The sequence below is a fragment of the Streptomyces poriticola genome (genome assembly GCF_036689765.1).
Taxonomy (GTDB): domain Bacteria; phylum Actinomycetota; class Actinomycetes; order Streptomycetales; family Streptomycetaceae; genus Streptomyces; species Streptomyces poriticola.
The window spans coordinates 1-56,558 of sequence record NZ_JBAGKH010000028.1; the positions used below are offsets into that span (position 1 = coordinate 1).

The window sequence follows — 56,558 nt, forward strand, 5'->3', positions numbered from 1 at the left end:
GGTGGTGGTCTGGTACTGGTGCTGGAAGGTGGTGCCGTTGAGGGCGAAGACCTCGAGTCGTCCGTCGGCTGATTTCTCCATCTCGATGCGGCTGTCGGCGGGTTCGCCGCCTTTCTGCCCCGCACCGCGGAACGGACCTCAGGACGGAGTCAGCACGATCTTGCCGAACTGCTCCCCCGACGCCAGCCGCTCGAAGCCCTCGCGGGCCCGGTCCAGCGGCAGCACCTCGTCGACGACGGGCCGCACACCGGTGGCGGCGCAGAACGCCAGCAGATCCTCCAGCTCGTCCTTGGTGCCCATGGTGGACCCGACGACCTTGAGCTCCAGGAAGAAGATCCGGGTGAGCTCGGCGTGCGAGGGACGGTCACCGCTGGTCGCGCCGGAGATCACCAGCGTGCCCCCGGGCCGCAGCGACTTCACCGAGTGCGACCAGGTCGCCGCCCCCACGGTCTCGATCACCGCGTCGACCCGCTGCGGCAGCCGCGCCCCGGGCTCCACCGCCTCCACCGCGCCCAGCTCCTCGGCCCGCTTGCGCCTCGCCTCGTCCCGGCTGGTGGCGAAGACCCGCAGCCCGGCCGCCCGGCCCAGCACGATGGCGGCCGTCGCGACCCCGCCGCCGGCGCCCTGTACCAGCACCGAGTCGCCGGGGCGCACCCCGGCGTTGGTGAACAGCATCCGGTACGCCGTCAGCCAGGCCGTGGGCAGGCAGGCGGCCTCCTCGAAGGAGAGCTCCTTCGGCTTGGGCAGGATGTTCCAGGTGGGCACGGCGACCTGCTCGGCGAACGTGCCCTGGTAGCGCTCGGTGAGAATGGACCGGGGCTCCGCGGGCCCGACGCCGTGGCCGCTCTGGCCGATCACGGAGTGCAGGACGACCTCGTTGCCGTCCGCATCGACACCGGCGGCGTCACAGCCGAGGATCATCGGCAGCCGGTCCTCCGCGAGGCCCACGCCGCGCAGGGACCACAGGTCGTGGTGGTTGAGGGAGGCGGCCCTGACGTCGACGACGCTCCAGCCGGGACGGGCCGGGGGAGCGGGGCGCTCTCCCGTCTCCAGTCCGGAGAGCGGCTGGTCGCGGTCGATTCGGGCGGCGTAGACAGCGAACATGACCTTGACGATAGGGTCCGGGCCCCCCGACGGAAACCGTACGGCCCTGTGAGACACACCCTCTTGCCAGGCGCACGGAAACGGCCCCGCCCACCCGGGACGGGGCCGTTCACGGCGTCTCACCGCACGTCGGCTCGGTTCACCGGCGTGCGACACCCTCCGCCCGCGCCGCCGCCGCGACCGCGGCCGTGACCGCCGGGGCGACCCGCTCGTCGAACGGGGAGGGGATGACGTAGTCCGCCGCGAGGTCGTCGCCCACGACGGAGGCCAGCGCCTCGGCCGCCGCGAGCTTCATGCCCTCGGTGATCCGGGAGGCGCGCACCTGCAGCGCACCGGCGAAGATCCCGGGGAACGCCAGCACGTTGTTGATCTGATTGGGGAAGTCCGACCGCCCGGTGGCGACCACGGCCGCGTACTTGTGCGCGATCTCGGGGTGCACCTCGGGGTTCGGGTTGGCCATCGCGAAGACGAAGGCACCGTCCGCCATCGAGGCCACCGCCGGCTCGGCCACCGTGCCGCCGGAGACGCCGATGAAGACGTCCGCGCCCTTCAGAGCGGCCTCCAGCGTGCCGGACAGCCCGGCCTTGTTGGTGAACTCGGCCAGCTCCCGCTTCACCGGAGTCAGGTCCTCCCGGTCCGCGGAGACGATGCCCTTGCGGTCGGCGACCGCCACGTCGCCGATGCCGGCCTCGACCAGCATCTTGGCGATGGCCACCCCGGCCGCGCCGGCGCCCGAGATCACCGCCCGCAGCTCGCCCAGCGCCCGCCCGCTCAGCCGGGCCGCGTTGCGCAGCGCCGCCAGCGTCACGACCGCAGTGCCGTGCTGGTCGTCGTGGAAGACCGGGATGTCCAGCCGCTCCTGCAGCCGCCGCTCGATCTCGAAGCACCGGGGCGCCGAGATGTCCTCCAGGTTCACACCGCCGAAGGACGGGGCGAGGCGCACCACCGTCTCGACGATCTCGTCGACGTCCGTGCACGCGAGCGCGATCGGGACGGCGTCCACTCCGCCGAACTGCTTGAACAGAATCGCCTTGCCTTCCATCACCGGAAGGGAGGCCTCGGGCCCGATGTCCCCGAGTCCGAGCACGGCCGTACCGTCCGTCACGACCGCCACGACCGACGACTTCCAGGTGTAGTCGTGGACGAGCTCGGGCTGCTCGGCGATCGCGCTGCACACTTGCGCGACGCCGGGCGTGTACGCCAGGGACAGGTCGTCCTTGTCGCGGACCGGCACGGTGGCCTGCACGGCCATCTTGCCGCCGCGGTGCAGAGCGAACGCGGGCTCGATGGATTCGAGGGGCTCGGCCCCCGCCTCCTGCGTCGTACCGGCTTCGCTGCCGCTGCGAGGATTGACGATCTCCGCTGCCACTTCGTTTTACCCCTTAAGTATTCATGGTTTGAGGGTTTGTCCACTCCTGGTGAGGGGTGGGCGGGACCGCGCAAGGGCCTGGTCACTGATGCGTAGAGCCCCTACGCGACGGGCGCGCCGCACACGCGCCCTGAGCCCCGGATGAGGGGTGTAAAGAACCTTCTTACCGGACGGACACCCCCCGCGACGAGTCCATTCAGCGCAAGCTCACATTCCGGACCGCGAACGCCGCATGCCGGTGACATGACTCATATCCCAACTCTCGAACAACCTGCCCGCACCCCCTTGACAGCCCCATGACGCACACCCGAGGGCAGGGTGCGCGGGTGACGGCGGTAACCGCACAGCGGGATGCGCCGCAGATCTTTCGGCCGGAAGGCCGGATTCCAGGAAAGGTTGGGTCGGGATGTACCGAGCTGATCCGGTTCGGGGGGTCACCCGTTATCCGATTTTGACATCGCAAGCCCCCTGAATGGGGCAGTCCGAATGGCAAGATGCCGTAACCACACGAGGTCGCGACGCTCGAAGATGTGTGTCCCTCGCGGCCGCCGTGTGCCCCCGTCGACGCCCGCCGTGCGCTCACCGTCGACGCCAGGCGCCCGTCGAAGTCCCTCGGCGGGGGCCCGTCCCATCGGCTCCACCCTTCCGCCGGAGGAACCCACCATGACCGCAAGCACCACCCGTCGTACCACCGCCGCCCGCTCCCGGACTGCAGCGGTCGGTGCGATCGCGGTCGCAGGCGCGCTGCTGCTCACCGGATGCGGCGACCAGACCGACAGCAGCGGCTCGGGCAGCGACAACACGTCCACCGTCGCGGCCCCGCTGGCCGACAAGCTCCCCGCCTCGATCCGCGACAAGGGCGTCATCAAGGTCGGTTCCGACATCGCGTACGCGCCGGTCGAGTTCAAGGACGACTCCGGCAAGGTCGTCGGTATCGACCCCGACCTGGCCGCCGCCATGGGCAAGCAGCTCGGCGTGACCTTCGAGTTCGAGAACGGCACCTTCGACACCCTGATCACCGGTCTGCGCTCCAAGCGCTACGACATCGCCATGTCCGCGATGACCGACACCAAGGACCGCCAGGAGGGCATCGACTCGGAGACCGGCAAGAAGGTCGGTGAGGGCGTCGACTTCGTCGACTACTTCACCGCCGGCGTCTCGATCTACACCAAGAAGGGTGACGACCAGGGCATCACGACCTGGTCCGACCTGTGCGGCAAGAAGATCGTGCTGCAGCGCGGCACGGTCTCCGAGGACCTCGCCAAGGCCGAGGCCGAGAAGTGCCCCAAGGACAAGAAGCTCTCCATCGAGGCCTTCGACAACGACCAGCAGGCCCAGACCCGGCTGCGCGCGGGCGGCGCCGACGCCGGCTCCTCCGACTTCCCGGTCGCCGCCTACGCGGTGAAGACCTCCGGCGGCGGAAACGACTTCCAGCTGGTCGGCGAGCAGGTCGAGGCCGCCCCCTACGGCATCGCGGTGTCCAAGGAGAACGCCGAGCTGCGGGACGCCGTCAAGGCCGCGCTGGACGCCGTCATCGCCAACGGCGAGTACCAGAAGGTCCTCGAGAAGTGGGGCGTGACGGAAGGCGCCGTCACCGAGGCCACGATCAACGGCGGCAAGTGACCGCTCCCGGCGGGCACTGAAAGGCAGCAACACCCGTGACTGTAGACATCGACAAGACGGAGGGCGGCCCGGACGGGACGCCGCCCTCCGGTCCGGAGGCCATCAAGGCCATCCCGGTCCGGCACTACGGGCGGTACGTCTCCGCCACCGTCACGATCGCGCTCCTGGCGGCGATCGGCTACGCGTTCTCCCAGGGCAAGATCAACTGGGACGCGATCCCGGAGTACTTCTTCGACGACCGGATCCTGTCCGGCGTCGGCAAGACCCTCCTGATCACCGTCCTGGCCATGGCCATCGGCATCTTCGGCGGCATCCTGCTCGCCGTCATGCGGCTGTCGAAGAACCCGGTGACCTCGTCCATCGCGTGGTTCTACATCTGGTTCTTCCGCGGCACGCCGGTCCTGGTGCAGCTCGTCGTCTGGTTCAACCTGGGCCTGGTCTTCGAGTACATCAGCCTGGGCCCGGTCTACCGCGACGAGTGGTCGGACTTCATGACGCCGTTCCTGACGGCGCTGCTCGGCCTCGGCCTCAACGAGGCCGCGTACATGGCGGAGATCTGCCGGGCCGGTCTCCTCGCGGTCGACGAGGGCCAGACCGAGGCGTCGCACGCGCTGGGCATGAGCCACGCCAAGACGCTGCGCCGGATCGTCATCCCGCAGGCGATGCGCGTGATCGTGCCGCCCACGGGCAACGAGGTCATCAACATGCTGAAGACGACCTCGCTGGTCTCGATCGTCCAGTACTCGGAGCTGTTCCGCGTGGCGCAGGACATCGGCCAGACCTCCGGCGCACCCGCAGAGATGCTGTTCCTGGCGGCGGCCTGGTACCTGCTGCTGACCTCGATCTTCAGCGTGGGCCAGTACTACCTGGAGCGGCACTACGCCCGCGGTTCCAGCCGCAGCCTGCCGGCCACACCGCTGCAGAAGGTCAGGGCGAATCTGCTCTCCCTGTCGAACCGCTCCAGCACGTCGGGAGGTGGCGCCGCATGACCGCCATGGTGAAGTCCGAGGGCGTCCACAAGTCGTTCGGTCACGTAGAGGTCCTCAAGGGCATCGACCTGGAGGTCGAGCAGGGCGAGGTGTTCTGCCTCATCGGCCCCTCCGGCTCCGGCAAGTCGACCTTCCTGCGGTGCATCAACCACCTGGAGAAGATCAACGCCGGTCGGCTGTACGTCGACGGCGAGCTGGTCGGGTACCGCCAGAAGGGTGACAAGCTCTACGAGCTGAAGGACAGCGAGGTCGCCCTCAAGCGCCGGGACATCGGCATGGTCTTCCAGCGCTTCAACCTGTTCCCGCACATGACGGCCGTGGAGAACGTCATGGAGGCGCCGGTCCAGGTCCGGGGCAAGAGCAGGGCCGAGGCCAGGGAGCGCGCGATGCAGCTCCTGGAGCGCGTGGGCCTGGGCGACAAGTCCGGGAACTACCCCTCGCAGCTCTCCGGCGGCCAGCAGCAGCGCGTCGCCATCGCCCGTGCCCTCGCGATGGACCCGAAGCTGATGCTGTTCGACGAGCCCACCTCGGCGCTCGACCCCGAGCTGGTCGGCGACGTCCTGGACGTCATGCGCGACCTGGCCGAGTCCGGCATGACGATGGTGGTCGTCACCCACGAGATGGGCTTCGCCCGCGAGGTGGGCGACAGCCTGGTCTTCATGGACGGCGGCGTGGTGGTCGAGTCGGGCAACCCGCGCGACGTCCTGACCGACCCGCAGCACGAGCGGACGAAGGCGTTCCTGTCCAAGGTGCTCTGAACCGGCGGACGAGGGGCGGTACGGCGAACCCGTACCGCCCCTTCGTGCGTCCCGGCCTACTTCACCGCCAGCAGCAGGGTGTCCGACGGCGAGCACCACACCGGACGCGCCTCGCCGAAGCCCTTCTCGCGCAGTACGCGCGCGTGCCACCGGGCGGAGGGCATGTCGCCGTCGGCGTGCTCGCCGTAGATCTCGAAGCGCCGGGCCGTGGGCCCGGCGAGGACCGGGTCCTTCGCGGCGAGCTGCCACCACTCGGACCAGTCGAGGGCGCCGTCCCGCTTGGCGGCGTCCATGCGCGCGTGCCGCATCGCTCGCTCGGCCGCGTTGATCCGGGGCGTCGTCTCGTCGATCATGTGGTCCGCGTTCATGAGGACACCGCCGTCCCGGACCAGCTCCGCGACCTGGCCGTAGAGGGCCGCGAGGGGTTCGGCGTGCAGCCAGTGCAGGGCCGTGGCGGTCAGTACGGCGTCGTAGGAGTCGTACGGCAGCCGCGCCGGCCAGTCGGGGTCCTTGAGGTCGGCGGTGACCAGGGTGACCCGGTCGTCGCCCGCGAAGGTGCCCTCGGCGATGGCGAGGAGCGCCGGGTCGAGGTCGACGCCGGTGCTGGTCGCCTCCGGGAGGCGGGCGAGCAGCCGGGCGGTGATGGTCCCGGTGCCGCAGGCGAGGTCGAGTACGCGCGGGGCCCGGCCGGCGACTGCCTCGACCATGTCGAGCATGATCCGGAAGCGGTCCTCGCGGTCCGGCATGTACCACTCCTGCTGCCGGTCCCAGCTCTCCTGCCAGGCCTGCCAGTCGGCACCGGTGGCGGTGATGTCGGCGTCGGTCACAGAGCCCCTCCTGACGCTCACGCGTAATACCCTGAGTAAACAAGCAGCCATTACCTGACCGCAGACACGACCCTAGAGCCCATTCGTAAGGACCACAAGTGGAACTGGCCTATTACGCGGACTACGCCGTACGACTCGTCAACACCGACGAACCGGTTCGCGGCAAGGACACCCTGACGTCCGTCGACACCGTCCGGGAGCTCTTCGGCGGCAACCAGTCGGCGGCCCGGCGCGCCACCGACGCGGACGTGACGCGGTTCCGCTCGGTCCGGGCCCGGCTCCGCGCGGTCTTCGAGGCCGCCGACGACGGCGACGAGACCCTCGCGGTGGACCTGCTGAACTCGCTGCTGCTGGAGTTCCCGGTGAGCCCGCAGATCTCCGGCCACGACTTCCGGGACGACGACGGCCGCCCCCTGTGGCACATGCATCTGGCCGACCACCCCTCGAACGCCACCGCGGGGTACGCGGCCATCGCGGCGATGGGCCTGGCGTTCCATCTCACCGAGCACGGCGTGGACCGCCTCGGCCTGTGCGAGGCCGCACCCTGCCGCAACGCCTACCTGGACACCTCCACCAACCGCTCCCGGCGCTACTGCTCCGACCGCTGCGCCACCCGCGCCAACGTGGCCGCCTACCGCGCCCGCAAGCGCCTGGCGGCGGACGGGTCGGCCGAGACCGGCCGCACCGCCGACAGCACCCAGCGCACCAGCGCGAACGGCGACCGCTGAACCGCTGTCAGCGGCCGGTACCGCAGCCGGGCGCGGCCCAGGACGAACTCCTCCGGAACCACCCCGTAGTCGGTGCTGTCGCCCCCCGCGTACCGGTTGTCCCCGCGCACCCACCAGCCCGTGCCGCGGCGCTCCACGGCCCGCTTGACGACCAGCAGGTCCTGCTGGAAGGGATGCCGCAGCACGACGATGTCGCCCGGCCTGACCCGGGCGCCCCAGTGCACCAGGAGCAGGTCCCCGTGGTACAGCGTCGGCACCATCGACGGCCCGGTCACCTCGGCCGGCCCGAAGGGCAGCGGTCCCCTCGTGCGGTCGGTCTCCTGCGACAGCTCCGGCATCACCCGGCACCTCCCCGGTCTTTCCTCCACCAGTCTCAGTCTGACCCCGGACTTTTGTCCTAAGCCCACGGGGGCACTCGCGAAATCGCCTCTCCCAGGGAGTAATGTCCACCCTGAGAAGACGATCACGAGGAAGGATTGCTTCATGCTTTCCCGCCTGTTCGCCCCCAAGGTCACGGTCAGCGCCCACTGCGACCTGCCCTGCGGCGTGTACGACCCGGCCCAGGCCCGCATCGAGGCGGAGTCGGTCAAGGCCATCCAGGACAAGATGGCCGGAAACGACGACCCGCACTTCCAGGCACGTGCCACCACCATCAAGGAGCAGCGCGCGGAGCTGGCCAAGCACCACGTGTCGGTGCTCTGGAGCGACTACTTCAAGCCGCCGCACTTCGAGAAGTACCCGGAGCTGCACCAGCTGGTCAACGACACCCTGAAGGCCCTGTCCGCCGCCAAGGGCTCGACCGACCCGGCCACCGGCCAGAAGGCGCTGGACTACATCGCCCAGGTCGACAAGATCTTCTGGGAGACCAAGAAGGCCTGATCTATGGCTAGGCTGCCTGACCTGCGATTACGCGGGTCGCATCGCCTACCTGTCCGCACCCGGTCCGCAGGCCGCCGAGAACGGCGTCCATGACGGTCCGGGTGCGGTCTTCTTCGCCCGGCCAGAGGTGTACGCAGGTCCGCAGGGTGATGACAGCGGACGCACGGCCGAGGACGAGCCGAACCTGCTTGACGCTTGCCCTACCGGCGATGAGGGCGGAGGCGAAGAAGTGCCGCCGGTCGTGGGTCGTCATGTGCGACCGCTCGACGGGCTTGCGGTCCTCGCGCTCGGCCGCCTCGTTCTCCGCCTTCTGCAGCTCCTTGCGAGCGTAGTTCCGTTCGGTCTTCCAGCGGCGGTGGTTGAGGGGTTCGTACTCCTCCATGGTGAACAGCCACTCCTTCGAGGGCCGTGCGGCGAGATGCGCCAGGAGTGCGACGGTGACCACCTCGCCGACCGGAACCGTGCGCCGGGACTTGCCGGTCTTCGGTGGGCCGATCAGGCCGGACTGGAGGCGCTGCCGCTCGACGCGGAGGGTGCCGTTCTTGAAGTCGACGTCCGAGACCTTCAGGCCGAGCAACTCGCCTATGCGCAATCCTCATCCGGCGAGGACGACGCTCGCCGCGCGGAGGCAATCTGCTCGCCCTCCCACTTCGCCGCGTACTTCCCGAAGGAGATCTTTCCGGCGCGCGGGTCGACGCACAGGCCGGTGACCATGCTGGTCGTGACCTCGTCGAGCCAGCGCTGGGCGTCGAGCTTGCGGTCGAAGTGGCGAGCGTGTTCCTTGCCGTCAAGGTCGCGATAGCGAGCCCGCCGTTTGCCGTTGGGGCGCTTCTGGATGTTCTGTCGCGACGAGCACACCGATGCGCACATCGTGGCGGCCTGGGACATGGCCGGCGCCCCCGACCCCGGCCGCAACCCCAACGCCACCTACCCCCAGTCGCCAAGCGCCTCGACCACCAGGTCGACCTGCGCACCCGCGAGCTGGGCGGGCAGAAGCCACCGACGCACGGACACCACGCGGAACGTACCCGCCGCCGCTAATGGCGGCAGACGAGGATGCCTCCCCAGGAGTGGATCCCGAACGCCCCATGCCGGGCGATGTGTTCGTCCAGGATGGTGCGGGCCCGTTCGATCGTGGCCTCGAAGGGCACTTCGTGCTGGTCCGCCCATGCCTGGTACGAGGCCATGTGCGCAACCACGGGTTCGGCGTCGCGGACCGTGATGGTGCCGGGCAGTTCGATCTTCTCGACGCGGCCGAACTCCTCACCAAGAAAGGCCGGCGCCTTCTCCAGGGAGAACCGGGCGCTGAGCGAGATCCGCGCCGGGACTCGACCAGTGCCGAGGACATCGCCGGCCGCCCGCATCCACGGCTCGTCCAGCTCGGCCTTGTCCCGGTCACTGTTGGTGGAGGCAACCAGCAGCCCGTCGGCGGTGACCACGCGGGACAGCTCGCGCACCGCCTGGGCGATGTCCGCGGTGTGGTAGAGCATGTGCAGCGCCAAGGCTGCGTCCACGCTCGCCGTCCCCAGGGGCAGCCTCGCCACGTCCGCCACCGCGACCGCGCCGGGCACCTCGGCAAGGATGCCCGGGCGCGATGTCCAGGCCCAGAAGCTCCAGATCGGGGCGATCTCGGCGCAGCCGCTTGATGAAGTTGCCGTTCCCGCAGCCGACGTCGACGACCCGCCCGTGCACGGCGCTCAGTTGCTCGGTGACGATGCCGGGCAGGTCATGGCGAGGCGTCTGCCACTGGTAGAGGGACTGCCGGGCGGCGAGGTCTCGGTCACCGTTGTAGGCGCTCCCGGCAAGCCGGGCACGGTCGGTCACAGCGGCGTCGTGGGCGGCGGAGAGGTCGGTCACGTCGGCAGCTCCAGAGGACAAGCGGCGGGTGAGGCCGCGAAGAGATCACCGACCGACTGGTCGTCGGCTTCGGCGCCGCGGTAGAGCCGGATCGCCGTATCGGCGCTGGCAATGGCTTGCTGGACATGAGCACGGCCGCCGATGGCCAGGTGCGTCGTCCCGGCATACGCGAACTGCTCGGCGGCTGGAAAGACGAAGACTCCCGGTACGTCGTCGTGCCCGTGCATCCCCTCGCGTGAGCGTTCCGCATCCGCAAGGGCGATTGCGGCGCCCGCGCCGTCACCTGCTATCGCGAGTGAACGCGCCTCCAGGCTCGCGAGGCGGGCGTCAATGCTTCCTCCGGCTCGGTGCTGGCGCCCCGCCTGGGCGAGCTGGGCCGCCTGCTCGTATAGCGGCCCGTCCAGTAGGCGATCAGGGACTCCACCGCCCGCACCCAGGCCAGCATCCCCTCGCTCCCGGCTGCTTCTGCACACGCACGGGCTGTACGGGCATGGGTGGCCGCCGACTCGTAGTGCCCCGGATCCAGGCAGACGTGGGCGCACAGCCCGCACGGACGCGAGGCCGAGACGTACAAGTCGCTGTTCTGCCCGAGACGTTGGCCCACGCAGCAGGTCGAAGACGCCACCCCGCAGCCGCTTGATCTCGACATAGAGCTCCAGCAGGGGGTGGCTGACGTACGAGCGCGCGAGCCGTGCCACATCGGACTCCAACTGCTCGACGACCAGTTCGTCGGCATTGCGCTGCGCGATGAACCTGGCGAACTAGGGCCGCCGACGAGGCGTCCGCCGATACAGCCCCGGCCACGGACCGCTCGGCCGGACTGGCCACCGCCAGGCCATCCGTGTCCTCCACACCGGCCTCATCGCCACGGCGTCGCTGAGTGATCGCGACAGCACGGTCGAGGACCCCGACATCGACCGCGAAGACCTGGGCCAAGTGGCTTCGCCTGCACGCCGAACTCCAGCGCCTGCACGCGGTCACCTACACTGGCCCGGCCGGCGCCTTCCGCCAGTCCACCGACCTCGCCGAGCCCCCAGCGCGACATCTGTACCGCCCTGAGCGTCACCCCGCCAAAGAAGATCACCGATCTGACCGCAGGCCGCTGACCAGGCACTATCCCCCGCCTAGTGACACGCCACCTCGGCGTGCTCACAGGCGATTCCGCAGGTCAATTCACGTTCTCGTGCCCTAGGCGACACCGCTGGCTGTGGAACTCAGGTTTCCGCGCCGTGGTGTGACGACCTCCTCAGCGCGGGGAGGCCCTCAGACCTGGTCGTGGGGCCGCATTGCGTGACTTCCTTGGCGTGTGAGCCTCAGCAGCGGCGATCTGGGCCGATCCCGGCCAGCGCAGTGCCGAGAAGGACGTATGCGGCGAGTGCGAGGACCGGCATGTGTCCTCCCGCAAAGCTGATGTCGTCGATGAAGTACCCCGAGATCCCTGCCCAAACCAGCCCGCCAACGAGCACGAGCACGAGATTGCCGGTCTCCCTCATCATCCGCATGCCGGCCCACAGCAGGACGGGCATGAGAGCCCAGGAGGCGGCCGTAGCGAGGAGGAACTCGAAGGCACCTGAAAAGATCGTCTCCCCGCTCGCGGCAGCACTGTCACGGGACCACGCGTAGCCGGCGGACATGAGGGTGTGGCAGGCCGCGGTGGCCGCGGCTGCGGTGAGGGCACCTTTGGCGTGTCGTAGGTACTGCATGGCGGAAATCCTCGCTTCTCACCGACCGTTGGGCCCCGGCACTGGTGCGCCGGGGCCCAACGGTCGGTGCGGACGGTGGCCACAGGGTGACGAGCCCTCCAAGTACTACAGGGCGCGCTCCAAGGCGTTCGCGTACAGCCGGGCACCGGAGATCTTCGGGTGGAACGACTTCATCGACGGGTTGGGCGCATCGTTGTCGGCCTTGGACCGTCCCGTGGCGACGATACCGTGGATGGATTCCGGGTCACCGCAGATCGCTTTGCCCTGGAAGTCCGGCGCGGGGTCGACGAAGGTGGCCCCGACCGACGTCGCCGCGGCCTTCATCTCCTGGCTCAGTTTCGGAGCGACCTCGTCGTTCAGCCACGGCGCCTCCTCGGTGCCGATACCCGGGATGCACTGACCGTTTCCGGACAGGAGCGGCGGGTAGCCCACGAGGTAGATCTTGGCGTGCGGCGCACGTTCCTTGATCTGGTTGAGCACCTTGATGATCCTCGGCTTCACCTGGTTGGTGATCCAATCCGGCACGAAGTCTTTCAGCGGACCGCTCATCTGGCCGGTCTTGTCGCCCGAGTCAGGGTTCCGTGTTTCGATCTCGGCGTTCTGGCAGAGCTTCAGTCCGGACGCCCAGACGCACTCGTTGAACACGTCGGTGAACAGTGAGTCGTTGCCGCCGATGGCGATGGTGACGATGTCCGTGTTCTGGTCGAGGTAGCCGAGGTCCATCTGCGGCAGCGAGTTCTGCTGTTCCTTGCCGCCCGTCCAGACATTGTAGGTGCGGGCCCCCGAGCAGGCGATGAAGCTCAGGTCGACGTTGCCGTAGTCGTCGGAGATCGTACCGATGGACTCTGACCTGCCAGGCAGGTTCGCCTGCCGGATCCAGGCCTGCTTCGAGCGGTGGCACTTGTTGACCACTTCGCTGTTGCCGAGGTCCTCCTTGTAGTCCGTCTCTCGGAAGTAGTCCTTGCCGCCCTCGTTGTCGGCACCTTCGCCGGAGGCGAAGGAGTCACCCATGCCGACCACGTGCGTGGGGTTGGTGTCCAGCCTCTGGAAGGCGACGGCGTCCCAGGCGATGTCGACACCCGGAGCCTCATCGGTGATGTTGGAGAGGGACACCGACGGCGTTCCGGTGAAGTTGAAGACGCCGAGCGACCGCCACTCGTTGCTGCGGATCCGCTGCGGGGCGACACGATGCGGGGACTGGGAGTCGGTGCCTGACACCGAGTACGTCGCCTGCTGGGACCGTGCGGCCACGTTCGGCATGTGGACCAGAACCCGGGTCCAGCCCTTGACGGTGTTGGGGCCGGTCCAAGTGCCGGTGACCTTCAGCCGCTGATCCGTCCCCGGGGAACTGGCCTTACGAGTAGTGGAGAACCAAATGTGGTTGCCATAGCCCACACCGAGCTGATGGGTGTCCATCTTGCCGGAGGGTGTGGCGAAGTCGAATTTGAATGAACCGGATGTCTGCGCGGTGTCCGAGCAGCGTCTGAAGTCGGTGCCGGCGATCCGCTGACCCGAGTTCACGTTGTCGACAATGGTCGTGCCGATCGGGAGTCCGGAGTTGCACCGGGGCGGGTGGGAGTTGCCGTCCGGCTCCTCCGGGTAGGTGTCGTTGAAGCGGAACAGTTCGAATCCGCAGGTGCTGGCGGCACAGTTCTTCCACTCCACCTTGCTGTTCCACCAGCACCGGAAGTCCGTGCGCTGACACGGGCCCGTCGCGGGCGAGTCGTTCGACGCCCCTTCCCTGATCTTGCTCGGGTCACACTCGTTGGAGCCGCTGCAGAACAGGTCGACCGGCGGCTTGGCCTGGGTGCGGTAGATGGGCTGGGTCCACCATGCGGGCCGGAAACCGTGGACAAGGGTACCTGGCGCCTCCAGGGCCTCCAGCGGGCGCGCGGCCCAGCCGATCACCTTCTCCGGGTATGGCCAGAACTGCGGCTTGGCTGCGTGGGAGTAGTCGTCACCGCCGACGGCGTTCTCCAGGAACGGGGTGCGGTTGGGCTTGTAGGTCGGGTTGGCCGGGTTGTTGGCCCAGCCCACGCCCCACTTGCCCCCGTTCTCGCCAGCGACCGACTTGGGGTAGAAACCGGAGTTGTAGGCCCACAGGGCGAAGAACCAGTTCTCGATGCCCTTCGGGTCACCGTTGTTGACGGTGAGGCCAGCACTGCGGGTCTGGTTCCACTTCTCGGCAAGGATGTTCACGCCAGCCGCGACGTTTGCGGTGTAGTCCAGCGCGACGGCCTCCTGGTACGCGCGCGGCTTGGACGGCCGGACCTCGCCGTCCTGGTACGGCTTTCCGGGCAGCCGCATGCCGTCGGTGACCTGCGTGATGCCGTAACCGCAGTCCGCGGCACGCCAGTTGATGGCCCAGGGGTCGTCGACCTGGCCGTGTGCATCGTGGACGAGGCCGTAGTAGTTGCCGATGAGGCTGTTGGCGGTGGTGCCCGGTGCGGCGAAGCGAGTGGCCTGCCACATGTTTGACTCCTGGGCGGTGATGCCGAGGAACACCTGAGCAGGGATGCGCCCGCCGCCCGACAACGGGGTAAGACCGCCGACAAGGGCCTGCGGCGCGTAGGCGCCCATGCCCATGTTTTTCCAGTTGGCGGCCCGGTACACATGCTTGTCCATCGTGCCTTCGATGGCCCGGTTGACAGCCCATTCGATCTGCCGCGGCTTCGGCTGGAACGCCTGCTTCTGCGGGTTGCCACGTTCCACGGAGCAGGTACGCTCCGACTCCGGTTCGGCGATGTTCAGCGTGGATACCTTGCCGCGGCCCGCGGTGCCGCGGTCCCTGACGGGGGCGGTGCCGAGGGCCGGGGAACGCTCCTCTCCCTCGGCCGGGTCGGGGCTGACCGGGGACGCGGCCGGGTTGGCCTCGAACAACGGCTCGCTGCCGGTGGGCAGGTGCTTCATCTCGATTCGGGCCGTGCGCACCGTCTCGTACTCGGCAGGGCGGATACGGCTGTCCTTGCCGTCGGCCCACGCGGCGTTCACGACGGCGCGGGCCCTGGTGGAGGCGGTGGCGTCCTTGTCGAGCCCGCCGGGGTTCCGCACGTTCCCGGGCAGGGTGCCGACGTTCTTCGCCACGCCGGTGACGATCGCGGTTCCGTCGGCGGCGCGAGTGAGGTCCATGCCGGTCAGATCGCCCTCGGCGACCGTCCGGGCCTTGACGTCGTTGCCCTTGGCCTGTCCGCCGGTCAGGTACTTGACCCTGGACGTGCTGCCGGCGGAGGCGGTTTCGACGGGCTCCGCGTCGGCGGCGAGGGCCCGCACACCCTTGGTGACCCGGGCGTCGTGTCGGCGGTCCAGGAAGGCGATGCCGCCGTCCTTGGTGACGGACAGGCTGAAGGGCGTGTTGTCCGTGCGCGCAATCAGCTCGGACTCTCCGTCCTTGGCTATCCGCACGATCGCGTTACCCTGGGCGGCGACCATGCCGTTGCGGGTCGGGACCGCGGACGTGACCTGGCCCTCCACCGTGATCTTTTGCTTCGTCCTGCCCGTACGGGCGTCGACGGTGATCAGGCGGGTCTTGTTCCGGTCCGACGTCCTCTCATCCGTGAACTGCGACAGAACCGCCTGCTCCCCATCGCCGCAGCCGGGTGAGAAGTAGGCGAGGCTCGCCTGGAACGGCAGCTTCGTGACCTCGCCCGAGTCCAGGTCGACGACGGCCGTGAACGCGCCCCGGGCCATCAGGTTGGGCTTGTTGGTAAACGTACGCGGCGCGTAGGCGACCAGGGCACGGTCACCGGAGGCAGTGACACAAGCGTTGCCGATCCATGTGTCGGTGTTGAAGAACCCGGGTTCGGCCAGAGTCGCGGCGGTCTTCCAGCGGTAGCCGTCGGCTTCGTCGGCGGTCATGAGGTGGAAGCCGGTGGCGTCGCCGATGGTGGTCCACGCGGTGTCAGATGACTTGGCGTGGCCGTCACCGAGGACCCTACCGCGCTCATCGGCGGGAACGCGGTCCTTGTTGCCGTCCTTGTCCGCCTTCACGCGGGGCGCTGCGGGCTCGGACCATCCTTCGACGGCGCTCGGGGGCGGCGTCGGCGGCGGCTGTGAAGCGGCCTGCCCCTGCGTCACGGTCCCTAACACCACCGCGGTGGCGATGGTGACGGCGACCGGAACGCGGGCGTACATGTGTCTGCTAACCCGTCTCAAAACGTTGGATTCCTTGTGTGTGAGAGGTGATGCGGCGCACGTCCACGGGCGCTGCGGAGGCTCGGCCCTGTTCCGCGCATTGGTGGATGAGTCGATGGGGGCAGGTGGGGCCACTGCAGAAGGAGGCAACAGGTCTTTCGCCCGTGTCGAGGGGCGCGCCGCGGTCAGTCATGGACCAAAAGAGTGTCCAGGCTCGCTGCTACTGACGCGGAGTCATCGACCGGCATTCTGCCCGATCGGAAAGCCGGCCAGGCGTCTCGGTTGGAATACTTTCGAGCAACACACAACTCCCGCAGTGTCGGGGATACCGAGCAACTGCGGTCCTCAGGACCTGGTCACGCGGCTTACGGCCCCAGCGCTGCCTCCTAGGGTGCGCATCGATTACATTCCCGCCCCTCCTCGCCCCAGCCAACGCGACCGGAGGAACACCGTCGTGTGTAGTGCTGCGTCAGCAACGCCTGCCCCCGGCGACACACAGAGACCGGGTAGCGCGACCTGATTCCCTCATTCCCTGTTCACTCTAGGCACGGTGACACCATGCAATAGCCACCGATCAGGGACATGGCAGGAAATGGATCATTCTAGTGATGCATCTGAACACAGCGTTCCCTACTGTGTGACCTGTGATGATGCTGCCAAGGGGAGCGGCGTGGGCTAGAGGAAGCACACTCAGCACATTGGCCGATTCCGCATCAGGGACGTCATAGGTGTGCCTGCTGCGGATCTTTTAATTGAGCCGACCGGAGGCCGCAGCAACGGAGAGGACGGACTCTGCGATGCCCGGCATCCCTGCCTGAGTTCCGGTCGGCATGCGACTGCGCCGAGAAGCACCGGAGCCCGACGGAGGAATCCCTGCCGGAGCATGAAGGCCATGCTGCCCGCTGACATCGCCCGCCTGATCGTCGAGCAATCCAACGCCGATGACGTGAGCCGGAAAAACCCGTGCCGACGCTGATCAGCTGCAACGTCGCTCCCACTCCGACCCAGCCCACGGACGGCGTCCGCGCCCGAGCACGGGTCGTCCGGCGCCAGCCCGACGGAAGCCGGCTACGCGTGCTCGTCCAGTCCGGTTTCGCCCCATACCATCACCTCCCGGAGTTCGCGGAAACGAGGGCGCCGAGTGGGGCCGATGGACTGAACGTCAGCCAGCGGGATGACCTGAAAGCGATGTTCGCTCAAATGTTCACATTGATATTCTCTGCTGCCTCAAGGGCACCTGACCGTCACTTTAAGGGGAGAAAGTGAAGACTGTGATACGCATGGGCGGCGCTTGCGCGGCTCTCCTTGTTGCCATGGCGGTTGCGCCCGCGGCGTCGGCGACTGAACAGCCGGCGCCGAAGGGCAGCGCGCCGATCGAGACCACGGAGGTCAGAGGTATCAAGGTCGGCGCGGACGCCTCAGCCGAGACCAAGCGCATCATCGAGTCCAACGCCGGGGTTGCCGCCGCTGCCGCCAATGTCTGCGGATCCGGATACACCATCTCGACCGGCGCTGCGCGCTATGGCACCTACGGCACCACCTACACCTGGACCAACGGCAAGACCACGGGCAGCGGCTACTACGACAAGCCCATCTGTGCTGTGTTCTTCAACGACACCGGCTCTGCCCGCTACATGGGCATCCGCCTGAAGACCAACTACACCGCCATCCCTGACGTCCAGGACTTCGGCACGTACAGTTCCTACGCTGGCCCGGTCTATCAGAGCCGCGGCTACTGCGGTCAGGCCTACTCCTACATGAAGGTCGGGAGCAAGGTCGTGGTCGACAACTACCTCAGGGTGGGGTCCTGCAACTGATGCCGACACGCAACATGCTGCACCCCACAAGGTGGGGTGCAGCACTCCTCGTTACGGTACTGCTCACCGGATGCTCGAGCAGCGACAACTCCAACTCCCCTTCTACCTCCTCACACGCCCCGCCCACCCGTCAGAGCAGCACCCCAAGCACCCCTGCATCTCCTGACGCGAGTCCGAAACCCTCACCTGTCATCAGCTACCTGGGGAAGACGAAGATCGTCACACTCGGCGACACGGAGATCCGAGCCACACCGAACAAGATCGGCATCAACGTCGCCTGCAACACAACCAACACCACGAAAAGGACCCGCAACATCAAGGTCGCCGTCAGCGTCGGCAACGGGACGGACTGGGTAACGACCAACCACTTCGACTTCCAGCAGGTACCCGCAGGTCAAACAGCTTCGGAAACCACGCTTATGGGCGCATCCTTCGAAGGTGACCTGCCGGACGACCCGAAGATATACATCGACTCCGTCATGTACTACTGACCAACATGAACCGGTCCGGTTCTGACGGCCGCTCGACTCCCCGAGTCCCGGATTCACCGGTCGGTGATGCTACGGGGCTGGGACCTGCATCCCATGGCGCTGTCTTCGGGCAAGGGGGCGGACCCATCTGCGACATCAGCCGCTGACGGCACGGTTGCCAGTACGCGCTTCTTCGCACCACCCGCAGAGCACAGGCTGGCGCCACTCCCGCCGGGATCACCCAAACCCAGCGCGGCGGAGTGCGGCCAAGCCCCCGACCGCACCCGGCCCGCAGGAACGCCGACCACGGCCTCCTGACGGTCCGGGTGCGGTCGTCTGCGGGGCCCCTGGGCCACCGTGGCGCTGTGGCGTTCGGTGATGCTGCGTCAGTGCTGGAGCCTCGCGGCCCGTGAGTGCAGGTAGCGGCGTTCCGGGAGGCTCAGGGCCGCGGCGGCGGCCGACTCGTAGGCGGCGCGGGCCGCTTCGTGGTCGCCGGTGCGCTCCAGCAGGTGGCCGCGGACCGCGTCGACGCGGTGGCGCACCTCGCCCAGCTCCCCCTCCAGGTCCGCCAGTTCGGCCAGTCCAGCCTCCGGCCCGTGCACCATCGCGACGGCCACCGCCCGGTTGAGCCGCTCGACCGGTCCGGGGACCTGCCGTACGAGCACGTCGTACAGCCCGAGGATCTCCGGCCAGTCGGTCTCCTCGGCGGACGGCGCCTCGTCGTGCACGGCGGCGATCGCGGCACGCAGTTGGTAGGGGCCCGGGTGTCCGAGGGACAGGGCGCGGGTGACCAGGGCCACGCCCTCGTCGACGGCGGCGCGGTCCCACCGGGCGCGGTCCTGTTCATCCAGCGGGACCAGGTCGCCGTGCTCGTCGGTGCGGGCGGCCCGGCGGGCGTCGGTGAGCAGCATCAGCGCCAGCAGTCCGGCCGCCTCGCCGTCGTCGGGGAGCAGCCGGTGCACCTGGCGGGCGAGCCGGATCGCCTCGCCGGCCAGGTCCCTGCGCTGGAGACTGGTCCCCGAGGTCGCCGTGTAGCCCTCGTTGAAGATCAGGTACAGCACGTGCAGCACGGCGGGCAGCCGCTCCGCCCAGTTGTCCGGGCGGCCGAAGTGCACGCCGCGGACCTTGCGCTTGGCCCGGCTGATCCGCTGCGCCATCGTCGCCTCGGGGACCAGGTACGCACGGGCGATCTCGGCGGTGGTCAGGCCGCCGACCGCGCGCAGCGTGAGCGCGATGCGCGCGGGCGGTGGCAGGTCCGGGTGGCAGCACAGGAAGAGCAGGGTGAGGGTGTCGTCGTCGCGCGGGGCACGGTCGGCGAGGTCCGGCGGCGGGGCGGTGAGGGCGCCCTGGGCGCCCCACGGGCCCGGCACATGGCCCCAGCGGGGCGTGAGTGCCGCCGCCCGCTCCTCCCGCGTGCGCCGGGCCTCCTCCGCGCGCAGGGCGTCCGTCAGGCGCCGTGAGGCCACCCGGATCAGCCAGCCGCGCGGGTTGTCCGGGACCCCGGACGACGGCCACTGCCCCGCTGCCGCCAGCAGCGCCTCCTGTACGGCGTCCTCGGCGGTGTCGAAATGGCCGTACCGCCGGACCAGCGCGCCGAGAACCTGCGGCGCGCAACGGCGCAGCAGGTCCTCGGTCTCGGTCCGGCCCGGCACTTGCCGCTCAGCAGCCGACGTCGCCGGAACCCTCGTCGATGGGCCGGATCACCACCGGGTAGTCCGGGGCGCCCTCGGGCTGGGGGCACTGGATGATCCGCTCGGCGATCTCCGTGACCCGCTCCAGGCTCGCGCAGTCCAGGACCCAGTAACCGGCCAGCAGCTCCTTGGTCTCGCCGTAGGGCCCGTCGGTGACCTCCGCGGAGCCGTCGGCGCCGCGCTGGACGAACCGGGTCCGGGCCGGCTCGGCCAGCCCCTGTCCGTCGACCATCTCGCCGGATTCGGCGAGGTCGTCGTTGAGGGCGTTCATGAAGGCGTACATCGCCCGGACGTCCTCCTTGCTCCAGGCCGGGGACTGCGCGGAGCCCTTGCCCTGCATGGCCTCGTAGTCCGCCTGACTGCCCTGCACCATGACCAGGTACTTCATCAGTCCGCTCCTTGGCTCTCACCGCCCCTCGCGGGCGGTTCTCACAGGGGACGTCGGAGCCGGGGCCGGATTCTCGACAACCGCCGGCCCGATCGGGTCAGGAATCCTCCGCAGTCCTCCGCAACGGCGCGGCGGAGTACGCAGGGCCCGGTGCGCGCGCGTCGGGTCCTGCCGCGCACGCGGGGTTGCGGCACGGGCCCGGCGCCCGGACCGGGACCCACACGTCCAGGGTCCCGTGCCGCCGGACGACTGTCTCGACGGGCCGTCCGGCGGCACGGAGCAGACGTGCTTCTCGCCGTCCATGGAGTCAGGGTAGGGCGGGCGTCCGCGCAGCGCCTGCCGCTGCGCGGGGTCGCGGAGCAGGGCCGCGGAGCAGGTGACGTGGCACGGGGTCGCGGAGCAGGTGACGTGGCACGGGGCCGCGGCGCAGGTGTCGTGGCGCGGGGTCGCGCCGCCGGTGCGGGGGCGTTCCGGGGCGCCTGCGCCGGGGGAGCCTCGGGTGCCCGGAGGGTCAGGGTGTGGGCGGGCGGGGCTCGCGCCACATCGGCCACATCAGGGGACCGTCCGGAAGCTGCAGGGGCCGGCCGACGAGGTCGAACCCGAGGCGCTGGTACAGCCGGCGGCTGTCGGCGTTGCTCGCCTCCAGGTAGGCGGGCAGCCCCTCGCGGTCGCAGCGGTCGAGGGCGGACTCGATGAGGGTGGTGCCGAGGCCCTCGCCCTGCCGCTCCGGGGCGACGCCGATCATCCACAGGTAGGCGTGCGCCCGGTCGGAGGGATGGATCCCGGCCGTCAGCCGGCCGATCAGCTCCACGCGTTCGTTGTCCGGGTCGACCTCCCGGCGGACCATGGCCGGCCCGTCGTCCTCAGGGCCTGCCCCGTCGCCACCGTCCCCGTGGTCACCGGCGGGCACCGGCAGCCAGAGGGCGCAGGCCGAACCGTCCTCGGTGAGATCGATGCGCCCGTCGGCGAGGACGGCGTCCGTGAAGGCGGCCATGAGTCTGGGGTGGGTGGCCCTGCGGTACTCCTCGCCGGGGAAGACCCAGCTGCTCACCGGATCGTGCTGGAACGCCCCGTCCAGCAACCGGACGACCTGGTCGCGGTCGCCCTGCCCGGCCGTACGTATCGCCACTCCCATGTTCCACCCCTCTTCCGCAACTGCCCTTGTGCCGCTGGCCGTTGTCAGCCTAACCGGCGCGGCGGAAGCAGGGGGCGGGCCCCGCACACCGTGGGGAAGTGCGGGACCCGCCCGGTACCGGAGCCGTCGGCGGCGCGGCCGTACGGGTCAGGTGCGTACGGTCCTGTCGCGGCTCCGGTGCCCTTGTGGCGGCCGGTCCGGTGCGGCCGCCGGGCGTCAGGCGCTGCGGCGGGTCACGAACTCGGCCAGCGCCAGCAGTCCGCCCGCCGCCTCGGGCTCGGGCACGGCACGGGCCAGTTCGCTCACGGCGCGGGCCATCCGGTCCACCGCCTGGGCCTGGGCCCAGTCCCGGCCGCCCGCGCGGTCCACCAGCAGTGCCGTCTGCTCCAGGTCCTCCTTGTCCTGCTCGTACGGCCGGGTGTACAGCTCGGCGAGTTCGGCGGCGGCCGGGGTGCCGGAGGCGAGCGCGGCGACCACCGGCAGCGACTTCTTGCGGGCGGCGAGGTCGGCACCGGCCGGCTTGCCGGTGCGCCGCGGGTCGCCCCATATGCCGATGACGTCGTCGATCAGCTGGAAGGCGAGCCCCGCCTCCCGGCCGAACGCGTCCAGGGCATCGACGTCCTCGTGCGCGGCGCCCGTGTACAGCGCGCCCAGGGCGCAGGCGCAGCCCAGCAGCGCACCGGTCTTGGCCTCGGCCATGGCGAGCGTCTCGTCGAGGGTGACCTCGTCCGGGCCGCGCTGCTCCATGGCCGTGTCCGCCTGCTGCCCGGCGCACAGCTCCACCACGCAGTCCGCGAGCCGCGCGGCGGCGGCCGGTGACACCGGGTGCGGATCCGCGGCGAGCAGCCGGAGGGCCAGCGCCTGGAGGGCATCGCCACCGAGAATCGCTTCGGCGTCACCGAACACGGTCCACGCGGTGGGCCGGTGCCGGCGGGTGGTGTCGCGGTCCATCACGTCGTCGTGCAGCAACGTGAAGTTGTGGATCAGTTCCACCGCGGCCGCCGCGCGGACGGCCGCCGTCCGGGCCCCGGACCCGCCCAGCGCCGCGGCCGAGGCCAGGACCAGCGCGGGGCGGATCGCCTTGCCGGCGTTGCCCGTCGCCGGAGTACCGTCGGCGTGCTGCCAGCCGAAGTGGTAGAGCGCGATCCGGCGCATGGAGCCGGGCAGTGAGGCGATCGCCGACCGCAGTTCGGGGTCGACCGCTGCCCGGGCCCGGCGCAGCAGCGCCTCCGCCTCGTTCCCCTCCGGGGGCCCCGGGCTCTCCGCATCGGACGACGGCCCGGGGCCGTTGTCCCTCTGTGTGCCGATGGGCCTGTGCCTTTCCAGTGTTCCGGTGGGGCTCGGTGGGTCGCCGGCGCGCAGTGGCTCTGTGCCGCGGTGCCGAGTCTCCTTCATGGACTCACCTCACCCAGGGGGCCGCCTCCGTATCCCGGGGTGTACCCGCCCGGACGGGCGGGGACACGGTGCGCGGGAGGAAGGGTCACCGCCAGCGGCCGATCTCGACGTTCTCCAGGACGCCGAGCGCGTCCGGCACGAGGACCGCGGCCGAGTAGTAGGCCGTCACCAGGTACTTGATGATGGCCTGTTCGTTGATGCCCATGAAGCGCACCGACAGGCTCGGCTCGATCTCGTCCGGGATGCCGGTGGCCCGCAGGCCGATGACGCCCTGGTCGCCCTCGCCGGTACGCATCGCGATGATCGAGGATGTGCGGGCGTCGGAGACCGGGATCTTGTTGCACGGGAAGATCGGCACGCCCCGCCAGGTCGGGATGCGGTTGCCCGCGATGTCGATCGTCTCCGGGACGAGCCCCCTCTTGTTGAGCTCGCGGCCGAATGCGGCGATGGCACGCGGGTGGGCGAGAAACAGCTTGGTGCCGCGGCGCCTGCTCAGCAGCTCGTCCATGTCGTCCGGGCCTGGCACGCCGTCGTGCGGCTGGATCCGCTGGTCGTACTCGCAGTTGTGCAGCATGCCGAAGTCGCGGTTGTTGATGAGCTCGTGCTCCTGGCGCTCCTTCAGCGCCTCGACCGTCAGGCGGATCTGCTGCTCGGTCTGGTTCATCGGCTGGTTGTAGAGGTCGGCCACACGCGAGTGGATGCGCAGCACCGTCTGGGCGACGCTCAGTTCGTACTCACGGGGCTTGGCCTCGTAGTCGACGAAGGTGTGCGGGATGTCCGGCTCGCCGGAGTGGCCGGCGGCGAGGTCGATCTCCTTCTCGCCGTGCTTGTTGGTGCGCTGCGAGGGGAGCGAGCGCCGCGCCGTGAGGTGGGTGCTCAGCGTGTCCGAGGCGTCCGCGACCTGGTCCACCTGCTGACGGGTCAGCACCAGCACGGTGCAGGCGGTGACCGCGCGGGCGGTGTACTCCCAGATGGCGTCGTCGTCGAGCAGCGCCTGCTCACCGAGGTACGAGCCGTCGGCCAGGACTCCGAGGCTCTCGTCCTCGCCGTACGGGCCGGTGCCGAGCTTCTCCACCCTGCCGTGGGCCAGCAGGTACACGGAGTCGGTCCGGCTGCCGAACGAGGCGATCACCTCGCCCGCGGAGAACTCCCGCTGCTCACAGCGCCGGGCGAGTTCGGAGAGCACCTCTTCGTCCTCGTACGACCGCAGCGCCGGCAGCTCGCACAGCTCCGCGGGGACCACCTCGACCTGGTCCCCGGTCTTCACGAACGTCAGCCGCCCGTCCCCCACGGCGAAGGTCAGACGCCGGTTCACCCGGTACGTACCGCCTTGGATGTCCACCCAGGGCAGCATGCGCAGCAGCCAGCGGGAGCTGATCTCCTGCATCTGAGGCACGGACTTGGTGGTGGTGGCCAGGTTCCGCGCCGCCGCCGTGCCGAGGCTCTGCTGCGGCCTGGTCTGCTCGGTGCGGACCTCTTCGCCTACCGACATAAGGAATTGCCCTCCCGGTCATGCCGGGCGCACCTGTGCCCGGCATCGATCTGCACGGACCAGCCTTCCTCACGGAGCGTGCCGGTGCTATTACCCGAAAGAGCGGGAATGGATCACTCGGCGGCGGGGCACACTGGGACTGCTTCGAACACGTCGTAGCGCTCGGGGCCCGGACGGATCCGGGACCTGCGAAAGGGGGCGGCTGTTCGACACCGGCGTGAGCGGGTGTTCGACAATGGTGGCGTGACCCGCCTGGACGTCCTTCAGCCGCGCCTGCCCTCGCCCGTGCAGGAGGTGCGGGACGCGCGCTTCGGCCGGCACGGCGTCCGGCTGCTCCTCAAGCGCGACGACCTCGTCCACCCGGAGCTGGTCGGCAACAAGTGGCGCAAACTGGTCCCCAACCTGGCGGCCGCGGCCGGCCGCCCGGTGCTCACCTTCGGCGGCGCCTACTCCAGCCATCTGCGCGCCACCGCCGCGGCGGGCCGGCTGCTCGGGGTGCGCACGGTCGGCGTGGTGCGCGGCGACGAGCTGGCGGACCGGCCGCGGAACCCCTCCCTGGCCCGCTGCGCCGCCGACGGGATGCGCCTGCACTTCATCGACAGATCGACCTATCGGCACAAGGCCGATCCCGGGACGCTCGCCGCGATCCTGACTGCGTGCGGCGCGTCCGGCGCCCACGTCGTCCCCGAGGGCGGCAGCAACGCCCCGGCCGTGCGTGGCTGCCGGGCGCTCGGCGAGGAGCTGCGCGCGCGGGCCGACGTCGTCGCCGTGGCGTGCGGCACCGGGGGCACGCTCGCCGGGCTGGCCGCGGGGCTCGGCCCCGGTCAGCGGGCGCTCGGGGTCGCCGTGCTTCGGGGCGGCTTCCTGACGGGCGAGGTGTGCCGGCTCCAGCAGGAGGCCTTCGGCGGTCCGCGCGGCGACTGGCGGGTGGACGACCGCTTCCACGGCGGCGGGTACGGACGCGTCTCCCCCGGGCTCGACGCCTTCGCCGAGGATTTCGGGGACCGCCACGGTCTGCCCGTGGAGCGTCTCTACGTCGCCAAGCTGCTGCACGCGCTGCTCACCCTGACGGAGGATGGCGCTTTCCCGCGCGGCACGACGCTGGCCGCGGTCGTCACCGGCCGCCCGTTCCCCTGACGGCCGCCCGTTCCCCTGACGGCTGCCCGGTCGCGGAACTCGGGCGGAACTCAGGCGGTCTCCCGGTACGCGGCCGCCTCCTCCAGGTCCAGGCGGCGCAGCAGGGTGCGGAGCATCTCGTCGTCGATGCGGCGGGCGTCGCGGAGCCGGACGAACACCTCGCGCTCGGCCGCGATCATCTCGCGGGACAGCCGCCGGTAGGTGTCGTCGGCGGACTCGCCGGTGACCGGGTTGGTCTGGCCGAGCCGCTCCCAGACGGCGTTGCGGCGGCGCTCCAGCACCGTGCGCAGGCGTTCGGCGAGCGGATCGGGGAGGGTGTTGCGCTCGTCGGCGAGGAGTTCGTCGAGACGCTGCTCGGCGGCCCGGGACGCCTGCGCCTGGGCGTTGGCCTCGGCGAGCGTCTCGGCCCGCGCGTCGCGTCCGGGGAGCTTCAGCAGGCGGATCAGCGAGGGCAGGGTGATGCCCTGGACGACCAGGGTGCCGATCACCGTGGTGAAGGTCAGGAACAGGATGAGGTTGCGCTCGGGGAAGGGCTCGCCGCCGTGCACGGTCATCGGGACGGAGAAGGCGATGGCCAGCGACACCACGCCGCGCATGCCGGCCCAGCCGACGACGAAGGGCGCCTTCCAGGTGGGGTTCGGCTCGCGCGCGCGGATGCGGGCCGACAGCATCCGGGGCAGGAACGTGGCCGGGTACACCCACACGAACCGGGCCGCGACCACGACCAGGAAGAGGGCGAGTGCGTACCCGGCGGCCTCGCCGACCGCGTAGTCCCCGAGGCCCCGGAGGACGACCGGCAGCTGGAGTCCGATCAGGGCGAAGACGGACGACTCCAGCACGAACGCGACCATCTTCCAGACCGCGTCCTCCTGGAGGCGGATGGCGAAGTCGACCTGCCACGCGCGGTGGGCGAGATGGAGGGCGACCACCACCACCGCCAGCACCCCGGAGGCGTGCACCTGCTCGGCCGCGGCGTAGGCGACGAACGGGATCAGCAGCGAGAGGGTGTTCTGCAGCAGCGCCTCCCTCACATGGGTGCGCAGCCACTGCAGCGGCACCATCAGCACCAGGCCGACGCCGATGCCGCCGACCGCGGCCACCAGGAACTCGCCGATCCCGCCCGCCCAGGTGGTGCCCTCGCCGACGGCCGCGGCGACCGCCACCCGGTAGGCGGTGATCGCGGTGGCGTCGTTCACCAGGGACTCGCCCTGAAGGACCGTGGTGATCCGGGAGGGCAGCCCCACCCGGCGGGCGACGGCAGTGGCCGCGACGGCGTCCGGCGGCGCCATCACCGCGCCGAGCACCAGGGCGGCGGTCAGCGGCAGACCGGGCACGATCACGTGGGCGGCCCAGCCGACCGCGAGCGTGGCGAAGAGCACGTAGCCGACGGACAGCAGCGCCACGGGCCGCAGCTGGGCCCGCAGATCGAGGTAGGAGCTGTCGGTGGCGGCGGTGTGCAGCAGCGGGGGCAGCAGCAGCGGCAGCACGATGTGCGGGTCGAGCCGGTACTCCGGGACGCCGGGGATGTAGCTGACCGCCAGCCCGGCCGCGACCAGCAGCAGCGGCGCCGGCACGGGGGTGCGCCGGCCGGCGGCGGCGATCGCGGCACTGCCCGCCACCAGCAACAGCAGCGGCATCACGTCCATCGCCCTCGCCCGTCTCGTGCTCCGCACGGCTGTCCTGTGCGGCTTTCTGCGGCGGCCTTCCGCGCACCCGTCGTAACCTGGCACGCATGGAACAGTGCACGCACGCCGACGCGCTGCCGCACCCGGAACCCGCGCCGCTGACGGACAGCTGTCCCGAGTGCCGGGCGGAGGGTACCGAGCCGGTGCATCTGCGGCTGTGTCTCACCTGCGGTCACGTCGGCTGCTGCGACTCCTCGCCGCGGCGGCACGCGTCGAGGCACCACAGGGAGACCGGGCATCCGGTGATGCGGAGCTTCGAGCCAGGTGAGGAGTGGCGGTGGTGTTTCGTGGACCACGTACTCGTGTGACCCGGATCCGGGACGGTTCGACCGTCTGACGTCTGGGTACGTCAACCCGGCGCGCGCTCTTCCGATTTGGGCCCGCCCGACCCCTAGCCACTGTGCGTGTTCATGTGTTTACTATGAGTGACGGCAAGGGGCTGGGGTCTCGGGGACAGGAAAGTTCCGAGCGCGATAACGTCACGGCAGAACCACGTATCGCGTCACCGCGTTACCCGAGGGGTGACCCTCGGCCCTGAAACGCTTGTACCACCTTGGAGGTGAGGGTGTCCCAGATCGCAGGCGAGCCCGCGACCCAGGACTTCGTGGAAGTCCGGCTGCCCGCTGCGGGTGCCTACCTGTCGGTGCTGCGTACGGCGACGGCCGGCCTCGCTGCCCGTTTGGACTTCACCCTCGACGAGATCGAGGACCTGCGCATCGCGGTGGACGAGGCCTGCGCGATCCTGCTCCAGCAGGCCGTGCCGGGCTCGGTCCTCAGCTGCATCTTCCGGCTTGTCGACGACTCGCTCGAGGTCACCGTATCGGCGCCGACCACGGACGGTCACGCCCCCTCGCGGGACACCTTCGCCTGGACCGTCCTGTCCGCCCTCGCGGGCAAGGTCTCCTCCGCCGTCGACGAGGACAAGACCGTTTCGATCAGCCTCTACAAACAGCGCGGCGCGGGACCCGGGCCGACGTGAGGGACGGGGACGGGCCGGTGCGTGACGAAGAGCGCGGCACACGGGAGCTGCCGGCCGGGGGCACACGCGCGCCGGGCGCGGCCCGGGGCACGCCGGACGGCATCGAGGCCATCCCCGAGCAGGCCCGCCCGCACCCCGAGGACACCGCGGAGGCGGGCATCCCGGGCGGCGGGCGGCACGGCGGGGACCGGAGCGGTGCCGTGCAGAGCGCGCCTGCGGACGGACGGATCGGGGCCGCCCCGGTCCGGCCGGGCCGAGCGGAGGCGAGGGCTCCGGAAAGGGCTACGGGGACGATGAGCGAGCACGAGCGAAACTCCGAGGACGGCGCGCCACGCGCGCGGAGCGTGCCGGGCACGCACCACGACCCGCGGGACCGCAGCGGGGCGCGGGCCCTGTTCGCCCAGCTGCGCGGGCTGGAGAAGGACAGTCCGGAGTACGCGGAACTGCGCAACCAGCTGGTCCGCATGCATCTGCCGCTCGTGGAGCACCTCGCCCGCCGCTTCCGCAACCGCGGGGAGCCACTGGACGACCTGACGCAGGTCGCCACCATCGGGCTGATCAAGTCGGTCGACCGCTTCGACCCGGACCGCGGCGTGGAGTTCTCCACCTACGCCACGCCGACCGTCGTCGGTGAGATCAAGCGGCACTTCCGCGACAAGGGCTGGGCGGTGCGGGTGCCGCGCCGGCTGCAGGAGCTGCGCCTGGCCCTGACGACGGCCACCGCGGAGCTGTCGCAGCTGCACGGACGCTCCCCCACGGTCCACGAGCTCGCCGAGAAGCTGGCGATCTCGGAGGAGGAGGTCCTGGAGGGGCTGGAGTCCGCCAACGCGTACTCCACGCTGTCCCTGGACGTCCCCGACACCGACGACGAGTCCCCGGCGGTGGCCGACACCCTCGGCGCCGAGGACGAGGCGCTGGAGGGCGTGGAGTACCGGGAATCGCTCAAGCCGCTGCTGGAGGATCTGCCGCCGAGGGAGAAACGGATCCTGCTGCTGCGCTTCTTCGGCAACATGACCCAGTCGCAGATCGCACAGGAGGTCGGGATCTCCCAGATGCACGTCTCCCGGCTGCTGGCCCGCACCCTGGCGCAGCTGCGGGAGAAGCTGCTGGTCGAGGAGTAGGTTCCCCGGGCGCTACTTCGATGCGTCGCCGGGCCCCCGGATGCCGAGGGCCCGGGTGGTCTCGGGGTTCACCAGCAACACCAGTGCCGTGACGGCGACGACCCCGAGCACGATCCCGGCCGGGATGGCGATGCTGTCGGCCTGCAGCAGGTTGTAGGCCACGGGCAGTGCCAGGATCTGCGTGATCACGGCCGGGCCCCGGCTCCAGCCGCGGCGGGCCAGCAGCCCGCGGGCGGCGAGCAGCGGCAGCAGTGCGAGGGCGATCAGGGTGACCCCTCCGGTGACCGCCGCGGTCCGGTCGTCCGGGTGGCCCGTGAGCCCGGCGACGAGCATCCAGCCACCACCGGCGACGAGGCCGAGGCCCTCCAGCCCGGCGAGGGCGGCGGCCCCGGTCAGCCGGCCGGGGCGGGGGCCCTCCGCGTCGGCGGGTGCGGCGGCTTCGGAGGCGGGGTTCTGCTCAGTGGTCACCCCAGCAGGGTAGCCCGCACACCCGTGGGCGCCCGTGCCGAGCCTCACGCGCCGTCCGGCGACCGATACCCCACCTCGCACTGGGCCGGGTACCGCCCAGTAGGTACCCTGCAACGCATGCGTGCACTTCTCGTGGTCAATCCGGCGGCAACCACCACGAGTGCGCGTACGCGCGATGTGCTGATCCACGCGCTCGCCAGCGAGATGAAGCTGGAGGCAGTCACCACCGAGTACCGCGGGCACGCCCGCGACCTGGGCCGGCAGGCGGCGCAGAGCGACGACATCGAGATGGTGGTGGCGCTCGGCGGCGACGGCACGGTGAACGAGGTGGTCAACGGCCTGCTGCACGCCGGCCCCGACCCGGCGCATCTGCCCGGTCTCGCGGTGGTCCCCGGCGGTTCCACCAATGTCTTCGCCCGTGCCCTGGGGCTGCCCAACGACGCGGTGGAGGCCACCGGCGCCCTGCTGGACGCGCTGCGCGAGGGCCGGGAGCGCACGGTCGGGCTGGGACTCGCCTCGGGCACGGCCGGCTCGGAGGACGAGGCGGTGCCGGGCCGCTGGTTCACGTTCAACGCCGGACTCGGCTTCGACGCCGGTGTGGTCGGCCGGGTCGAGCAGCACCGCGAGCGCGGCAGGAGGTCGACGCACGCCTTGTATGTGCGGCAGGTGGTGCGCCAGCTGCTCGGCGAGCCGCACCGCCGCAGCGGGACGATCACCCTGGAGCGGGCCGGCGAGGACCCGGTCACCGACCTGGTGCTGTCCATAGTCTCCAACACGTCGCCGTGGACATTCCTGGGCAATCGCCCGATCTATGCGTCGCCGTCGGCCACGTTCGACACCGGGCTCGACGTATTCGGTCTCAGCCGGCTGTCCACGGCCGCGGTCGCCCGGTATGGCACCCAGTTGCTCACTTCGTCCCCCGAGCGTGGCCCCCGCGGCAAGCATGCCGTCTCGCTGCACGATCTGACCGAGTTCACCTTGCATTCGAAGGTGCCGCTGCCCCTCCAAATGGACGGTGACCACCTGGGGCTGCGAACCAGCGTGACGTTCACAGGCGTACGCCGTGCACTGCGTGTGATTGTGTGAGCAGAAGGGGCGAAAGTCCTTTCACTCGAACGTTTAGGCCAGGATCCACCCCATGGAAGTACGGCTGTGACCTAGCCGACACCGAAGAATCAAAAAAAACTTTCCGGAAGGGGTTGTATCCGCCGCTGAGGTTTGCGAGTCTCTACGTGGCGATCGGGGCGGCCCGCAACACCGGCCCCCACAGATCACCGGAATCCCTCATCAAACCAAGGACCACGCCAGGGCGACCTGGCGGTAGGCCCTTCCCTTGTTGAGGGATTCGTGAAAGCGTTCACATTCACAAGCATCCCTGCATGTAACACCAAGGAGAGGTAGCAGCCATGGACTGGCGTCACCGCGCCGTTTGCCGCGAGGAAGACCCCGAGCTCTTCTTCCCCATCGGCAACACCGGTCCTGCGCTGCTGCAGATCGAGGAAGCCAAGGCCGTCTGCCGTCGCTGCCCGGTTATCGAGCAGTGCCTGCAGTGGGCGCTCGAGTCCGGTCAGGACTCCGGCGTCTGGGGTGGTCTCAGCGAGGACGAGCGCCGTGCCATGAAGCGCCGCGCCGCCCGCAACCGGGCCCGTCAGGCCTCCGCCTGACCCACCCGCCCCGCAACAGCCTGAGCTTGGCGGCGCGTATGCCTCACGGCATCACTTCGTAGACGCGCGTACGCACACCCCGCCCCCGAGCCGCAGCGCGCAGTACCCCCAACGCGCAGCTTGAAGCAGCGAGCATCGGCCCCGGATCGCCGACGATCCGGGGCTTTTTGCTGCGCGCGCACGGCCGCCCCCGATCCCGCCCGGAGACCTGCCCTACTTCCGCGACGGCACCGGGATGTCCAGGATCACCCGTGTGCCGCGGTCCGGGGCCGGGACCATGTCGAAGGTGCCGCCCAACTCGCCCTCCACCAGGGTGCGCACGATCTGCAGCCCGAGGTTGCCCGAGCGGCGCGGATCGAAGTCCGCCGGCAGGCCCACTCCGTCGTCCTGGACGGTGACCAGCAGGCGGGCCTCCTTCGTCGTACCGCCGCGGAGCGCCGCGACCTCGACGGTGCCGGTGTCGCCCTGCCGGAAGCCGTGCTCCAGCGCGTTCTGCAGCACCTCGGTCAGAACCATCGACAGGGGGGTGGCGACCTCGGCGTCCAGGATGCCGAAGCGTCCGGTGCGGCGGCCGGTGACCTTGCCGGGCGAGATCTCGGCGACCATCGCCAGGACCCGGTCGGCGATGTCGTCGAACTCCACCCGCTCGTCGAGGTTCTGTGAGAGCGTCTCGTGCACGATCGCGATGGAGCCGACCCGGCGGACCGCCTCCTCCAGGGCCTCGCGTCCTCGCTCGGACTCGATGCGGCGGGCCTGGAGGCGGAGCAGGGCGGCCACCGTCTGGAGGTTGTTCTTCACCCGGTGGTGGATCTCCCGGATGGTGGCGTCCTTGGTGATCAACTCGCGCTCACGGCGGCGGAGTTCGGTGACGTCCCGCAGCAGCACCAGCGAGCCGATGCGGGTGCCCTTGGGCTTCAGCGGGATCGCCCGGAACTGGATCACTCCGTCGTTCGCCTCGATCTCGAACTCGCGCGGCGCCCAGCCGCTGGCGAGCTTGGCCAGCGCCTCGTCCACCGGGCCGCGGGTCGGGGCGAGTTCGGCGGTGGTGCTGCCCAGGTGGTGGCCGACCAGGTCGGCGGCCAGGCCCATCCGGTGGTAGGCGGACAGGGCGTTCGGGGACGCGTACTGGACGATGCCGTCCGCGTCGACCCGGATCAGGCCGTCGCCGACGCGGGGCGAGGCGTCCATGTCGACCTGCTGGTTCTCGAACGGGAAGGCGCCGGCCGCGATCATCTGCGCCAGGTCCGAGGCGCTCTGCAGATAGGTGAGCTCCAGGCGGCTCGGGGTGCGCACGGTCAGCAGATTGGTGTTGCGGGCGATCACCCCGAGGACGCGGCCCTGGCGCCGTACCGGAATCGACTCGACACGGACCGGGACCTCCTCACGCCACTCCGGGTCGCCCTCGCGCACGATCCGGCCCTCGTCCAGGGCGGCGTCCAGCATCGGGCGGCGGCCACGCGGGACCAGGTGGCCGACCATGTCGTCCTGGTAGGAGGTGGGGCCGGTGTTGGGACGCATCTGGGCGACCGAGACGTACCGGGTGCCGTCGCGGGTGGGGACCCACAGGACGAGGTCGGCGAAGGAGAGGTCGGAGAGGAGCTGCCACTCCGAGACCAGCAGATGGAGCCACTCGAGGTCGGAGTCGTCGAGGGCGGTGTGCTGGCGGACGAGTTCGTTCATGGAGGGCACGTGGCCGAGCGTACCTGGCGGCTCGGACAGCGTTCGGAACCAGCCGGCGGGGCCGTGAGCGCCCGGGGCCCGGGAACACCCGCGGGCCGCGGCGCCTGAGAGGGACCCTCAACCCTCCCGGCACCGCAGCCCGGAGCAATATCGGCCGTGGGGTGTGCGGTCCCGGTCGGCCGAAGGTCGAGGAGCCGGGGCAGTCAGGGCAGAGAGCTCCGGTTCCTCGGTCCGCCCTCCTGTGCGGGGAAGGCGGAGGATCGGTGTTCGCCTCGCACGGAGACCATTGTGGACTAGACCACTATCCCTGTCCATGCGGCGGACGGTGTTTGTCGTTGTCATGCTCTGCCGGCCACCCGGAGGCCGGGCGGCCGGGCCCGGACGGTCGGACTCGGGCGGTCGGCAGAAAGCCTAACCCCGTCGGCTCATCAGCGGGGCCAGACGGCCAGGGCAATTTCGGCGACCGCCTCCAGTTCCGCCCGGGTCGCGCCGTCGCGCGCCTGCTGGGACATCCCCTGGATCACTGCACCGGTGTGCCGGGCGAGGGCGGCGGCGTCGGTGTCCGGCGGCAGGACGCCGGCGGCGACGTCGGCCCGGATGCGCCGCTCGTACGCCGCGATGTTCGCGTTGCGCCGCTCCCGAAGCGACTCCTCGACCGCGGGGGTGGAGCAGTTGGCGGCGGCATGGATGACCAGGCAGCCGTGCGGCCGGCCGGGGGCGGTGTACTCGGCGGCTGCCTCGCGCAGCATCCGCCCGACCGCCGCGCGCGCCGTCGGCTCCTCGGCCAGGGCGCGCTCGCCGAAGGAGCCGTACAGCGCGCCGTACACCTGGACGACCTCGTCGAACAGGGAGCGCTTGTCCCCGAAGGCGGCATAGAGGCTGGGGGCGCCGATGTCCATGACACGGGTCAGCTCGGCCACCGAGGTGGCCTCGTAACCGCGCTCCCAGAAGGCCAGGAGAGCCCGCTCCAGAGCGGTCGCCCGGTCGAACGAGCGGGGGCGGCCACGGGGCCTGGGCGGACGCCCCGCCATGCCGCCGCTCCTGCTGTCGCTCGCGCTGCCACCGGTCACCATGGAGTGCATTTTATAGCGGACACTAGAAAAATGTCGGCGGCCTGCGCTACCGTCATTTCTGTAGCGACTGCTAGAGAAATGCGAAGGGGGCGCAGGCATGGGCGTGCTGACGGGCAGGACGGCTCTGGTCACGGGGGCGAGCAGGGGCATCGGGCGGGGCATCGCCGAGCGGCTGGGGCGCGACGGCGCGCGGGTCGCGGTGCACTACGGCAGGAGCGAGGCGGCGGCGAAGGAGACGGTTGCCGCGATCGAGGCGGCGGGCGGCTCGGCGTTCGCGATCGGCGCCGAGCTGGGCGCCCGGGGCGACGCCGCAGCACTGTGGGCACGGTTCGACCGGCATGCGGACGGACTGGACATCCTGGTGAACAACGCGGGCATCGGCAGCACCCGCCCGATCGAGGAGATAGGAGAGGAGGAGTACGACCGGGTCTTCGCGGTGAACGTGAAGGCACCCTTCTTCCTCGTCAAGCACGGCATGAGTCGGCTGCGCGACGGCGGCCGGGTCATCAACGTCTCCTCGGGCCTCGCACGCACCGCGGCGATGCCGGCCAACATGGCGTACGCGATGACGAAGGGAGCGCTGGACGTGCTCTCCCGCGACCTGTCCAAGGTGCTGGGCGCCCGCGGCATCACGGTGAACTCCGTGGCTCCCGGCATCATCGACACCGACAACACGGCCGAGCCGCTGCACGGGAGCCCGGACGGCTGGGCCAGCGCGGCGGCGCTCTCCGCGCTGGGCGGGGTGGGCAGCCCCGCCGAGGTGGCCGACGTGGTGGCGTTCCTGGCCTCGGACGCGGGCCGCTGGGTCACGGGGAGCTGGGTGGACGCGACGGGAGGTTCGCTCACGTAGGCACCGCAGCCGCCGCAGCGATGGCGGCCGGGACGGGCGGCCGGAAACCTGGGACGCGGGACCCCACTCTGTTAGATTGGTCTAAACCACACAGCCCCTTCCGGGTGTCCTCGAGTCCCTTCTTCAGAACGGCAGGCCAGCGTGGAAGTTGTCATCGTCCCGGACGCCGAGGCGGGCGGCGAGCTGATCGCCGAGGCCATGGCCCAGCTGCTCAGGCGCAAGCCCGGCGCCCTGCTCGGGGTGGCCACCGGCTCCACGCCGCTGCCCGTGTACGAGGCGCTGTCGGCCAAGGTGCGCTCGGGCGCGGTGGACACCGCGGCGGCGCGGATCGCCCAGCTCGACGAGTACGTGGGCCTGCGGGCCGAGCACCCCGAGTCGTACCGCTCGGTGCTGCGGCGCGAGGTGCTGGAGCCCCTCGGGATCGGCATGGACGCGTTCATGGGGCCCGACGGCACGGCCGCGGACGTGCAGGGGGCGTGCGAGGCCTACGACCGTGCGCTGGCAGAGGCCGGCGGGGTGGACCTGCAGCTGCTGGGGATCGGCACCGACGGGCACATCGGGTTCAACGAGCCGTGCTCATCGCTGGCCTCCAGGACCCGGATCAAGACGCTCACCGAACAGACCCGGGTGGACAACGCGCGCTTCTTCGACGGCGACATCGACCAGGTGCCGCACCACGTGATCACGCAGGGCATCGGCACCATCCTGGAGGCCCGTCACCTGGTGCTGCTCGCCACCGGCGAGGGCAAGGCGGACGCGGTCGCGGCGACGGTGGAGGGACCGGTCGCGGCGGTGTGCCCCGCCTCCGCGCTCCAGCTCCACCCGCATGCCACGGTGGTGGTCGACGAGGCCGCCGCGGCCAAGCTGAAGCTCGCCGACTACTTCCGGCACACCTACGCCGACAAGCCCGAGTGGCAGGGGATCTGACCCGGGCACGCTCCCGGACACGCTGACCGACGGAGGCGCCGGCCCCTGCCGAGGGGGGCCGGCGCCTCGTCGTACCGGTCGCCTGCGCGTCGACCGGCGGTCCTCCCGGCGCTACCCGCCGGCGAGCGCCTCCGCCGCCGCCCGGCCGCAGACCCGGGCCGCGCCGTGGGTGGCGAGATACAGGGCGCCGCGGGGCTCTGCCCGGGGGACGCCCATCTCGACCACCACGGTGTCGGGGCGGGCCTCCAGCAGCGTGTCGAGGGCCGCCGCCATCCAGGGGTGCCGGTGCTCGTCGCGGACGACGGCCACGATGCGGCGCTTCCCGGCCGCCGCCAGCGCCTCCGGCCCGGCGCCGGCCCCGGTGAAGCTGCCGGTCTCCGTGCCGGGGAGCAGCCGGCCGAGTTCGGCGGCGACGCCCCAGGGCGTCTCGTCGCCGACGGCGATGTTCGCCACCGGGGTGAAGGACGCGACGAAGGGCGCCTCGGTGAGCGCACCCGCGGAAGCGGCGCCGGAGACCCGCAGGGCCCGGCGGGCCGCACGCAGGCCGACATCGCTCCCGGCGGACGCCGCCGCGCCGGCCGGGACGGCGGACGCCGTCCAGCGGGCCAGCCGGCGGACCCGGCCGGCCGCGTCGGCGAGCCGCTCCTCGGGCAGCGCCCCCGTGCGCACGGCGTCGACCAGGGCGTCGCGCAGCCGCCGTACGGTCTCGTCGTCGGCGAGCCCTCCGCCCACACAGATCGCGTCGGCACCGGCGGCGACGGCCAGGACGCTGCCGCGCTCGATGCCGTAGGTGCCGGAGATGGCCTGCATCTCCATGCCGTCGGTGACGATCAGCCCCTCGTAGCCGAGTTCACCGCGGAGCAGTTCGGTCAGGATCCGGCGGGAGAGGGTGGCCGGGCGCCCCGGGTCCAGGGCCGGGACCAGGATGTGGGCGCTCATCACGGCCTGCGTCCCGGCGGCGATGGCCGCGTGGAACGGGGCGAGGTCGCGCTCGGCCAGCACGGACGGGTCCACGTCGATGCGCGGCACCGCGTGGTGGGAGTCGACGGCGGTGTCTCCGTGGCCGGGGAAGTGCTTGGTGCAGGCGGCCACGCCCGCCGACTGCAGACCGGTGACGTAGGCGGCGGTGTGGCGGGCGACCAGGCCGGGGTCGGCGCCGAAGGACCGCACGCCGATCACCGGATTGTCGGGGTTGGCGTTGACGTCGGCCGACGGCGCCCAGTTCAGGTTCACCCCGCAGGCCGCGAGGCGGCGCCCGAGTTCGGCGGCCACCTCCCGCGTCAGCGCCTCGTCGTCCACGGCGCCGAGCGCGTGGTTGCCGGGGAAGGAGGAGCCGGTGCGCACCTCCAGGCGGGTGACGTCGCCGCCCTCCTCGTCGATCGCGACCAGTACGTCGTCGCGCTCGGCGCGCAACTGGGCGGTCAGCGCGGCGAGCTGCTCGGGCGAGGCGATGTTGCGGCCGAACAGGCCGACGGAGGCCAGGCCCTGACCGAGGCGGCGCAGCAGCCAGTCGGGGGCGGTGGTGCCGGTGAAGCCGGGCTGGAGGACCGTCAGCGCGTCGCGGGTGAGGGTGTCGGTACCACTGGCGAGCGTTGTCATCGGGCGGCGTTATCCCTTCACGGCGCCGGAGGTGAGGCCGGCGGCCATCTTCTTCTGGACGATCATGAAGAACACGACGACCGGGATCGCGATCAGCGTGGAGGCGGCCATCAGGGCTCCGTAGTCGGTGCCGCGGGAGGTGGTGAAGTTCATCAGCCACACGTTGAGCGTGTACTTCTCGTTGTCCTGCAGCACGATGTAGGCGAGCAGGTACTCGTTCCACGCGTTGATCAGCGAGAAGATCGACGCCGCCGCCAGTCCGGGGGCGAGCAGCGGGAAGATCACCCGCCAGAAGGCGGACATCCGGGAGCAGCCGTCCACCATGGCCGCCTCCTCCAGCTCCACCGGGATGTTCACCACGAAACCGCGGATCATCCAGGTGGCGAAGGGCAGCGTGGAGACCAGGTAGATGACGATGACGCCCCAGTACTCGTTGATCGCCCCCAGGTCGTTGAGCTGGATGTACAGGGGGATGAGCATGGCGGTGGGCGGCAGCAGCTGCACCACCAGCAGCGCGATCATGAAGACCTTGCGGCCGGCGAACCGGAAGCGTCCGATGGCGAAGGCGGCGATGGTGGCCAGCACCATGCCGCCGACGACGGCGGTGACGCAGACGATCAGGCTGGACTGGATGGCGGTGCCGAAGTTCGGCTGGTCGATGGCCCGCTGGAAGTTGTCGAAGGTGATCGAGGTCGGCCAGAGCTTCTGGTCGTAGGACCGGATCTCCCGGTTGGGGCGCAGGGCGCTGACCACCAGCCAGTACACCGGGAAGGCCATCACCACGAAGGCGACGGCTCCGACGGCGTTGTAGAGGTGCCGGCTGCGCTTTCTGCGGTCGGGCCGGTAACCGGTGACCGGCGCGTCCGTGGCGGTCGTGGCGGTCGTGTCGCTCACTCGACCTCTCCGATCTTGAGCAGCTGGCGCAGGTAGTAGACGGCCACGCCGGACAGCAGGAGCACCGTGATCAGCGCGATGGCGGCGCCCTGGCTGAAGGAGTTCGACTCGAAGGCCTTCTCGTAGGAGTAGAGGCCGAGGAGGTTGTACTCGGGCTCCGGCTTGTTGCCGCGCATCAGGAAGACCTGGCCGAAGACGTTGAAGTCCCAGATCACCGAGAGCGTGGCCACCATCTGGAAGACGGGCTTGATCACCGGCCAGGTCACATAGCGGAAGATCCCGAGGCGCCCGGCGCCGTCCAGTGCCGCGGCCTCCTCCAGTTCGGCCGGCACCTGGGTGAGCGCGGCGTACAGGGTGATCGCGACGAACGGCACCGCTCCCCACACCACCACGGCGCCGATCATGAGGAAGCCCTGCTTGGGGTCGAGCCACCAGTTGTGGCCCTGGAAGTCCAGCCCCAGGTACTCGGTCAGGACCATGTTGGCGACGCCGTAGTCGGAGTCGGCGAACCAGCGGAAGATCGAGGTGGCGACCAGCAGCGGCAGCGACCAGGCGGCGATGAGCGCACCGGTCAGCAGCAGCCGGAAGGGTTTGGACATGCGCTGCATGGAGTGGGCGAGGAAGAGCCCGACGGCCATGGTGGTGACGACGCAGACGACCATGAAGAGGACGGTGCGCCACAGGACGTCGTAGAACTCGCCGTCACCGAGGATGTTGGTGAACTGCTCGAAGCCGACCCACTCGGCGGCGTCCCCCGTCCACAGCTCCCGTCGGCCCACGTCCTGGAAGGACATGATCACGGTCTTGATCAGCGGCCAGACGAACACCGAGGCGAGTGCCACGACAGCCGGGGCGATCAGCAGGTAGGGCAGCAGCGGACCGTTGGTCCAGCGGCTCCGCCGGGAGGGGGACGGTGCCGGGCCGCCACCGGGGTTCGCCTGCGGGGCGGACACCTCCGGTTCGGCTGCTTTGATGTCGGCGGCACTCACTGTGCTGGCCTTCCGTTCGAGGGATCTGCATCGGGGCGGGGGCCGGCCCGCCCGGGGCGGCCGGCCCACCCGACGTGCCTTGTCCGGCCGGACGGCCGGACAAGGCACCGGAGGTCGACGAGGGTCGCCCGTGGCTCAGGCGGTCTCGTTGATCAGTGAGTTGATCTCCTCGTCCGCCTTCTTGGTGGCGTCGGCGACCGACGTGCCCTTGAGGATGTCGAGCAGCATCGTCTCGAGGGTTTCCTTCTTCTCGACCGCGGCCCAGCCGGGGGCGATCGGGGTGAACCAGGCGTCCGGGACCGCGTTGGCGATCGGTGCCGTCTCCGGCTTGGACTTCAGCGGCTCCAGCTGCTCGGTGTTGTTGGGCAGGATGTCCTTGGCGGCCAGCGCGGCCTGGGCCTTCTCGCTGGTGAACATCGAGATCCAGTCCTGCGCCAGGTCCTGGTTGTCGGACTTGGAGATGGTGGCCAGGTCGGAGCCGCCGATGAAGGACGGCAGGGTCTTGCCCTCCGGGCCGGGCATGCCCGCGGTGGCGATCTTGCCCTCCAGCTCCGGGTTGCCGTTGGCCTCGCCGTCGACGACGCTGCCGGCCTCCCAGCCGTTGCCGTAGAGCAGGGCCGCCTTCTCGTTGGCCATGACGTTGGCGTGGTCCTGCTCGTCCTTGGTCTGGTCGCCGTTGTTGTACTTCTCGACCAGGTCGACGAAGTGCTGGATGCCCTGCTGCGCCTCCGGCGTGGACAGCGAGGCCTTCCACTCCTTGGCGCCCTCGTCGTAGGTGGCGATCTGGCCGCCGTAGGCCGCGACGTAGGACATGGCGGCGTACCAGTAGCGGCCGGGCAGGTAGAGCGAGGAGAAGGCGTTGTCGCTCTTGTACTTGTCCTGGACCTTGTCGAGCGCCTCGAGCAGCTCGGCCTCGGTGCCCGGCATCTGGTCGGAGCCGGTACCGGCCTTGAACATGTCCTTGTTGTAGATGGCCACGCGGGCACCGGCGTAGTACGGGACGCAGTACATCTTGCCCTCGTAGGAGCAGGTGTCCGCGAGGCCCTTGATCCAGGTGTCCGAGTTGTCGTACTTCTTGGGGTCGATCTCGCCCAGGGCACCGTTGAGGATGTAGGTCATCGTCTCGGTGTTGCCCAGCTCGACCACGTCGGGGAAGCTGTCGCCGGACAGCGCGGCGTCGAGCTTCTTGGTCTTGTCGGCCCACTGCTGGTACTGCACGTTGACCTTGACGCCGGGGTACTTCTTGTTGAAATCGGCGTTGGCCTGGTCGACCAGCTCGGGCCAGCTGCTCTGGGCGTCGACCATCAGCCAGACGGTGAGTTCGCCCTTGCGGTCCTTCGGGTCCTGCTCGGACGCTTTGTCGTCGGACCCCCCGCACGCCGCGAGCGATATCATCATGCCCGCGACACCGATCGCGGATATAAGCCTGCGCTTCACGCCACCCTCCTCAGGGATGCCACAAACCCCCCTGCCTCCCCGCGGTGTTCGACGACGCGTTACCGCCTCTGGGGCCGGGACCTGGACCAATGGTGTAGACCAGTACCGGGAGCTTGGCCCAGACCAATAGGGCTGTCAAGGGTGTGCAACGGCGCACCTCTCGTCCGTGATCCGACCGAGATATGCAGGGACCTTTCATTCCGTAAGCGGCGGAACGGATCATCGCCGGGCGGGTATACCACCGGGAGTGCGGCACCTCGCCGGTCCGGACCAGTTCGCGCAGACCAGCGGGGGCCACGCGGCGCGATGGACTAGACCAACGAGTGACCCGCGGGTATACAGAGGGGATCACGGAGCGTGCGGAAACACCGCGTACGATGCCGTGCCACGATGTGAGCCGTGGCCGATTGTGGATGTCGGTCGCTTCGGCACCGGAGCCGGGAAGGCAGACGATGAGCACCGACGTCAGCAGTGCGGAGAACGAGGGTGGGACGAGTGTCCGTACCGCGCGCGTGCCCAAGTACTACCGACTGAAGAAGCATCTGCTCGACATGACCCGGACGCAGGCGCCGGGCACACCGGTACCGCCCGAGCGCACCCTCGCCGCCGAGTTCGACACCTCCCGCACGACGGTGCGCCAGGCCCTGCAGGAACTGGTCGTCGAGGGCCGGCTGGAGCGGATCCAGGGCAAGGGCACCTTCGTCGCCAAGCCCAAGGTGTCCCAGGCGCTGCAACTCACCTCGTACACCGAGGACATGCGCGCCCAGGGCCTGGAGCCCACCTCGCAGCTGCTGGACATCGGTTACATCACCGCCGACGACCGGCTCGCCGGGCTGCTGGACATCGCCACCGGCGGCCGGGTCCTGCGCATCGAGCGGCTGCGCATGGCCAACGGCGAGCCCATGGCCATCGAGACCACCCACCTGAGCGCCAAGCGCTTTCCCGCGCTGCGCCGCAGCCTGGTCAAGTACACCTCCCTGTACACGGCGCTGGCCGAGGTGTACGACGTCCATCTCGCCGAGGCCGAGGAGACCATCGAGACCTCGCTGGCCACCCCGCGCGAGGCCGGGCTGCTCGGCACCGACGTGGGCCTGCCGATGCTGATGCTCTCCCGGCACTCGCTGGACCGGGAGGGCCGGCCGGTGGAGTGGGTGCGGTCGGTCTACCGAGGCGACCGCTACAAGTTCGTGGCACGGCTGAAGCGGCCCGAGGAGGAGAGCGCGTAGCGGACCCGCGGAAATCGCGTGGCGGACCCGCGGAAAAGCGGTACCGATATGCGGACGAGGGCTTTCGCTGTCATGGCGCCGTCACCTAGATTGCCTGCGCATCGCACCGGGTGATCACCGAGGGGACGGAGAGCCGCAGGATGTCACAAGCCCCACAGGCGAACAGAGGGCCGGTGGTGACGCCCGTGCGCGTCGTCATCGGCCTCTGCCTCGCCGCACCGTTCGTGGCCATGATGTGGGTCGGTTCGTACGCGAAGACCGACCCCGAGTTCGCGGGCATCCCGTTCTTCTACTGGTACCAGATGGCGTGGGTGGTCATCTCCACCGCGCTGACGATGGTCGCCTACAAGCTGTGGCAGCGTGACCAGCGCGCCCGCCGGGGAGGTGGCGGGCAGTGAACGACGGCGTGAACGGCGTCGCGCTCGGCGTCTTCGTCTTCTTCTTCGTGCTCGTCACCGTGATGGGCTTCCTCGCCGCACGCTGGCGCAAGGCGGAGAACGAGCACAGCCTCGACGAGTGGGGCCTGGGCGGACGCTCCTTCGGCACCTGGGTCACCTGGTTCCTGCTCGGCGGCGACCTCTACACCGCGTACACCTTCGTGGCCGTACCGGCGGCGATCTACGCGGCGGGAGCGGCCGGCTTCTTCGCCGTGCCGTACACCATCCTGGTCTACCCGCTGATCTTCACCTTCCTGCCCCGCCTGTGGTCGGTCTCCCACAAGCACGGCTACGTGACGACCTCGGACTTCGTGCGCGGCCGGTTCGGCTCCCGGGGACTGTCCCTGGCGGTGGCGGTGACCGGCATCCTGGCAACGATGCCATACATCGCGCTCCAGCTCGTCGGCATCCAGGCGGTGCTGGACGTGATGGGGATCGGCGGGGGCGAGGACACCAACTGGTTCATCAAGGACCTGCCGCTGCTGATCGCCTTCGGTGTGCTCGCGGCGTACACCTACTCGTCCGGTCTGCGCGCCCCCGCACTGATCGCGTTCGTGAAGGACACACTGATCTACATCGTGATCGCGGTGGCGATCATCTACATCCCGATCAAGCTGGGCGGGTTCGACGACATCTTCGCCGCGGCCGGCGACAAGTTCACCGAGACCGGCAAGGGCGGCCTCGTCCCGACCGAGGCGAGCCAGTGGACGTACGCGACCCTCGCACTGGGCTCGGCGCTCGCGCTGTTCATGTACCCGCACTCGATCACCGCGACGCTGTCCTCGCGCAGCCGTGAGGTGATCCGGCGCAACACCACGATCCTGCCGCTGTACTCGGTGATGCTCGGCCTGCTCGCCCTGCTGGGCTTCATGGCCATCGCGGCCGGGGTGACGGTGGAGAACGGGCAGCTGGCGATCCCGCAGCTGTTCGAGAACATGTTCCCGGCCTGGTTCGCCGGCGTCGCCTTCGCCGCCATCGGCATCGGCGCCCTGGTCCCGGCGGCCATCATGTCGATCGCTGCCGCGAACCTGTTCACCCGCAACATATACAAGGACTTCATCAGGCCGGATGCCACGCCCAAGGACGAGACCCGGGTCTCCAAACTGGTGTCGCTGCTGGTGAAGGTGGGTGCCCTGGTCTTCGTCCTGGGCATGGACAAGACGGTGGCGATCAACTTCCAGCTCCTCGGCGGCATCTGGATCCTGCAGACCTTCCCGGCGCTCGTCGGCGGTCTGTTCACCCGCTGGTTCCACCGCTGGGCGCTGCTCGCCGGCTGGGCGGTCGGCATGATCTACGGCACACTCGCCGCCTACGGGGTCTCCTCGCCGACGCAGAAGCACTTCGGCGGCTCCTCGAAGGAGATCCCCGGCATCGGTGAGATCGGCTACATCGGTCTCACGGCGTTCGTGCTGAACATCGTCGTCACCGTGGTCCTGACCGTCGTCCTGCGGGCCCTGAAGGCACCCGACGGCCCCGACGAGACCAGCCCCGAGGACTACACGGCGGACGCCGGCGACCCGGGCGTGCAGGTCGAGCTGCCGCCGGCCACGGCGGGATCGTCGTCGCACTAGGGCTGTCCCAGCCCGCACACTGCCGACGGGCCGCCGGGAAATCCGGCGGCCCGTTGTCGTACCCGTCGGGCAGACTCGGCTCCATGGACATCGTCATCCGGCGGGCGGCCCCCGCCGAGTACCGCACCGTCGGCGAGATCACCGCTCAGGCCTACCTCCAGGACGGCCTCCTCGACTTCGGGGAGAGCGACGGCTACCTGCGCGAGCTGCGGGACGTGGCGAAGCGGGCGGCAGCCGCCGAGGTACTGGTCGCGGTGGCCGGCGAGGAGCTGCTCGGCGGGGTCACCTTCGTGCCGTCCGGCGGGCCGATGGCCGACATCGCCGGACCCGGGGAAGCCGAGATACGGATGCTCGCCGTCGACCGGACCGCCCGCGGCCGGGGCGCCGGGGAGGCGCTGGTGCGCGCCTGCGCGGACCGCGCGAGAGAGGTGCCGGGCTGCGTGCGGCTCGTGCTGTCGACCCAGCGTTCGATGCACTCCGCGCACCGCATCTACGAGCGGCTGGGCTTCGTCCGCACCCCCGCGCGCGACTGGAACCCCCTGCCGGAGGTCGACGACATCACGCTCCTCGCCTACGAGCTGACGCTCTGACACCAGGGCGGCAACGGCATACGGGACCACTGCGACACACCACCCGGACACAACATCTGGGGGTGACACCGGGGCCCGGCACAAGATGTATGCTCGTGCTCGCTGTCGCCGCAGGGGAATCCGGTGCGAATCCGGAACTGTCCCGCAACGGTGTACTTGTGCGTTTTTCGCGTACCCGCGTGATGCGCGCACTTGGTTCAGTCCGAGGACCTGCCGACAGTGCACCCGGCCGTCCGGCCCGGGTGCAGAGACGTCCGGGCCTCGTGGAATCGGGCCGGTGGACGCGGCGCCGCGGGCGCCCGTGCCGCCCCCTGCCCTCCGCCAGGCCCCGTGCCGAGCGAGGGAGAGCCCCAGTGACCATCGCGCCAGCCGACCCGGCTTCAGCGACCCCGGTGACCGAGGAAGGCGACGGGCCCGGTGCCGCCCTGCTGCGGACCCTGACCCGGCTGACCGCCGACCTTCCCGACGCCGACCCCGGCCGGGTCGCCGCCGCCGCGCTGCGCGGCCGGTCCGCCCGCGCGGACGAGTCGGAGCTGCGCGAGCTGGCCACCGAGGCGGCGGCGGGTCTGATCTCCGAGGACCCGGCGTACTCCCGGCTGGCCGCCCGGCTGCTCACCATCGGCATCCGGGCCGAGGCCGCCTCGCAGGGCGTCGTCACCTTCACCGACTCCGTCGCCGTCGGCCACCGCGAGGGCCTGATCGCCGACCGCACCGCCGAGTTCGCGCGGCTGCACGCCGCCCGGCTGGACGCGCTGATCGACCCGGCCGCCGACGACCGGTTCGGCTACTTCGGGCTGCGCACCCTGCACAGTCGCTATCTGCTCCGGCACCCGATCACCCGCAAGGTCGTCGAGACGCCCCAGCACTTCCTGCTGCGCGTCGCCTCCGGACTCGCCGAGGACGACACGGCCCGCTCGGTGGACGAGGTCGCCGCGCTCTACGGCCTGATGAGCCGCCTGGACTATCTGCCCTCCTCCCCCACGCTGTTCAACTCCGGCACCCGGCACCCCCAGATGTCGTCCTGCTACCTGCTGGACTCCCCCAAGGACGAGCTGGACTCCATCTACGAGCGCTACCACCAGGTCGCCCGCCTCTCGAAGCACGCCGGCGGCATCGGGCTGTCCTACTCCCGCATCCGCTCCCGCGGTTCGCTGATCCGCGGCACCAACGGGCACTCCAACGGCATCGTGCCGTTCCTGAAGACACTGGACGCCTCGGTCGCCGCGGTGAACCAGGGCGGCCGGCGCAAGGGCGCCGCCGCGATCTACCTGGAGACCTGGCACTCCGACATCGAGGAGTTCCTGGAGCTGCGGGACAACACCGGCGAGGACGCCCGGCGCACCCACAACCTCAACCTGGCGCACTGGGTGCCGGACGAGTTCATGCGCCGGGTCGCCGAGGACGGCCAGTGGTCACTGTTCTCCCCGTCCGACGTGCCCGAGCTGGTCGACCTGTGGGGCGAGGAGTTCGACGCCGCGTACCGCAAGGCGGAGGCCGCGGGGCTGGCCAGGAAGACGCTGCCCGCCCGCGAGCTGTACGGCCGGATGATGCGCGCCCTGGCGCAGACCGGCAACGGCTGGATGACGTTCAAGGACGCCGCCAACCGCACCGCCAACCAGACGGCGGAGCCGGGTCACGTCATCCACTCCTCCAACCTCTGCACGGAGATCCTGGAGGTCACGGACGACGGCGAGACCGCGGTCTGCAACCTGGGCTCGGTCAACCTGGGCGCGTTCGTCGACCCGGCCGCGCAGGACGTCGACTGGGAGCGGCTGGACGACACCGTCCGCACCGCCGTGACCTTCCTCGACCGCGTCGTCGACATCAACTTCTACCCGACCGAGCAGGCGGGCCGCTCCAACTCCCGGTGGCGCCCGGTGGGCCTGGGCGCGATGGGCCTGCAGGACGTCTTCTTCCAGCTGCGGCTGCCCTTCGACTCCCCCGAGGCGAAGGCGCTGTCCACCCGGATCGCCGAGCGCATCATGCTCGCCGCCTACGAGGCCTCCGCCGACCTCGCCGAGCGCAACGGCCCGCTGCCGTCCTGGGAGAAGACCCGCACCGCCCGCGGTGTGCTGCACCCCGACCACTACGACGTCGAGCTGACCTGGCCGGAGCGCTGGGCGGCGCTGCGTGAGCGGATCGCCTCCGTAGGCATGCGCAACTCCCTGCTGCTGGCGATCGCGCCGACCGCCACGATCGCCTCGATCGCCGGTGTCTACGAGTGCATCGAGCCGCAGGTGTCCAACCTGTTCAAGCGCGAGACGCTGTCCGGTGAGTTCCTCCAGGTCAACTCGTACCTGGTGCAGGACCTCAAGGCGCTCGGCGTGTGGGACGCCCGTACCCGCGAGGCGCTGCGCGAGGCCAACGGCTCGGTGCAGGAGTTCGCCTGGATCCCCGAGGACGTGCGCGGGCTGTACCGCACGGCGTGGGAGATCCCGCAGCGCGGCCTGATCGACATGGCCGCGGCCCGTACGGCATTCCTGGACCAGGCCCAGTCGCTCAACCTGTTCATGGAGACGCCGACCATCGGCAAGCTCTCCTCGATGTACGCCTACGCCTGGAAGTCCGGGCTGAAGACGACGTACTACCTGCGCTCCCGCCCGGCGACCCGGATCGCCCGCGCGGCGCAGGGCCGGACGCAGTCCGAGAACCCCATCCCCGCCCAGCAGGCGGCCGACCCCGAGGCCGTCGCCTGCTCCCTGGAGAACCCCGAGTCCTGTGAGGCCTGCCAGTAATGAGTCCCCGTAACGCCAATCTCCTCGACCCGGGCTTCGAGCTCACCCTCCGTCCGATGCGCTACCCGGACTTCTACGAGCGCTACCGGGACGCCATCAAGAACACCTGGACCGTCGAGGAGGTCGACCTCCACTCCGACGTCGCCGACCTGGCGAAGCTGAGCCCCGGCGAGCAGCACATGATCGGCCGGCTGGTCGCGTTCTTCGCGACGGGCGACTCGATCGTGGCGAACAACCTGGTGCTGACGCTGTACAAGCACATCAACTCCCCCGAGGCGCGGCTCTACCTGAGCCGGCAGCTGTTCGAGGAGGCGGTGCACGTCCAGTTCTATCTGACGCTGCTGGACACCTACCTGCCCGACCCGGACGACCGGGCCGCCGCGTTCGACGCGGTGGAGAACATCCCGTCCATCCGGGAGAAGGCCGAGTTCTGCTTCAAGTGGATGGACTCGGTCGAGCAGATCGACCGCCTGGAGACGCAGGCCGACCGCCGGCGCTTCCTGCTCAATCTGATCTGCTTCGCCGCGTGCATCGAGGGCCTGTTCTTCTACGGCGCCTTCGCCTACGTGTACTGGTTCCGCAGCCGGGGACTGCTGCACGGTCTGGCGACCGGTACCAACTGGGTGTTCCGGGACGAGACGATGCACATGTCGTTCGCCTTCGACGTGGTGGACACCGTCCGCAAGGAGGAACCGGAGCTCTTCGACGACCGACTCCAGCAGCAGGTCACCGACATGCTGAAGGAGGCCGTCGAGGCCGAGCTGCAGTTCGCGCGCGATCTGTGCGGTGACGGCCTGCCGGGCATGAACACCGAGTCGATGCGGCAGTACCTGGAGTGTGTCGCCGACCAGCGGCTGATGCGGCTCGGCTTCGCCCCGGTGTACGGCTCCGAGAACCCCTTCTCCTTCATGGAGCTGCAGGGTGTTCAGGAGCTGACCAACTTCTTCGAGCGGCGCCCGTCGGCGTACCAGGTGGCGGTGGAGGGCACCGTCGACCTGGACGAGGACTTCTGAGCCCGCTCCGGTTTCCCCCGGTCCTCCTGGGCCCTCCCGAGCTGGCGGTCGATGCGCAGGTCGCGCACGATGCCGGGCAGCGAGGGCAGGACCAGGAGGGCCAGGATCCCGAGGGCCACGAGCGTGCCGGTCAGTGCCGGTGTCTGGTCTGCGGTCATGGACACCACTGTCGGACCCGACGCCCCTGACCGGCAGTGGCAGGACTGCCGTAGTGCCTCGATTTTCTGCCACTTCCGGGGCACACTGACGGCATGCTGCAGAATGTGGCCGCCGTCCTGCTGGACGGTGTGCATCCCTTTGAACTCGGCGTCGTCTGCGAGGTCTTCGGCATCGACCGCAGCGACGAGGGGCTGCCCGTCTACGACTTCGCCGTGGTCTCGGCGGAGGGTCCGACGCTGCGCACCGCCGCCGCCGGGCTGACCCTCTCCACGCCGCACGGCCCGGACCGGCTCGACGAGGCCGACCTGATCGCCGTCCCGGCCGGCAGCGACTACGTCCGGCGGGACTATCCGCCCGTGTTGCTGGACGCCCTGCGACGGGCGGTGGACCGGGGGGCCCGGGTACTGAGCGTGTGCTCCGGGGTCTTCGTGCTGGGTGCCGCCGGTCTGCTGGACGGGCGGCGCTGCACCGGGCACTGGCGTCACGCGGCCGAGCTGGCCCGGCGGTATCCCCGGGCGGTGATCGAGCCGGACGTGCTCTACGTCGACGAGGACCCGGTGATCACCTCGGCGGGCACGGCCGCCGGGATCGACGCCTGTCTGCACCTGGTCCGCAAGGAGCAGGGCCCCGAGGTCGCCAACCGGATCGCCCGGCGGATGGTGGTGCCCCCGCACCGGGAGGGCGGCCAGGCGCAGTACATCGAGCGGCCTCTGCCGCGCTCCGCCTGCGACACCGTCACCGAGGTGCTGAGCTGGCTGGAGCGCAACCTCGACCAGGAGATCACGGTGGAGCGGCTGGCCGAGCGCGCCCATATGTCCCCGCGCACCTTCGCCCGCCGGTTCCAGCAGGAGACCGGCACCACCCCCTACCGCTGGCTGCTGCGGCAGCGGGTGCTGCTGGCGCAGCGGTTGCTGGAGGCGACGGACGAGACGATGGACACCATCGCCTGGCGCACCGGGTTCGGTACCGCGGCGGCGCTGCGGCACCAGTTCGTCCGCGCGCTGGGCACCACACCGCAGGCCTACCGGCGCACGTTCAGGGGCCCGCAGGCCGCCTGAACGTGCGCCGCACGGCCGGTGTCAGCGGGGCAGGGCCCGCAGCATCAGGCGGCGCGGCCGGAGCGTGATGCCGATCCGGGGCCGGGCGTCGGAGCCGGGCGCCTGCTCGAAGCGGTAGGCGGAGGCCACCACCGCGGTGATGAGCGTGAGTTCGGCCATGGAGAAGTGGTCGCTGGGGCACTTGCGGTTGCCGACGCTGAACGGGCTCATGGCGTACTTGGGGACCTCGCCCGCCCGGTCGGGGAGCCAGCGGTCGGGGTCGAAGTCCTCGTGCCGCTGGTAGGACCGCCGGTCGCGCTGGATCGCGTACGGGCTGTAGATGACGTCCGCCCCGGCCGGAATGCGGTACCCGCCCAGGTCGGTCTCGGTCACCGCCCGGCGGGTGAGAATCCACACGGCCGGATACAGCCGCATCGTCTCGACGACCACGTTCGCGGTGTACGTCAGCTTCCGCACGTCCTCGAATGCGACCGGCCGGTCAGCCACCACCGTTGTCACCTCGTCACGGATCCTGTCGCCGAGATCCGGGTGCTCGGTGAGAACGAGGAGGAGGGACATGATCGTGGAGCCCACGGTTTCGCTTCCCGGGGTGAGGATCGCGATGACCTGGTCATGGATCTCCTGTTCCCCAATGGGCTCGCCATTCTCGTCCTTCGCATCCAGCAAAGCGGTGAGCAAATCGTCCGGCTTTCGACCACTCGCCCGGCGGTCGGCGACGATCTCGTCGACCAGGTGATGCAAATCGGCCAAGGCCCGGTTGAATTCGCGGTTGCTCGGCACCGGTATGCGATAAAGCGGTCCGAGCGGGACGACCATGCGCTGGTACATGCCGCTGAACAGGGTGGCGAGGGCGGTGCAGATCCGCTCGGCCCGGGCGTCCATGTAACTGCCACGCATCAGACAGCGGGCGGCGACACGGACGGCCACGCGGAACGACTCCGCGGTGACGTCGAGCACCTCGCCGGAGCGCCAGCGCTGCACCAGCGCGTACGCCTCCTCGGCCATGATCGGGCCGTACGCCGGGATCGCGTCGAGCCGGAAGGCGGGCTGGATGGTGCGCCGCTGACGGCGGTGGAGCGGGCCGTTGGCGGTGGCCACGCCCTCCTTGCCGAGCAGGCTCTCCAGGGACTCCCAGAGCGGACCGGCGATGATGTAGTCGGGGCTGAGCGCCAGCGCCCCGGTGAGGGCGGGCGTGGTCACGGCGTACACGGTCTTGGGACCGAGCCGGAGCCGGACGACGTCGCCGTGGTCGCGCAGCTGGGCCAGGAAGGCCAGCGGGTCGCGGACCAGCCTCCAGCCGTGGCCCAGCAGCGGGACGCTGCCGCCCGCCACGGGTGCCTCGTGCAGAGGCGCCCTCTGCCCCCGGGCCCCGGGGTGCACGGACTCGACGGTCATTTCTCACCTGCCGCTTCGTTGTTGACGTACGGGGGCGTGGACCGGTCGTCCCAGTTGTCGACCATGTACCGGCCGGACTCGTGGTGGAACCAGTAGACCGAACTGAACCAGTTCCGCATATTGGCGACGCAGGTTCGTACGGCGCCGCCCAGCTCCTTTCCCGGAACTGTGCCGTCGGCGAGTTCGTCGGCGAACCGGAGGGCCTCCCGTTCGGCGACGAGGAAATCCAGAATGCATTCCTCGACGCGTCGCCGGATCTCCCCGATCGCCTCTTCGAGAGTCAGCCTCTCATGGGTGATGAGACTTATTCCGAGATTGTGGACCTCATCGCCCGCGATTTCCTTCGGCAACGAGCAGAGGTCGTTGTACCAGGCGGCGAATTCCTGGCTCAGCAGGGCCGCCCGCCGGTAAGCCGGGTTTTTCCGCACGGAGTCCGGGAGTTCGCGTCCCGCGCTCGGCTCCAGCAGGTCGGTCCAGATCCAGTGGGCGAACGTGAGCCGACGCAGCGCGAGGTACTCCCGGACACCCGGGACGATGCCGTGGCTGCGGTTGTGGAACTCCCGGTCATAGGCGTCGATCACCGCATGGAAGTGCCGGGCGAACCGTGCGTTCCAGTTCCCCGGCAGAAAGGAGTACAGCCGCTGCACACTGTCGGCGAACCCCGCCACCAGGGCGTCCTCGTGATGCAGATGGTCCCCGGGGGAGTCGAGCGCCCTGTGCAGCCGGCCCCGCAGCCGCCGCCAGGCGACGGGCCGGCGGTGCACGATGTCGCGGTCGTGGCGGTCGTCCCAGACGAAGAACCAGGCGCTGTAGTCCGCGATCGCCTGGAGCACCTCGTCGGGGGCGTCCAGGTAGTAGCCGGCCATGAGGTCCGTGTAGCACAGGCCGTCTGCGTGTTCCGCCACCTTGTCCGCCGGCATCAGGCGTTTTTGCAGCAGCCAGGCTCGTGTCTTCTCCTGAAGCCTTGGCCAATACGGGTGGAGCTGCCGGGGAAAGGCCGTCTCGATCAACGGGAGCCGGAGCGACGGTGGTACCGCGATCGCCGTCGGTGTCGATGTGGTGCCGTGTGAGAAAGCATGCACGAACAAACCCCTCTCAGCCGCCGGTGGCGCATCGCTCCCGCCCAGCGGGGCATGCGCCGTTGCGTATCCCCACACCTCCATTCAGCACCACAACTGACCGTTCTGGGAACGGATTTGCTCCGTTCACTACCCCGAGGTGCCGGAATTCTCCTAGTGTGTGACAGGTTTCCGATCACCGAAAGAGTGGAGGGGATCGAACGTGTGGCGGACAGCCGAAAGGCGCCCGCTCGGGGAACCCGAACAGGCGCCGTGCACAAGGGTGTTGGCGGGGCCGACTGGGCCTCGGGGGCGCCGTCAGTCGTTCGCGACGACAGGGTAGCGCGGCTCGTTCTCGGCCATCTGCCGCAGCGCGTCCTTGCGCTCCCGCTTGGAGAGCCGGTCGATGTAGAGGTATCCGTACAGGTGATCGGTCTCATGCTGCAAACACCGTGCGAAGTAGCCGGTGCCGCGCACTCGGACCGGGTTGCCCCGCTCGTCCTGCCCGGTCACCTCGGCGTAGTCGGGCCGGGCGAGCGGCGCGTAGGCGGTGGGCACGGAGAGGCAGCCCTCGTTGCTGTCGTCGAGGCGGCGCCGGTCGGCGGGCAGCTCGACGAGCCTGGGGTTGCAGACGACGCCGACATGGCGCACGCCCTCGTCGTCGGGGCAGTCGTAGACGAAGACCTTCCGGTCGACGCCGATCTGGTTGGCGGCCAGGCCCACGCCCTCCGCGGTGCGCTGGCTGGCGAACATGTCGGCGACCAGCTGCTGGAACTCCTCGCCGAAGTCGGTGACGTCCTTGCACTCCCTGTGCAGCACGGGGTTGCCGACCACCGTGATCGGTCGGGAGGTGCCGCGCTCGCGCCAGGCCGCCTCGCGCTCGTCGCAGTCCTCCGTGTCGATGACGTACCCCTCGTCGTCCACGGGGAGCACGCCCGCCTGCTGCTGATCGGTGTCCTGCTGCGCCATGACCGACGTATGCCTTCCTGAACGAGATCCGGGGTGACTGCTCGATACAGGGTACGGGCAGCCGCGCCCCCGAAGGGGCGCGGGACCGTGCCGGTACCCGGGTCCGCAGCGTGCGCGACCAGCCACGACGGACCCGCAGCCGGCGAACGCGGTCAGCAGACCTCTTCGAGATCCCGCCAGTCGCGGGAGTCCGGGCTGTCCGCGACCCACCCGTCCAGCAGCCCGCGTACCAGGGCGGCCGGTGCAGCCACCCCGCACTCCCGCTCCGGCACCCACAGCTGCCCGTCGGTGCGGTGGCCGAGCGGCCCCGGGTGGCCGGGCTCGCTGTGGTCGTGCGGGTCGAGATGCTCACCGTCGCCCTCGTCCGACGGCATCCGGGACTCCGAGCACATCCGGCACAGCAGCCGCACGGACGACGACCAGTCCTCGGCGGCGAAGCCTGCGTCGGCGGCGAGCTGCTCCAGGGCGTCACGGTCGGCCTCGGTGGCGGCCTCCAGCAGCACCACCCAGGTGGGCACGGGCGAGGGCGCCCACAGCTCGATCTCGTCGAAGACGGGGAAGGAGTGCCCGGCGGCCGTGGTCCGCTCGCCGTGCGGCACACCGTCGTGCAGGACGACCTCGCCCCAGCGCCGGCCGGAGGACGGCAACGGGATCGACAGCACCTCGACCCGGGCGGGGTCCAGCCGCCGCCCCCACACCACTTCGGCCTCCCCCTCCGGGGACAGCCGTACGGCCGCGCTGCCCAGCTCCATGCCGGCCGGCTCGCCGGAACCCTTGGCGGCTCCCGGCATCCGCAGCCCGTAGGCCTGCCAGGCCCGCCGGGCCAGCGGCCAGTCCTGCAGGGCGGTGGCGGCGATCCCGACGTTCCACCAGTCCGGCGCCCCGGCGTCCCGGTCGAGCAGGGCGACGGCGCGGAGGCCGGCGGTCCGGGCCTGCTCCCAGTCGTGCCGGAACTTGTGCAGCAGCGCCAGGTTGAACCACGACTCCGACAGCCAGGGCTCCAGATCGGCGGCACGTGTCAGCAGTGCCCCCGCGTCCTCGTATCGACCGTCGCCGATCAGCGTGAACGCGCGGTCGGTGGCCTGCCGCCAGGAGGCGGAGGGCCGGTGCCGTCCCTTGCCGAAGATCCTCACGATTCCCGCCTGCCAGTTCCGTTCAGTGGGCTGGCCGTGCCCTTGCTGCGCCCCCGGACACCCTCTCCTGCGCATCAAACCACGTACGGCTGGAGGGGCGCTCATTACCCATGGGTTACCCAACCACACGGGAGGTAAGACAGCCTCGGGAGAGCACCCGGGCCAGGGATTCCACGACGTCGGGAGCGTAGTCGCCTGCAGTGCCCAGGCGCAGCTCCTCCAGCACCGCCAGGCCGCCGCCGGGCCCGGCGTCCCGGGCCTTCTCCTCGTAGGCGTTCACCGCCCGTATGATCCGCGCGGCGACCGGCTGCTCCTGGTAGGGGTCGGCCTGGCGCTCGACGACCACGGCGACCGCGGCGTCCACCCCGGTCTGCCGGACCACGGCACCGCCGAGCAGTGCGATCCGCCGCTGCTCGGCTTCGGGCAGCCCGGCGGTGGCGCCCGCCGGGACCGGGTCGACCAGGCTGAGCTGCCCGATGTCGTGCATCAGGGCGGCGTACTCCAGCACGGTCAGCTCGGGCCCGGACAGCCCCAGGTCCCGCCCGACCGCTCCGCTGAGTGCGGCGACCCGGCGGGCGTGCCCCGCGGGGGTGTACCCGGCGATCTCGGTGGCCCGGGCCAGCGAGGCGATGGTCTGCCGATAGGTGGCGCGGACGGCGGCGAAGCGCCGGTAGGACAGCTGGGTGAGCAGCAGCGGCACGGAGAAGACGGGCAGCGCCCACAGGCCCACCACCGCCACCGCCAGCGCCATCACGGCCCCGGTCGCGCACACCGCCGAGGTGATCCCGACCATGCCGCGCAGTTCCTCGCGCAGCAGCGGGCCGAACGGCCAGCCGGTGCGGGCGTGCGCGGGCAGCGCGGCCAGTACGGCGTCGCACAGGGCGGTCAGCGCCAGCAGCGCGAGCAGCAGCACGGCGTGGACGTGGCCGGCGAGGTCCTGGAAGGTGCCGTCGTTGAACAGCGGCTGGAAGCACACGGCGGCGAAGGCCACGGTGAGCACCCGGCGCGCCAGATGGTCGACGGTGCCGCGGTGGCCGCGGGCGATGTGCGGCACGCTGCCGAGCAGCGAGGCGGCGAGCACGACGGCGACGGCCTGCGCGACACCGTGCTGGGTGGGCTGCCCCGCGTTCTCCCCCAGCAGGGCGTACGACAGCGCGCCCGCGGTGCCCAGCGGCGCGGTGTCCCTGACCTCGGCGGCGGGACGGCGGGTCAGCTCGCCGAGGGCAACCAGCACCCCGAAGGCGAGGGCGACGGGCCGCTCGTCCAGGCCGTTCCACAGCACGGAGGCGAGACAGACGGCGGCGACGGTGGCGGCGGCGGCGTGGATCAGCAGCGGGACGGGTGACGGCCGCGCCGGGCTCATCGCGCGCCCCGCGGCCGACCGTCCTGCCCTCCACCGGTCGCCCGCGCAGCCGACGCCGCGGACCACCCACCGGCCCCCCCGGCGGCGCCCGGCGCCGCAGCCGCCCCACCGGACAGACCTCCGGATGCCCCCGTGGGCGACCCGGCCGACGCCGCCACCGAGCCCTCGGCGCACGACCCGGCACCCGAGGCCGCCGACCACCCGCCGAACCGTCCAGCGACCGCCCCGGCAGGCACCCCGGCCACCGCCCCGGCACGCACCCCGGCCACCGCCCCGGCCGGCCACCCGGCAGACGGACCCGCGGACGGCAGTACAGACGAACCCCCGGACGAACCCCCGGACGAACCCCCGGGCGACCCTGCGGACGTCCCGTCCGACGGCCCCGCGGACAGCGGTACAGCGCACCCGCCGGACGGCCCGGCAGACGGGCCGACGGAGCGACAGGCGGACGGCGGTGGGGACGAACCGGCGGACGGACCCCCGGACGGCAGCACCGGACACGATCCGGCCGACGGACCCCCGGACAGCGCAGGGGACGAACCAGCAGACAGACCCCCGGACGGCAGCACCGGACACGAACCAGCAGACAGACCCCCGGACAGCACAGGGGACGGACCGGCGGACGGACCGGCCGTCGGCGGCACCGACAGCGCCGCCGACGGCGCACCGCAGGGACCGCCGGGCGGTCCCCCGGGCCGTCCGGCCGGCGGTACGGCGGGGCCCGGTTCCGTGCTGTCGGCCGTCACCGCGGGGCGCCATGCTCCCCCGCCCTCGGTGTCGCCCTCGCCGGGGCGTCCGCACCGGCCCAGCGAGCGCACCAGGGCGGCGACCATCCGTGGGTCGAACTGGGTGCCCGCGCACCGCTGGAGCTCCGCCACCGCCACCGCAACGGGCCGGGCGCGACGGTAGGAGCGGGTGGACGTCATCGCGTCGAAGGCGTCGGCGACGGCCACCACCCGCGCCGACTCCGGGATCTGGCTGCCGGCAAGCCC

Annotated in this window: 50 protein-coding genes, 4 pseudogenes and 1 riboswitch (1 of these 55 running past the window's edge); of the genes and pseudogenes, 24 read left to right on the top strand and 30 right to left on the bottom strand. The window is 70.5% G+C overall.

The genetic code is table 11. The features are described 5' to 3' along the window. Positions 1-138: 138 nt before the first annotated feature. The gene (locus V5O46_RS25760) at positions 139-1,104 is read right to left on the bottom strand and encodes a zinc-binding dehydrogenase (protein WP_332887089.1); all 966 of its coding nucleotides are present in this window, start codon (positions 1,102-1,104) and stop codon (positions 139-141) included. Positions 1,105-1,243: 139 nt separating this feature from the next. Then, complete coding sequence (locus V5O46_RS25765) at positions 1,244-2,473, bottom strand: NAD(P)-dependent malic enzyme (protein ID WP_332887090.1); 1,230 nt, start codon at positions 2,471-2,473, stop codon at positions 1,244-1,246. A gap of 663 nt (positions 2,474-3,136) precedes the next feature. Between V5O46_RS25765 and V5O46_RS25770 the strand changes: the two genes are divergently transcribed. Genes V5O46_RS25770 through V5O46_RS25780 form a run of 3 tightly spaced genes read left to right on the top strand, consistent with a single transcriptional unit; the run spans position 3,137 to position 5,843 of the window. Next, positions 3,137-4,096: an ABC transporter substrate-binding protein gene (locus tag V5O46_RS25770; protein WP_332887091.1), complete on the top strand. Its 960-nt coding sequence runs from the start codon at positions 3,137-3,139 to the stop codon at positions 4,094-4,096. A gap of 35 nt (positions 4,097-4,131) precedes the next feature. After that, positions 4,132-5,085, top strand: a complete 954-nt coding sequence (locus tag V5O46_RS25775) for an amino acid ABC transporter permease (protein ID WP_332887092.1) — start codon at positions 4,132-4,134, stop codon at positions 5,083-5,085. Continuing rightward, on the top strand, positions 5,082-5,843 hold the full coding sequence (locus V5O46_RS25780) for an amino acid ABC transporter ATP-binding protein (protein WP_332887093.1): 762 nt from the start codon (positions 5,082-5,084) through the stop codon (positions 5,841-5,843). The genes V5O46_RS25775 and V5O46_RS25780 overlap by 4 nt, the downstream gene beginning before the upstream one ends. 56 nt (positions 5,844-5,899) lie before the next feature. Here V5O46_RS25780 and V5O46_RS25785 read toward each other — a convergent pair whose 3' ends face one another. Continuing rightward, entirely contained in the window at positions 5,900-6,670 is a 771-nt protein-coding gene (locus V5O46_RS25785) for a class I SAM-dependent methyltransferase (protein ID WP_332887094.1), read from the bottom strand. A gap of 98 nt (positions 6,671-6,768) precedes the next feature. On the opposite strand from V5O46_RS25785, the gene V5O46_RS25790 reads away from it, so the two are divergent. Next, on the top strand, positions 6,769-7,398 hold the full coding sequence (locus tag V5O46_RS25790) for a CGNR zinc finger domain-containing protein (RefSeq protein WP_332887095.1): 630 nt from the start codon (positions 6,769-6,771) through the stop codon (positions 7,396-7,398). On the opposite strand, the gene sodX is transcribed toward V5O46_RS25790, so the two are convergent. After that, a complete protein-coding gene (gene sodX, locus V5O46_RS25795) occupies positions 7,302-7,736 on the bottom strand; it encodes a nickel-type superoxide dismutase maturation protease (protein WP_332887096.1) in 435 nt (144 codons plus the stop codon). The genes V5O46_RS25790 and sodX overlap by 97 nt on opposite strands. Positions 7,737-7,881: 145 nt before the next feature. Here sodX and sodN point away from each other — a divergent pair, with 145 nt between their 5' ends. Then, the gene (sodN, locus tag V5O46_RS25800) at positions 7,882-8,277 is read left to right on the top strand and encodes a superoxide dismutase, Ni (RefSeq protein WP_332887097.1); all 396 of its coding nucleotides are present in this window, start codon (positions 7,882-7,884) and stop codon (positions 8,275-8,277) included. Positions 8,278-8,284: 7 nt separating this feature from the next. Here the strand turns inward: sodN and V5O46_RS25805 are convergent, their stop codons facing one another. Both V5O46_RS25805 and V5O46_RS31995 read right to left on the bottom strand, forming a co-directional pair. Beyond that, positions 8,285-8,869: a tyrosine-type recombinase/integrase gene (locus V5O46_RS25805; protein ID WP_408649059.1), complete on the bottom strand. Its 585-nt coding sequence runs from the start codon at positions 8,867-8,869 to the stop codon at positions 8,285-8,287. Next, complete coding sequence (locus V5O46_RS31995; RefSeq protein WP_408649063.1) at positions 8,860-9,165, bottom strand: hypothetical protein; 306 nt, start codon at positions 9,163-9,165, stop codon at positions 8,860-8,862. The genes V5O46_RS25805 and V5O46_RS31995 overlap by 10 nt, the downstream gene beginning before the upstream one ends. Between V5O46_RS31995 and V5O46_RS32000 the strand changes: the two are divergent. Further along, a pseudogene (locus V5O46_RS32000) lies at positions 9,113-9,294 on the top strand (relaxase/mobilization nuclease domain-containing protein); the annotation flags it as partial. The gene V5O46_RS31995 and the pseudogene V5O46_RS32000 sit on opposite strands and share 53 nt — an antisense overlap. A gap of 20 nt (positions 9,295-9,314) precedes the next feature. Here V5O46_RS32000 and V5O46_RS25810 read toward each other — a convergent pair. After that, positions 9,315-10,134 (bottom strand): annotated as a pseudogene (locus tag V5O46_RS25810) (class I SAM-dependent methyltransferase). Continuing rightward, on the bottom strand, positions 10,131-10,361 hold the full coding sequence (locus V5O46_RS25815) for a hypothetical protein (protein ID WP_332887098.1): 231 nt from the start codon (positions 10,359-10,361) through the stop codon (positions 10,131-10,133). Before V5O46_RS25815 ends, V5O46_RS25810 begins: the two are co-directional and overlap by 4 nt. A 683-nt stretch (positions 10,362-11,044) precedes the next feature. Here V5O46_RS25815 and V5O46_RS32090 point away from each other — a divergent pair. Then, a pseudogene (locus tag V5O46_RS32090) lies at positions 11,045-11,240 on the top strand (IS1634 family transposase); the annotation flags it as partial. A 207-nt stretch (positions 11,241-11,447) separates the two neighbouring features. Here V5O46_RS32090 and V5O46_RS25820 read toward each other — a convergent pair. Both V5O46_RS25820 and V5O46_RS25825 read right to left on the bottom strand, forming a co-directional pair. After that, on the bottom strand, positions 11,448-11,837 hold the full coding sequence (locus V5O46_RS25820) for a hypothetical protein (RefSeq protein ID WP_332887099.1): 390 nt from the start codon (positions 11,835-11,837) through the stop codon (positions 11,448-11,450). A 105-nt stretch (positions 11,838-11,942) separates the two neighbouring features. Further along, positions 11,943-15,968, bottom strand: coding sequence for a GDSL-type esterase/lipase family protein (locus V5O46_RS25825; protein WP_332887100.1), 4,026 nt, complete (start codon positions 15,966-15,968; stop codon positions 11,943-11,945). 1,262 nt (positions 15,969-17,230) lie between these two features. On the opposite strand from V5O46_RS25825, the gene V5O46_RS25830 reads away from it, so the two are divergent. Both V5O46_RS25830 and V5O46_RS25835 read left to right on the top strand, forming a co-directional pair. Continuing rightward, positions 17,231-17,785: a hypothetical protein gene (locus V5O46_RS25830; RefSeq protein WP_332887101.1), complete on the top strand. Its 555-nt coding sequence runs from the start codon at positions 17,231-17,233 to the stop codon at positions 17,783-17,785. Next, positions 17,785-18,276 carry a hypothetical protein gene (locus V5O46_RS25835; protein ID WP_332887102.1) on the top strand — a complete coding sequence of 164 codons (492 nt, stop codon included), beginning with the start codon at positions 17,785-17,787 and terminating at the stop codon, positions 18,274-18,276. The genes V5O46_RS25830 and V5O46_RS25835 overlap by 1 nt, the downstream gene beginning before the upstream one ends. A gap of 365 nt (positions 18,277-18,641) precedes the next feature. Here V5O46_RS25835 and V5O46_RS25840 read toward each other — a convergent pair whose 3' ends face one another. The 5 genes from V5O46_RS25840 to V5O46_RS25865 form a co-directional block, all read right to left on the bottom strand. Beyond that, complete coding sequence (locus V5O46_RS25840) at positions 18,642-19,907, bottom strand: RNA polymerase sigma factor (protein ID WP_332887103.1); 1,266 nt, start codon at positions 19,905-19,907, stop codon at positions 18,642-18,644. A gap of 7 nt (positions 19,908-19,914) precedes the next feature. Further along, positions 19,915-20,334 carry a YciI family protein gene (locus tag V5O46_RS25845; RefSeq protein ID WP_332887104.1) on the bottom strand — a complete coding sequence of 140 codons (420 nt, stop codon included), beginning with the start codon at positions 20,332-20,334 and terminating at the stop codon, positions 19,915-19,917. Positions 20,335-20,845: 511 nt separating this feature from the next. Next, on the bottom strand, positions 20,846-21,469 hold the full coding sequence (locus tag V5O46_RS25855) for a GNAT family N-acetyltransferase (RefSeq protein ID WP_332887105.1): 624 nt from the start codon (positions 21,467-21,469) through the stop codon (positions 20,846-20,848). A 216-nt stretch (positions 21,470-21,685) separates the two neighbouring features. Beyond that, on the bottom strand, positions 21,686-22,864 hold the full coding sequence (locus V5O46_RS25860) for a family 2 encapsulin nanocompartment cargo protein polyprenyl transferase (protein ID WP_332887106.1): 1,179 nt from the start codon (positions 22,862-22,864) through the stop codon (positions 21,686-21,688). Positions 22,865-22,949: 85 nt separating this feature from the next. Next, positions 22,950-24,356 (bottom strand): family 2B encapsulin nanocompartment shell protein, encoded by a 1,407-nt coding sequence (locus V5O46_RS25865; protein WP_332887107.1) that lies wholly within the window; start codon positions 24,354-24,356, stop codon positions 22,950-22,952. A 243-nt stretch (positions 24,357-24,599) separates the two neighbouring features. Here V5O46_RS25865 and V5O46_RS25870 point away from each other — a divergent pair, with 243 nt between their 5' ends. Beyond that, positions 24,600-25,493, top strand: coding sequence for a 1-aminocyclopropane-1-carboxylate deaminase/D-cysteine desulfhydrase (locus tag V5O46_RS25870; protein ID WP_332887108.1), 894 nt, complete (start codon positions 24,600-24,602; stop codon positions 25,491-25,493). Between the two features lie 50 nt (positions 25,494-25,543). Here V5O46_RS25870 and V5O46_RS25875 read toward each other — a convergent pair whose 3' ends face one another. After that, positions 25,544-27,139 carry a Na+/H+ antiporter gene (locus tag V5O46_RS25875; RefSeq protein ID WP_332887161.1) on the bottom strand — a complete coding sequence of 532 codons (1,596 nt, stop codon included), beginning with the start codon at positions 27,137-27,139 and terminating at the stop codon, positions 25,544-25,546. Positions 27,140-27,225: 86 nt separating this feature from the next. Here V5O46_RS25875 and V5O46_RS25880 point away from each other — a divergent pair, with 86 nt between their 5' ends. From V5O46_RS25880 to V5O46_RS25890, 3 genes are all read left to right on the top strand, one after another. Further along, complete coding sequence (locus V5O46_RS25880; protein WP_332887109.1) at positions 27,226-27,486, top strand: UBP-type zinc finger domain-containing protein; 261 nt, start codon at positions 27,226-27,228, stop codon at positions 27,484-27,486. A gap of 257 nt (positions 27,487-27,743) precedes the next feature. Beyond that, a complete protein-coding gene (locus V5O46_RS25885) occupies positions 27,744-28,157 on the top strand; it encodes an ATP-binding protein (RefSeq protein ID WP_332887110.1) in 414 nt (137 codons plus the stop codon). A gap of 17 nt (positions 28,158-28,174) precedes the next feature. Then, entirely contained in the window at positions 28,175-29,278 is a 1,104-nt protein-coding gene (locus V5O46_RS25890; RefSeq protein ID WP_332887111.1) for an RNA polymerase sigma factor SigF, read from the top strand. Between the two features lie 12 nt (positions 29,279-29,290). Here the strand turns inward: V5O46_RS25890 and V5O46_RS25895 are convergent, their stop codons facing one another. Next, a complete protein-coding gene (locus tag V5O46_RS25895; protein WP_332887112.1) occupies positions 29,291-29,746 on the bottom strand; it encodes a hypothetical protein in 456 nt (151 codons plus the stop codon). Between the two features lie 117 nt (positions 29,747-29,863). Between V5O46_RS25895 and V5O46_RS25900 the strand changes: the two genes are divergently transcribed. Next, positions 29,864-30,832 (top strand): diacylglycerol/lipid kinase family protein, encoded by a 969-nt coding sequence (locus tag V5O46_RS25900; protein ID WP_332887113.1) that lies wholly within the window; start codon positions 29,864-29,866, stop codon positions 30,830-30,832. A 320-nt stretch (positions 30,833-31,152) separates the two neighbouring features. Continuing rightward, entirely contained in the window at positions 31,153-31,410 is a 258-nt protein-coding gene (locus V5O46_RS25905; protein ID WP_029383210.1) for a WhiB family transcriptional regulator, read from the top strand. Positions 31,411-31,623: 213 nt separating this feature from the next. On the opposite strand, the gene V5O46_RS25910 is transcribed toward V5O46_RS25905, so the two are convergent. Together V5O46_RS25910 and V5O46_RS25915 are read right to left on the bottom strand one after the other, a co-directional pair. Continuing rightward, positions 31,624-33,090, bottom strand: a complete 1,467-nt coding sequence (locus V5O46_RS25910) for a sensor histidine kinase (RefSeq protein ID WP_332887162.1) — start codon at positions 33,088-33,090, stop codon at positions 31,624-31,626. 428 nt (positions 33,091-33,518) lie between these two features. Continuing rightward, positions 33,519-34,163 (bottom strand): TetR/AcrR family transcriptional regulator, encoded by a 645-nt coding sequence (locus V5O46_RS25915; RefSeq protein ID WP_408649060.1) that lies wholly within the window; start codon positions 34,161-34,163, stop codon positions 33,519-33,521. 97 nt (positions 34,164-34,260) lie between these two features. Between V5O46_RS25915 and V5O46_RS25920 the strand changes: the two genes are divergently transcribed. Together V5O46_RS25920 and nagB are read left to right on the top strand one after the other, a co-directional pair. Beyond that, positions 34,261-35,013 carry an SDR family oxidoreductase gene (locus V5O46_RS25920; RefSeq protein WP_332887114.1) on the top strand — a complete coding sequence of 251 codons (753 nt, stop codon included), beginning with the start codon at positions 34,261-34,263 and terminating at the stop codon, positions 35,011-35,013. 141 nt (positions 35,014-35,154) lie between these two features. Then, entirely contained in the window at positions 35,155-35,940 is a 786-nt protein-coding gene (gene nagB / locus V5O46_RS25925) for a glucosamine-6-phosphate deaminase (RefSeq protein WP_332887115.1), read from the top strand. Positions 35,941-36,051: 111 nt separating this feature from the next. Here the strand turns inward: nagB and V5O46_RS25930 are convergent, their stop codons facing one another. The 4 genes from V5O46_RS25930 to V5O46_RS25945 form a co-directional block, all read right to left on the bottom strand. Then, positions 36,052-37,539, bottom strand: a complete 1,488-nt coding sequence (locus V5O46_RS25930; RefSeq protein ID WP_332887116.1) for a glycoside hydrolase family 3 protein — start codon at positions 37,537-37,539, stop codon at positions 36,052-36,054. 9 nt (positions 37,540-37,548) lie between these two features. After that, entirely contained in the window at positions 37,549-38,433 is an 885-nt protein-coding gene (locus V5O46_RS25935; RefSeq protein WP_332887117.1) for a carbohydrate ABC transporter permease, read from the bottom strand. Beyond that, positions 38,430-39,422, bottom strand: coding sequence for a carbohydrate ABC transporter permease (locus tag V5O46_RS25940; protein ID WP_332887118.1), 993 nt, complete (start codon positions 39,420-39,422; stop codon positions 38,430-38,432). The genes V5O46_RS25935 and V5O46_RS25940 overlap by 4 nt, the downstream gene beginning before the upstream one ends. A 135-nt stretch (positions 39,423-39,557) precedes the next feature. Beyond that, positions 39,558-40,859: a sugar ABC transporter substrate-binding protein gene (locus V5O46_RS25945; RefSeq protein WP_332887119.1), complete on the bottom strand. Its 1,302-nt coding sequence runs from the start codon at positions 40,857-40,859 to the stop codon at positions 39,558-39,560. Between the two features lie 452 nt (positions 40,860-41,311). Here V5O46_RS25945 and V5O46_RS25950 point away from each other — a divergent pair, with 452 nt between their 5' ends. The 6 genes from V5O46_RS25950 to V5O46_RS25975 all read left to right on the top strand — a co-directional run bounded on the left by V5O46_RS25950 (position 41,312) and on the right by V5O46_RS25975 (position 48,431). Then, positions 41,312-42,085, top strand: coding sequence for a GntR family transcriptional regulator (locus tag V5O46_RS25950; protein ID WP_332887120.1), 774 nt, complete (start codon positions 41,312-41,314; stop codon positions 42,083-42,085). Positions 42,086-42,225: 140 nt separating this feature from the next. Further along, positions 42,226-42,483: a DUF3311 domain-containing protein gene (locus tag V5O46_RS25955; protein WP_332887121.1), complete on the top strand. Its 258-nt coding sequence runs from the start codon at positions 42,226-42,228 to the stop codon at positions 42,481-42,483. Continuing rightward, positions 42,480-44,093 carry a monocarboxylate uptake permease MctP gene (gene mctP, locus V5O46_RS25960; RefSeq protein WP_332887122.1) on the top strand — a complete coding sequence of 538 codons (1,614 nt, stop codon included), beginning with the start codon at positions 42,480-42,482 and terminating at the stop codon, positions 44,091-44,093. Before V5O46_RS25955 ends, mctP begins: the two co-directional genes overlap by 4 nt. An 83-nt stretch (positions 44,094-44,176) precedes the next feature. Then, positions 44,177-44,683 (top strand): GNAT family N-acetyltransferase, encoded by a 507-nt coding sequence (locus tag V5O46_RS25965; protein WP_332887123.1) that lies wholly within the window; start codon positions 44,177-44,179, stop codon positions 44,681-44,683. Positions 44,684-44,772: 89 nt separating this feature from the next. Then, positions 44,773-44,915, top strand: a riboswitch (cobalamin riboswitch). A gap of 121 nt (positions 44,916-45,036) precedes the next feature. Next, positions 45,037-47,418 carry a ribonucleoside-diphosphate reductase subunit alpha gene (locus tag V5O46_RS25970; RefSeq protein WP_332887124.1) on the top strand — a complete coding sequence of 794 codons (2,382 nt, stop codon included), beginning with the start codon at positions 45,037-45,039 and terminating at the stop codon, positions 47,416-47,418. After that, positions 47,418-48,431 (top strand): ribonucleotide-diphosphate reductase subunit beta, encoded by a 1,014-nt coding sequence (locus V5O46_RS25975; RefSeq protein WP_332887125.1) that lies wholly within the window; start codon positions 47,418-47,420, stop codon positions 48,429-48,431. The genes V5O46_RS25970 and V5O46_RS25975 overlap by 1 nt, the downstream gene beginning before the upstream one ends. Here the strand turns inward: V5O46_RS25975 and V5O46_RS25980 are convergent. Then, complete coding sequence (locus V5O46_RS25980) at positions 48,344-48,589, bottom strand: hypothetical protein (RefSeq protein WP_332887126.1); 246 nt, start codon at positions 48,587-48,589, stop codon at positions 48,344-48,346. The genes V5O46_RS25975 and V5O46_RS25980 overlap by 88 nt on opposite strands. A gap of 93 nt (positions 48,590-48,682) precedes the next feature. Between V5O46_RS25980 and V5O46_RS25985 the strand changes: the two genes are divergently transcribed. Next, the gene (locus tag V5O46_RS25985; RefSeq protein ID WP_332887127.1) at positions 48,683-49,648 is read left to right on the top strand and encodes a GlxA family transcriptional regulator; all 966 of its coding nucleotides are present in this window, start codon (positions 48,683-48,685) and stop codon (positions 49,646-49,648) included. Between the two features lie 21 nt (positions 49,649-49,669). Here the strand turns inward: V5O46_RS25985 and V5O46_RS25990 are convergent, their stop codons facing one another. The 6 genes and pseudogenes from V5O46_RS25990 to V5O46_RS26015 all read right to left on the bottom strand — a co-directional run. Further along, positions 49,670-51,043 (bottom strand): bifunctional albaflavenone monooxygenase/terpene synthase, encoded by a 1,374-nt coding sequence (locus tag V5O46_RS25990; protein ID WP_332887128.1) that lies wholly within the window; start codon positions 51,041-51,043, stop codon positions 49,670-49,672. Continuing rightward, positions 51,040-52,125 (bottom strand): epi-isozizaene synthase, encoded by a 1,086-nt coding sequence (gene cyc1 / locus V5O46_RS25995; RefSeq protein ID WP_332887129.1) that lies wholly within the window; start codon positions 52,123-52,125, stop codon positions 51,040-51,042. The genes V5O46_RS25990 and cyc1 overlap by 4 nt, the downstream gene beginning before the upstream one ends. 294 nt (positions 52,126-52,419) lie before the next feature. After that, complete coding sequence (gene def, locus V5O46_RS26000; RefSeq protein ID WP_332887130.1) at positions 52,420-53,070, bottom strand: peptide deformylase; 651 nt, start codon at positions 53,068-53,070, stop codon at positions 52,420-52,422. Between the two features lie 152 nt (positions 53,071-53,222). Next, positions 53,223-54,203: a tetratricopeptide repeat protein gene (locus V5O46_RS26005; protein ID WP_332887131.1), complete on the bottom strand. Its 981-nt coding sequence runs from the start codon at positions 54,201-54,203 to the stop codon at positions 53,223-53,225. 115 nt (positions 54,204-54,318) lie between these two features. Then, positions 54,319-55,566, bottom strand: a complete 1,248-nt coding sequence (locus tag V5O46_RS26010; RefSeq protein WP_332887132.1) for an HD-GYP domain-containing protein — start codon at positions 55,564-55,566, stop codon at positions 54,319-54,321. A 695-nt stretch (positions 55,567-56,261) separates the two neighbouring features. Further along, positions 56,262-56,558 (bottom strand): annotated as a pseudogene (locus V5O46_RS26015) (HD-GYP domain-containing protein); its annotated part runs 1,056 nt beyond the window's last position; the annotation flags it as partial.

Excerpts from the sequence above, each read along its gene's own strand:
- V5O46_RS25760 (WP_332887089.1), bottom strand. The coding sequence starts at position 1,104 with ATGTTCGCTGTCTACGCCGCCCGAATCGACCGCGACCAGCCGCTCTCC.
- V5O46_RS25770 (WP_332887091.1), top strand. The coding sequence starts at position 3,137 with ATGACCGCAAGCACCACCCGTCGTACCACCGCCGCCCGCTCCCGGACT.
- V5O46_RS25780 (WP_332887093.1), top strand. The coding sequence starts at position 5,082 with ATGACCGCCATGGTGAAGTCCGAGGGCGTCCACAAGTCGTTCGGTCAC.
- sodX (WP_332887096.1), bottom strand. The coding sequence starts at position 7,736 with ATGCCGGAGCTGTCGCAGGAGACCGACCGCACGAGGGGACCGCTGCCC.
- sodN (WP_332887097.1), top strand. The coding sequence starts at position 7,882 with ATGCTTTCCCGCCTGTTCGCCCCCAAGGTCACGGTCAGCGCCCACTGC.
- V5O46_RS31995 (WP_408649063.1), bottom strand. The coding sequence starts at position 9,165 with ATGTCCCAGGCCGCCACGATGTGCGCATCGGTGTGCTCGTCGCGACAG.
- V5O46_RS25815 (WP_332887098.1), bottom strand. The coding sequence starts at position 10,361 with ATGCACGGGCACGACGACGTACCGGGAGTCTTCGTCTTTCCAGCCGCC.
- V5O46_RS25820 (WP_332887099.1), bottom strand. The coding sequence starts at position 11,837 with ATGCAGTACCTACGACACGCCAAAGGTGCCCTCACCGCAGCCGCGGCC.
- V5O46_RS25825 (WP_332887100.1), bottom strand. The coding sequence starts at position 15,968 with ATGTACGCCCGCGTTCCGGTCGCCGTCACCATCGCCACCGCGGTGGTG.
- V5O46_RS25835 (WP_332887102.1), top strand. The coding sequence starts at position 17,785 with ATGCCGACACGCAACATGCTGCACCCCACAAGGTGGGGTGCAGCACTC.
- V5O46_RS25845 (WP_332887104.1), bottom strand. The coding sequence starts at position 20,334 with ATGAAGTACCTGGTCATGGTGCAGGGCAGTCAGGCGGACTACGAGGCC.
- V5O46_RS25855 (WP_332887105.1), bottom strand. The coding sequence starts at position 21,469 with ATGGGAGTGGCGATACGTACGGCCGGGCAGGGCGACCGCGACCAGGTC.
- V5O46_RS25860 (WP_332887106.1), bottom strand. The coding sequence starts at position 22,864 with ATGAAGGAGACTCGGCACCGCGGCACAGAGCCACTGCGCGCCGGCGAC.
- V5O46_RS25865 (WP_332887107.1), bottom strand. The coding sequence starts at position 24,356 with ATGTCGGTAGGCGAAGAGGTCCGCACCGAGCAGACCAGGCCGCAGCAG.
- V5O46_RS25875 (WP_332887161.1), bottom strand. The coding sequence starts at position 27,139 with ATGGACGTGATGCCGCTGCTGTTGCTGGTGGCGGGCAGTGCCGCGATC.
- V5O46_RS25880 (WP_332887109.1), top strand. The coding sequence starts at position 27,226 with ATGGAACAGTGCACGCACGCCGACGCGCTGCCGCACCCGGAACCCGCG.
- V5O46_RS25900 (WP_332887113.1), top strand. The coding sequence starts at position 29,864 with ATGCGTGCACTTCTCGTGGTCAATCCGGCGGCAACCACCACGAGTGCG.
- V5O46_RS25905 (WP_029383210.1), top strand. The coding sequence starts at position 31,153 with ATGGACTGGCGTCACCGCGCCGTTTGCCGCGAGGAAGACCCCGAGCTC.
- V5O46_RS25910 (WP_332887162.1), bottom strand. The coding sequence starts at position 33,090 with ATGAACGAACTCGTCCGCCAGCACACCGCCCTCGACGACTCCGACCTC.
- V5O46_RS25915 (WP_408649060.1), bottom strand. The coding sequence starts at position 34,163 with ATGGTGACCGGTGGCAGCGCGAGCGACAGCAGGAGCGGCGGCATGGCG.
- V5O46_RS25920 (WP_332887114.1), top strand. The coding sequence starts at position 34,261 with ATGGGCGTGCTGACGGGCAGGACGGCTCTGGTCACGGGGGCGAGCAGG.
- V5O46_RS25930 (WP_332887116.1), bottom strand. The coding sequence starts at position 37,539 with ATGACAACGCTCGCCAGTGGTACCGACACCCTCACCCGCGACGCGCTG.
- V5O46_RS25950 (WP_332887120.1), top strand. The coding sequence starts at position 41,312 with ATGAGCACCGACGTCAGCAGTGCGGAGAACGAGGGTGGGACGAGTGTC.
- V5O46_RS25955 (WP_332887121.1), top strand. The coding sequence starts at position 42,226 with ATGTCACAAGCCCCACAGGCGAACAGAGGGCCGGTGGTGACGCCCGTG.
- V5O46_RS25965 (WP_332887123.1), top strand. The coding sequence starts at position 44,177 with ATGGACATCGTCATCCGGCGGGCGGCCCCCGCCGAGTACCGCACCGTC.
- V5O46_RS25975 (WP_332887125.1), top strand. The coding sequence starts at position 47,418 with ATGAGTCCCCGTAACGCCAATCTCCTCGACCCGGGCTTCGAGCTCACC.
- V5O46_RS25980 (WP_332887126.1), bottom strand. The coding sequence starts at position 48,589 with ATGACCGCAGACCAGACACCGGCACTGACCGGCACGCTCGTGGCCCTC.
- V5O46_RS25985 (WP_332887127.1), top strand. The coding sequence starts at position 48,683 with ATGCTGCAGAATGTGGCCGCCGTCCTGCTGGACGGTGTGCATCCCTTT.
- V5O46_RS25990 (WP_332887128.1), bottom strand. The coding sequence starts at position 51,043 with ATGACCGTCGAGTCCGTGCACCCCGGGGCCCGGGGGCAGAGGGCGCCT.
- def (WP_332887130.1), bottom strand. The coding sequence starts at position 53,070 with ATGGCGCAGCAGGACACCGATCAGCAGCAGGCGGGCGTGCTCCCCGTG.
- V5O46_RS26010 (WP_332887132.1), bottom strand. The coding sequence starts at position 55,566 with ATGAGCCCGGCGCGGCCGTCACCCGTCCCGCTGCTGATCCACGCCGCC.